General features: G+C 32.9%; 52 protein-coding genes, 2 other RNA genes and 3 pseudogenes (2 of these 57 only partly in view). 14 read left to right on the top strand and 43 right to left on the bottom strand.

Translation table 11 applies throughout. The features are described 5' to 3' along the window. Together J2Z26_RS09895 and J2Z26_RS09890 are read right to left on the bottom strand one after the other, a co-directional pair. Positions 1-42, bottom strand: the beginning of a protein-coding gene (locus J2Z26_RS09895) for a zinc-finger domain-containing protein (RefSeq protein WP_193539433.1). The gene continues 138 nt to the left of window position 1, outside the view; 42 of the gene's 180 nt are visible here — the first part of the coding sequence; the start codon lies at positions 40-42; its stop codon lies off the left edge, out of view. 54 nt (positions 43-96) lie between these two features. After that, a complete protein-coding gene (locus J2Z26_RS09890) occupies positions 97-759 on the bottom strand; it encodes a ribonuclease H family protein (protein WP_193539434.1) in 663 nt (220 codons plus the stop codon). Positions 760-947: 188 nt separating this feature from the next. On the opposite strand from J2Z26_RS09890, the gene J2Z26_RS09885 reads away from it, so the two are divergent. Next, positions 948-1,346, top strand: a complete 399-nt coding sequence (locus J2Z26_RS09885) for a reverse transcriptase-like protein (RefSeq protein ID WP_193539435.1) — start codon at positions 948-950, stop codon at positions 1,344-1,346. Between the two features lie 7 nt (positions 1,347-1,353). After that, positions 1,354-2,274 carry a DMT family transporter gene (locus J2Z26_RS09880; protein ID WP_193539436.1) on the top strand — a complete coding sequence of 307 codons (921 nt, stop codon included), beginning with the start codon at positions 1,354-1,356 and terminating at the stop codon, positions 2,272-2,274. Positions 2,275-2,310: 36 nt separating this feature from the next. Here J2Z26_RS09880 and J2Z26_RS09875 read toward each other — a convergent pair whose 3' ends face one another. Together J2Z26_RS09875 and J2Z26_RS09870 are read right to left on the bottom strand one after the other, a co-directional pair. Next, positions 2,311-2,586 (bottom strand): DUF6123 family protein, encoded by a 276-nt coding sequence (locus tag J2Z26_RS09875; protein ID WP_193539437.1) that lies wholly within the window; start codon positions 2,584-2,586, stop codon positions 2,311-2,313. A 63-nt stretch (positions 2,587-2,649) separates the two neighbouring features. Further along, positions 2,650-3,111: a divergent PAP2 family protein gene (locus J2Z26_RS09870; RefSeq protein ID WP_193539438.1), complete on the bottom strand. Its 462-nt coding sequence runs from the start codon at positions 3,109-3,111 to the stop codon at positions 2,650-2,652. Positions 3,112-3,211: 100 nt separating this feature from the next. Between J2Z26_RS09870 and sspL the strand changes: the two genes are divergently transcribed. Further along, the gene (gene sspL, locus J2Z26_RS09865; RefSeq protein ID WP_193539439.1) at positions 3,212-3,346 is read left to right on the top strand and encodes a small, acid-soluble spore protein L; all 135 of its coding nucleotides are present in this window, start codon (positions 3,212-3,214) and stop codon (positions 3,344-3,346) included. Between the two features lie 41 nt (positions 3,347-3,387). On the opposite strand, the pseudogene J2Z26_RS09860 reads toward sspL, so the two are convergent. From J2Z26_RS09860 to J2Z26_RS09855, 3 genes and pseudogenes are all read right to left on the bottom strand, one after another. Then, positions 3,388-3,699 (bottom strand): annotated as a pseudogene (locus J2Z26_RS09860) (5'-3' exonuclease); the annotation flags it as partial. A gap of 398 nt (positions 3,700-4,097) precedes the next feature. Further along, a pseudogene (locus tag J2Z26_RS22110) lies at positions 4,098-4,229 on the bottom strand (ATP-binding protein); the annotation flags it as partial. A gap of 222 nt (positions 4,230-4,451) precedes the next feature. Further along, positions 4,452-4,988, bottom strand: a complete 537-nt coding sequence (locus tag J2Z26_RS09855) for a hypothetical protein (RefSeq protein WP_193539440.1) — start codon at positions 4,986-4,988, stop codon at positions 4,452-4,454. Between the two features lie 545 nt (positions 4,989-5,533). Between J2Z26_RS09855 and J2Z26_RS09850 the strand changes: the two genes are divergently transcribed. Both J2Z26_RS09850 and J2Z26_RS09845 read left to right on the top strand, forming a co-directional pair. Beyond that, positions 5,534-6,796: a hypothetical protein gene (locus tag J2Z26_RS09850; RefSeq protein ID WP_193539442.1), complete on the top strand. Its 1,263-nt coding sequence runs from the start codon at positions 5,534-5,536 to the stop codon at positions 6,794-6,796. Positions 6,797-6,849: 53 nt separating this feature from the next. Further along, positions 6,850-8,100, top strand: coding sequence for a HEPN/Toprim-associated domain-containing protein (locus J2Z26_RS09845; protein WP_193539443.1), 1,251 nt, complete (start codon positions 6,850-6,852; stop codon positions 8,098-8,100). Positions 8,101-8,900: 800 nt separating this feature from the next. Here the strand turns inward: J2Z26_RS09845 and J2Z26_RS09840 are convergent. The 8 genes from J2Z26_RS09840 to J2Z26_RS09805 all read right to left on the bottom strand — a co-directional run bounded on the left by J2Z26_RS09840 (position 8,901) and on the right by J2Z26_RS09805 (position 20,242). Then, positions 8,901-11,420: a DEAD/DEAH box helicase gene (locus J2Z26_RS09840; protein ID WP_193539444.1), complete on the bottom strand. Its 2,520-nt coding sequence runs from the start codon at positions 11,418-11,420 to the stop codon at positions 8,901-8,903. A gap of 5 nt (positions 11,421-11,425) precedes the next feature. Then, positions 11,426-13,078: a site-specific DNA-methyltransferase gene (locus J2Z26_RS09835; protein WP_193539445.1), complete on the bottom strand. Its 1,653-nt coding sequence runs from the start codon at positions 13,076-13,078 to the stop codon at positions 11,426-11,428. Positions 13,079-13,275: 197 nt separating this feature from the next. Beyond that, positions 13,276-13,890, bottom strand: a complete 615-nt coding sequence (locus tag J2Z26_RS09830; RefSeq protein WP_193539446.1) for a DUF4231 domain-containing protein — start codon at positions 13,888-13,890, stop codon at positions 13,276-13,278. A 175-nt stretch (positions 13,891-14,065) separates the two neighbouring features. Continuing rightward, on the bottom strand, positions 14,066-14,947 hold the full coding sequence (locus J2Z26_RS09825; protein ID WP_193539447.1) for a hypothetical protein: 882 nt from the start codon (positions 14,945-14,947) through the stop codon (positions 14,066-14,068). Between the two features lie 567 nt (positions 14,948-15,514). Further along, complete coding sequence (locus tag J2Z26_RS09820; RefSeq protein WP_193539448.1) at positions 15,515-16,492, bottom strand: restriction endonuclease; 978 nt, start codon at positions 16,490-16,492, stop codon at positions 15,515-15,517. Between the two features lie 238 nt (positions 16,493-16,730). Continuing rightward, positions 16,731-18,413 (bottom strand): hypothetical protein, encoded by a 1,683-nt coding sequence (locus J2Z26_RS09815; RefSeq protein ID WP_193539449.1) that lies wholly within the window; start codon positions 18,411-18,413, stop codon positions 16,731-16,733. A gap of 427 nt (positions 18,414-18,840) precedes the next feature. After that, entirely contained in the window at positions 18,841-19,668 is an 828-nt protein-coding gene (locus J2Z26_RS09810) for an RES domain-containing protein (protein ID WP_193539450.1), read from the bottom strand. Between the two features lie 214 nt (positions 19,669-19,882). Then, the gene (locus J2Z26_RS09805; protein ID WP_193539451.1) at positions 19,883-20,242 is read right to left on the bottom strand and encodes a helix-turn-helix domain-containing protein; all 360 of its coding nucleotides are present in this window, start codon (positions 20,240-20,242) and stop codon (positions 19,883-19,885) included. 117 nt (positions 20,243-20,359) lie between these two features. On the opposite strand from J2Z26_RS09805, the gene J2Z26_RS09800 reads away from it, so the two are divergent. Together J2Z26_RS09800 and J2Z26_RS09795 are read left to right on the top strand one after the other, a co-directional pair. Then, positions 20,360-20,959 (top strand): hypothetical protein, encoded by a 600-nt coding sequence (locus J2Z26_RS09800; RefSeq protein WP_193539452.1) that lies wholly within the window; start codon positions 20,360-20,362, stop codon positions 20,957-20,959. Then, positions 20,952-21,245: an HNH endonuclease gene (locus J2Z26_RS09795; protein ID WP_193539453.1), complete on the top strand. Its 294-nt coding sequence runs from the start codon at positions 20,952-20,954 to the stop codon at positions 21,243-21,245. The genes J2Z26_RS09800 and J2Z26_RS09795 overlap by 8 nt, the downstream gene beginning before the upstream one ends. 256 nt (positions 21,246-21,501) lie before the next feature. On the opposite strand, the gene J2Z26_RS09790 is transcribed toward J2Z26_RS09795, so the two are convergent. The 13 genes and pseudogenes from J2Z26_RS09790 to J2Z26_RS09730 all read right to left on the bottom strand — a co-directional run bounded on the left by J2Z26_RS09790 (position 21,502) and on the right by J2Z26_RS09730 (position 38,975). Then, positions 21,502-22,368, bottom strand: a complete 867-nt coding sequence (locus tag J2Z26_RS09790; RefSeq protein WP_193539454.1) for a 5'-3' exonuclease — start codon at positions 22,366-22,368, stop codon at positions 21,502-21,504. Between the two features lie 131 nt (positions 22,369-22,499). Beyond that, complete coding sequence (locus J2Z26_RS09785) at positions 22,500-23,063, bottom strand: hypothetical protein (RefSeq protein ID WP_193539455.1); 564 nt, start codon at positions 23,061-23,063, stop codon at positions 22,500-22,502. Next, positions 23,033-24,952, bottom strand: a complete 1,920-nt coding sequence (locus J2Z26_RS09780) for a site-specific integrase (protein WP_193539456.1) — start codon at positions 24,950-24,952, stop codon at positions 23,033-23,035. The genes J2Z26_RS09785 and J2Z26_RS09780 overlap by 31 nt, the downstream gene beginning before the upstream one ends. Continuing rightward, positions 24,945-27,608: a hypothetical protein gene (locus J2Z26_RS09775; RefSeq protein WP_193539457.1), complete on the bottom strand. Its 2,664-nt coding sequence runs from the start codon at positions 27,606-27,608 to the stop codon at positions 24,945-24,947. The genes J2Z26_RS09780 and J2Z26_RS09775 overlap by 8 nt, the downstream gene beginning before the upstream one ends. Next, positions 27,601-28,980 carry a tyrosine-type recombinase/integrase gene (locus tag J2Z26_RS09770; protein WP_193539458.1) on the bottom strand — a complete coding sequence of 460 codons (1,380 nt, stop codon included), beginning with the start codon at positions 28,978-28,980 and terminating at the stop codon, positions 27,601-27,603. Before J2Z26_RS09770 ends, J2Z26_RS09775 begins: the two co-directional genes overlap by 8 nt. A 724-nt stretch (positions 28,981-29,704) precedes the next feature. Next, a pseudogene (locus J2Z26_RS09765) lies at positions 29,705-30,265 on the bottom strand (5'-3' exonuclease); the annotation flags it as partial. Between the two features lie 810 nt (positions 30,266-31,075). Continuing rightward, positions 31,076-31,906 carry a sulfurtransferase gene (locus J2Z26_RS09760; protein WP_193539460.1) on the bottom strand — a complete coding sequence of 277 codons (831 nt, stop codon included), beginning with the start codon at positions 31,904-31,906 and terminating at the stop codon, positions 31,076-31,078. Between the two features lie 23 nt (positions 31,907-31,929). Further along, positions 31,930-32,190 carry a YpbS family protein gene (locus J2Z26_RS09755; RefSeq protein ID WP_193539461.1) on the bottom strand — a complete coding sequence of 87 codons (261 nt, stop codon included), beginning with the start codon at positions 32,188-32,190 and terminating at the stop codon, positions 31,930-31,932. Positions 32,191-32,203: 13 nt separating this feature from the next. Then, entirely contained in the window at positions 32,204-32,395 is a 192-nt protein-coding gene (locus J2Z26_RS09750; protein ID WP_193539462.1) for a hypothetical protein, read from the bottom strand. 5 nt (positions 32,396-32,400) lie between these two features. After that, the gene (locus J2Z26_RS09745) at positions 32,401-33,156 is read right to left on the bottom strand and encodes a nucleotidyltransferase domain-containing protein (RefSeq protein ID WP_193539463.1); all 756 of its coding nucleotides are present in this window, start codon (positions 33,154-33,156) and stop codon (positions 32,401-32,403) included. Next, the gene (locus tag J2Z26_RS09740; protein WP_193539464.1) at positions 33,153-36,839 is read right to left on the bottom strand and encodes a dynamin family protein; all 3,687 of its coding nucleotides are present in this window, start codon (positions 36,837-36,839) and stop codon (positions 33,153-33,155) included. The genes J2Z26_RS09745 and J2Z26_RS09740 overlap by 4 nt, the downstream gene beginning before the upstream one ends. Before the next feature lie 470 nt (positions 36,840-37,309). Further along, positions 37,310-37,876 carry an isoprenylcysteine carboxyl methyltransferase family protein gene (locus tag J2Z26_RS09735; RefSeq protein ID WP_193539465.1) on the bottom strand — a complete coding sequence of 189 codons (567 nt, stop codon included), beginning with the start codon at positions 37,874-37,876 and terminating at the stop codon, positions 37,310-37,312. A 7-nt stretch (positions 37,877-37,883) separates the two neighbouring features. Further along, positions 37,884-38,975 carry a type III polyketide synthase gene (locus tag J2Z26_RS09730; RefSeq protein WP_193539466.1) on the bottom strand — a complete coding sequence of 364 codons (1,092 nt, stop codon included), beginning with the start codon at positions 38,973-38,975 and terminating at the stop codon, positions 37,884-37,886. Between the two features lie 267 nt (positions 38,976-39,242). On the opposite strand from J2Z26_RS09730, the gene J2Z26_RS09725 reads away from it, so the two are divergent. After that, positions 39,243-39,791 (top strand): GNAT family N-acetyltransferase, encoded by a 549-nt coding sequence (locus tag J2Z26_RS09725; protein WP_319638097.1) that lies wholly within the window; start codon positions 39,243-39,245, stop codon positions 39,789-39,791. Between the two features lie 116 nt (positions 39,792-39,907). After that, complete coding sequence (locus J2Z26_RS09720; RefSeq protein ID WP_193539467.1) at positions 39,908-40,363, top strand: chemotaxis protein CheX; 456 nt, start codon at positions 39,908-39,910, stop codon at positions 40,361-40,363. A 32-nt stretch (positions 40,364-40,395) separates the two neighbouring features. Here the strand turns inward: J2Z26_RS09720 and J2Z26_RS09715 are convergent, their stop codons facing one another. Together J2Z26_RS09715 and J2Z26_RS09710 are read right to left on the bottom strand one after the other, a co-directional pair. Next, on the bottom strand, positions 40,396-41,481 hold the full coding sequence (locus J2Z26_RS09715; RefSeq protein ID WP_193539468.1) for a PRK06851 family protein: 1,086 nt from the start codon (positions 41,479-41,481) through the stop codon (positions 40,396-40,398). Between the two features lie 103 nt (positions 41,482-41,584). Further along, positions 41,585-41,815, bottom strand: coding sequence for a hypothetical protein (locus J2Z26_RS09710; protein WP_193539469.1), 231 nt, complete (start codon positions 41,813-41,815; stop codon positions 41,585-41,587). Between the two features lie 653 nt (positions 41,816-42,468). Here J2Z26_RS09710 and J2Z26_RS09705 point away from each other — a divergent pair. The 3 genes from J2Z26_RS09705 to J2Z26_RS09695 all read left to right on the top strand — a co-directional run bounded on the left by J2Z26_RS09705 (position 42,469) and on the right by J2Z26_RS09695 (position 44,808). Beyond that, entirely contained in the window at positions 42,469-42,621 is a 153-nt protein-coding gene (locus tag J2Z26_RS09705; RefSeq protein ID WP_193469089.1) for a cytochrome c oxidase subunit 2A, read from the top strand. 64 nt (positions 42,622-42,685) lie between these two features. Continuing rightward, entirely contained in the window at positions 42,686-43,159 is a 474-nt protein-coding gene (locus tag J2Z26_RS09700) for a cytochrome c oxidase subunit II (protein WP_193539470.1), read from the top strand. Continuing rightward, positions 43,156-44,808: a b(o/a)3-type cytochrome-c oxidase subunit 1 gene (locus J2Z26_RS09695; RefSeq protein WP_193539471.1), complete on the top strand. Its 1,653-nt coding sequence runs from the start codon at positions 43,156-43,158 to the stop codon at positions 44,806-44,808. The genes J2Z26_RS09700 and J2Z26_RS09695 overlap by 4 nt, the downstream gene beginning before the upstream one ends. Before the next feature lie 39 nt (positions 44,809-44,847). On the opposite strand, the gene J2Z26_RS09690 is transcribed toward J2Z26_RS09695, so the two are convergent. From J2Z26_RS09690 to J2Z26_RS09640, 11 genes are all read right to left on the bottom strand, one after another. Next, positions 44,848-46,359 (bottom strand): carboxypeptidase M32, encoded by a 1,512-nt coding sequence (locus J2Z26_RS09690; RefSeq protein WP_193539472.1) that lies wholly within the window; start codon positions 46,357-46,359, stop codon positions 44,848-44,850. A gap of 89 nt (positions 46,360-46,448) precedes the next feature. Continuing rightward, entirely contained in the window at positions 46,449-48,392 is a 1,944-nt protein-coding gene (locus J2Z26_RS09685; protein WP_193539473.1) for an ATP-dependent DNA helicase, read from the bottom strand. A gap of 132 nt (positions 48,393-48,524) precedes the next feature. Next, on the bottom strand, positions 48,525-48,698 hold the full coding sequence (locus tag J2Z26_RS09680) for a DUF3921 family protein (RefSeq protein WP_227413869.1): 174 nt from the start codon (positions 48,696-48,698) through the stop codon (positions 48,525-48,527). Positions 48,699-48,900: 202 nt separating this feature from the next. Beyond that, positions 48,901-50,040 (bottom strand): THUMP domain-containing class I SAM-dependent RNA methyltransferase, encoded by a 1,140-nt coding sequence (locus J2Z26_RS09675; protein ID WP_193539474.1) that lies wholly within the window; start codon positions 50,038-50,040, stop codon positions 48,901-48,903. A 156-nt stretch (positions 50,041-50,196) separates the two neighbouring features. Then, an RNA gene (gene rnpB / locus J2Z26_RS09670) (RNase P RNA component class B) lies at positions 50,197-50,577 on the bottom strand. Between the two features lie 74 nt (positions 50,578-50,651). Beyond that, on the bottom strand, positions 50,652-50,957 hold the full coding sequence (gpsB, locus tag J2Z26_RS09665) for a cell division regulator GpsB (protein ID WP_193539475.1): 306 nt from the start codon (positions 50,955-50,957) through the stop codon (positions 50,652-50,654). Positions 50,958-51,062: 105 nt separating this feature from the next. After that, a complete protein-coding gene (locus J2Z26_RS09660) occupies positions 51,063-51,626 on the bottom strand; it encodes an SLOG family protein (RefSeq protein ID WP_193539748.1) in 564 nt (187 codons plus the stop codon). 82 nt (positions 51,627-51,708) lie between these two features. Continuing rightward, on the bottom strand, positions 51,709-51,945 hold the full coding sequence (locus tag J2Z26_RS09655; RefSeq protein ID WP_227413845.1) for a CotD family spore coat protein: 237 nt from the start codon (positions 51,943-51,945) through the stop codon (positions 51,709-51,711). Positions 51,946-52,333: 388 nt separating this feature from the next. Beyond that, positions 52,334-53,584 carry a ribonuclease H-like domain-containing protein gene (locus J2Z26_RS09650; RefSeq protein WP_193539476.1) on the bottom strand — a complete coding sequence of 417 codons (1,251 nt, stop codon included), beginning with the start codon at positions 53,582-53,584 and terminating at the stop codon, positions 52,334-52,336. A 15-nt stretch (positions 53,585-53,599) separates the two neighbouring features. After that, positions 53,600-55,876, bottom strand: coding sequence for a DEAD/DEAH box helicase (locus J2Z26_RS09645; protein ID WP_193539477.1), 2,277 nt, complete (start codon positions 55,874-55,876; stop codon positions 53,600-53,602). A 125-nt stretch (positions 55,877-56,001) separates the two neighbouring features. Then, entirely contained in the window at positions 56,002-56,391 is a 390-nt protein-coding gene (locus J2Z26_RS09640; protein ID WP_193539478.1) for a thiol-disulfide oxidoreductase DCC family protein, read from the bottom strand. A gap of 152 nt (positions 56,392-56,543) precedes the next feature. Here J2Z26_RS09640 and J2Z26_RS09635 point away from each other — a divergent pair, with 152 nt between their 5' ends. Then, a complete protein-coding gene (locus tag J2Z26_RS09635; protein WP_193539479.1) occupies positions 56,544-56,909 on the top strand; it encodes a carboxymuconolactone decarboxylase family protein in 366 nt (121 codons plus the stop codon). A 98-nt stretch (positions 56,910-57,007) separates the two neighbouring features. Here J2Z26_RS09635 and ssrS read toward each other — a convergent pair. Next, positions 57,008-57,196, bottom strand: a non-coding RNA gene (ssrS, locus tag J2Z26_RS09630) — 6S RNA. Between the two features lie 127 nt (positions 57,197-57,323). Between ssrS and J2Z26_RS09625 the strand changes: the two genes are divergently transcribed. Then, complete coding sequence (locus J2Z26_RS09625) at positions 57,324-57,611, top strand: DUF6509 family protein (protein WP_193539480.1); 288 nt, start codon at positions 57,324-57,326, stop codon at positions 57,609-57,611. 26 nt (positions 57,612-57,637) lie between these two features. On the opposite strand, the gene J2Z26_RS09620 is transcribed toward J2Z26_RS09625, so the two are convergent. Next, positions 57,638-57,671: the 3' portion of an ABC transporter ATP-binding protein gene (locus tag J2Z26_RS09620; RefSeq protein ID WP_193539481.1), read on the bottom strand. Its footprint extends 947 nt past the window's final position; 34 of the gene's 981 nt are visible here — the last part of the coding sequence; its start codon lies off the right edge, out of view; its stop codon occupies positions 57,638-57,640.

Raw genomic sequence — 57,671 nt, 5'->3', positions numbered from 1 at the left:
GAGTATTTCACCTACCTCCATTCTTATTTGTTTTTCATTCAACATTCATCACTCCTGTTTCTTGTTTTTTATTTATGGATATGAGCGTAGGCTTATTTACTTACCATCCAATTCAAAATTACTTGAAACAATAACACCTTGTAATGCCTGTGTTGCTAACTTATCTGCTTCGTTATTTTCCTTCCGAGTAATTGGATCATAATTTGGTATTATACCAAGGCTCTTAATTTTTTCTTCAATACGATCTAACCAACGATTTAAATTTTCTTCCATACATGGCCACTCTCCAGATAGTTGCTTTAATACAACATGTGAATCGCCACGGAATGTTACAGGCAAATGATGTACGCCTAACTCCTCTAATTTTTGAAGCATAAACCAAAAAGCAGCATACTCAGCCTCATTATTATTATCTAATTCATCAAAAGCTTCATTTACTCGCACTCTATACTTTTTCTTGTTTTGTGTATAATAAATAGCTACCCCTAAACCTGACTTGTTTGTACCTATATCAAAACCACCATCAAAATAAGCAATTACATCATGCGGCTCTGTCTCAATCTCTTTAAGTAACTTAGTAATTTCTTTCTTAGTCCATTTTGTATGTTGCTCATCATAAAAAAAGAGCTCTTTAACTCTTCCAGTTTTCTCAAAATCATCGGAAATGAGTAATGCTTCTTCTGCTTTCATCAACTCTGTATTAAGAACAACTACCTTATTTCTCGGTGTTTTATAAGTCCATTCAATCCACAGTTTCAAAAAACCCCGTCCCTTCAAGTAAATAAGATGAATTATTGAAATATCTATCCAAAACTTACTTTCATTTTTCCATTTTTTCTATCCATTATACACTAACTGCTTTCGTATCATCTGTGAAATAGTTTAACTGTTCTGTATTCAGTTAATGTGTTAAACTACTTTTAGACTTTTGTAAAGGAGGCCATTTTTTGATTGAAGTATATATAGATGGTGCTAGTGCTGGTAATCCTGGACCATCTGGCGCAGGAATATTTATAAAAGGGAATGGTCAGGTGGAACGCTATTCCATTCCTTTAGGTACAATGTCAAATCATGAAGCTGAGTATTATTCCCTCATTAAAGCACTAGAGATTTGTATTAAACAAGGATATAGAACTGTGTCCTTCCGAACTGACTCACAGCTAGTAGATCGGGCGATAGAAAAGGAATATGTAAAAAATAAAACATACGCCCCTCTGTTAGAAAAAGCACTCTCTCTATCAAACCAATTAGATTTATTTTTTATGAAGTGGATCCCGAGCAGTCAGAATAATGTGGCTGATGAGTTAGCTCGTAAGGCTATACAATTGAATACACCAAAGGAATGATTCATAAATGAAAAAAACATTACTTGCCGATAGTAGCCTGTTATTTGTTGCTTTTATATGGGGAACTACCTTCGTATTGGTTCAAAATGCTATCAGAGTTTTAGAGCCCATGTCATTTAATGCAACACGATTTTTTTTAGCTGGTATGATCCTACTTTTATGGCTATTTCTTTTTTATCGATCACAAATAAAACAAATTAATAAAAAAATGTTAACTGCAGGAATTTTAATGGGCTTATGGCTTTTTAGTGGATACGCCCTACAAACCTTTGGACTACTCTATACAACGTCCTCAAAAGCTGGTTTTATTACAGGTTTAAGTGTTGTTCTAGTTCCATTGTTTGCTTTCTTCCTACTGAAACAAAAACCAAAGCCTAATGCAATACTGGGTGTATTAGTAGCAACAGTTGGATTGTACATGTTAACGCTAGGGGATTCTGTTAGTGTAAACAAGGGCGATGTTTTAGTATTTTTTTGTGCGATTTCATTTGCTCTTCATATAATTTTTACTGGCAAGTATACAACTCTTTTTCCAACACTTTTACTTACAGTAACTCAAATACTTACAGTCGCTGTATTATGTTCAGTATTTGCATTCATATTTGAGGATTGGAAAGCAATCTATTCAAAGGATATTCTTCTCTCAAATGAAGTAATCATCGCATTACTTATAACATCTATTTTTGCTACTGCCTTAGCCTTTTTCCTACAAACCAATTTTCAAAAATATACTACTCCAACCCGTGTTGCTCTTATTTTTGCGATGGAACCAGTATTTGCAGCACTAGGTGGTTATTACTTAGCAGATGAAAGACTAACACTTATTGCTATTTTCGGATGCTTGTTTATCTTTGTTGGGATGATTTTCACAGAGTTACCTGGTCGTAAGAAAAAAAGCATACAAGCATCAGAACATATATCCTATTAAAAAAAGCGACCTCCTTGGGGTCGCTTTCGATTATGTTTATATGATTTTTCTTTCTTCAATTAGTTTATAAGCATCTTTTCTTTTCACGATATCGTGCTCTTTAAACATTTCTAGAACAGAAACATAGAAGCTCCCATCAAACTGCTTTTGTGCTTTCAATGTTATTTCTAATGCAGTATTTACTAACTCATCTGAAGCACCTGTATAATGCTGACCAAATGAAATAAAGCCGAGCGCGTCTTCCCCAAAAATGAATCCTTTCTCTGCTAAATAGGAAAGATAATCTTCTACTGTTTTTACTGATTTATTCAACTGATTCCCCGCCTTACAAAATAGATCGTTCCTATTTATCTTAGCGTATTTGAGGAAAAATAACTATTCTTTTTTAGTTAAAAGGTACCCGATTGTCCCTGTTAATAAACCAAATAGTGCCCCTCCAAGAACTTCCTGTGGCTGATGACCTAACATTTCTTTTAACTTCTGTTCTTTTTTATCATGAAAATGTTTATCTTGGTCTCCACTTAATCGTTCGATATTTTCATCAAGCTGATTCACCTTTAATGTTAATTCACCTGTTTGTCTGCGTATCCCTTGCGCATCATACATAACGATTAGACCGAAAACAGTTGATAGAGCAAAATCAATTGTGCTAACTCCTCTTTTTAAGGCAACATATGTTGCTAAAGAGGCTACACCGGCTGAGTGAGAACTGGGCATCCCACCTGTTTCTACAAAGGTTCCCCAATCCCATTTACCCGTTTTGATTTTCTTAATAGGAATTTTTAAAAACTGAGCAAGTCCAATGGATGCAAGTGCTGTATATACTGCTTTATTCATGCTGATAAATTCACCTCATGATTAGTTTTAGAATAATCAATGTTTCTATACAAACATAATCCACTTTTATTAGGAAAAGCTAAAAGTGGAGGTGAGTAGAATGAGTAAAAAAAGAAATCGAGGTACAAAAGCACCAGGGGTTAACCCTCAGGGCTACGGACAAGATGCAGATTTCACTCCAAATCCAAAAAGTGAACTAGAAAATAGAGCGAAGAAAAGTAATACGAAGATATAATTTAAATAAACCAGGGATTACTAAGCCCTGGTTTTGTTTGATTATACTATTAATTTATCGAGTCCTTTAAATTCTAATTCCTTAAATTTTGATAGAACTTTGTCTCGATCAATAGTAATGCAAGCTTCTTCTAGAGAGCAAGAGATTGGTACTTCACAGTGAATCTTCGCTAGCTTTCTTGACAGGTGTAACATCTCTAAATCCTCTTGAATTTTAGATCTTTGACCTTTCGTCAGTGAGTCAAGATTTTCTAGAATTCCTTCAATTGTTTGGTATTGTTGTAATAATTTGATTGCCGTTTTCTCACCAATACCTCGAACTCCTGGATAGTTATCGCTACTGTCTCCAGCCAAACATTATGAAATCTAAAATTTTTGTTCAACAACATAATTAACTGATATTATCAACTTTTCACTAAAAAATTATTATTTTTTTGTTTGGACAAAAAATAGTCATAGTATACATAAAAACTTGGGATTTTTGGAAAATTCCAGTCAAAAAATTGGACATTTTATCGGAATAATCCAATCATATTTAGATGCAAAACGATTTTTAAAGCGCCTACCTAAAATGACGGCCTTTGAAATGCTTCTTACTTTAAATCAACCACCGGTAACAGAATCTGATTACGGCCAATGAAATGTACCACCAATGACATTCTATTTACCACCTAATGACAAGTAATGTACCAGCAAATGACAAGCTGTTTACCACTTATAACCGTCAAATATTTTTGAATACTTTTTGCTCATTAAGATTGAACACTTTTCGCCCCCAAAATTGTGCTTCGGTGTTTGATTCTGTAACTGGGTTCATTAAATTGAATCACTTCCACTCTATGGAGGAGTCGATTTAAAATCGCTGTAGTAATGCCCTGGTCTCCCCTTTAACTCGCCCAATTATTTATGTGTACAAAGCTAATGTTAAACAATAGGAATTTCTTCAACTTGGGTTAACTTAAGAATTTTGACCAATTCAGGTTGATTTTCAAAAAATTTATTCTCAAAATCAAAATTAACAGGTCCCTCAAAAGCTGCATAAATAATATCTTCTTTTCCTCTATAAAACCCCAACATCCTGAGGCCAAGTTCCAGGGATCTGGATTTTACAAAGCTTTGCACAATAGATTCAGGGAATAGTTATTAATTAACTTGAAACGTGTATCATAATAAATATCATGGTTTTTTCCTTTTATAGAATCAGAAAATAAAGCTGATTTTAATGAGTTCATTAATTCAGGTGTAGGATTTATGTCTGTTGTGTAATTAGTTTGTGCATCTTCAACTTTATATAAAATTTCAATCAAGTTTGAAAATCCACTATCCATGGAAGAACGAGTGTCTTTAATTTCTTGTTTTATAGTATTTATTTCTTTTGCGCTTTTACTAATTTTATGAAGAGTTTCAGTTACTATTATTGACTGCTGTGATGACTGCTCCCCCTTAACTATAGAATAAAAAATAGCTATTACTGATAAGAACAAAGAACTTAATCCCATAGCAAAAGTTATTTTATCGAGTAATTCTGAAGATGTATCAACCCTTATGGTCCAGCTTAATATTAACACAAATAACAAAAACGCTATCCAATAGATATAGTCTTTCTTCTCAAATCTGTTTAAGAAGCCTTTTACACTTTCCATACTAATCCTCCGTTAATAGATATCTTTAGTACCTTTCATTCTACCATAACTATCCATTTTTAAGCTTTTATAACTAGGTAATAGTTATCCCACGAATAAAATAATCAACATAAGATTTTTTAGGAAAAGATAAAATGTAGTCAGTGAATAGTTTGATATAATGATAAAATAATTATGTAAAGTATTGGATATTACATATACATCTTGGGAAGACATCCTATAAATAATAGAGTAATAGGAGTAGGTAGGAATGGATTTCAGTTTTTTTGAAGCTTTAAAATGGGGTTTGACTTACTATGGTCTATGTTAACTGCAACTCTTTACTCTATTGCTAAGAAACGCAGGGGTAGGTGCCTTTCAAAAGAGTATGTAAATAATAGGACTTTTTTATTGTGGGAATGTTCTAGTGGCGAAACTTGGATTGCCACTAGAACATTAAAAGTGGAACGTGGTGTCCTCGCTGTAAAAATTAAAATGCCAAGACGACAAGTAAAATCAGAACAGTTAAGTTTGTTTTAATAGAGGAATCTATAGGGGGGAATTTTGTGGGCTTTAAATTTATACCGGAAAGCATAGAAAGTGAAATTAGGGACTTAATGACTTTTTGTAACAATTACAAGATTGAGTATGATTTTGAACATGGATATGTATTTGATGAGGATTATGATTACACGGATGAAGATGAAGACGAGGATATAATTATTAATGATGAAATTGAATTTAATTTGTATCTACCACGTTCGGATTATGAAGAAAGTAATTTTACATTAGGAGAAGTCCTTGAAATGGCAAGAGAAGCTAAAAACTGCATAAAGGTAGATGAAGATGGATTCATCGGTAAAAAATTAGCTTTAGTACGAATTGATAGCTATAATAGAGAAGTTTTGACAAGAATAACTGATGAAAACCCTCATGTTACAGCTCTTACTGAAATAATTGATGACCAAGAATATAAGATAAATATTGTTGAAGGGGTAACAAGTTATGGCCTTGCTTTAACGATAGAGAAGAAATATAACAAATATACCCCGCCAGTTGATTATGATGATATGTTTATTGAAATCCGTGCCGAAAGTGACTTGAACCATGATATAATCAATAGCCTTGTACAAGCCTATATGTTTGAGATTAAGTCTACATTAAAGGTGGAAATTCATATATCTCCTCGCCCATATTATGATCCTTGGGAAGACGATGAAAACGAAATTGATATCTCATCAACTCCACTAAAATTAAGGCCTTTGTTAAGAGGTAAGGGGATAAGTGAATTATTAGATTTATATAATTCTACTTTATCCACCCAAAATGCTGAGATATTATTACTAACTTATGTAAAAGTAATAGAGTATGTTTCGCAAAGTGTTATCCAGAAAGACCTTATTGCATCAACACTAACCAAATTGTCTAGTCGAAGAGCACTATCACCAGATGCTACATATATTCTAGAATTGAATAAAATATTCGATAACCACAGAAACAATAAAAAAGACCATCAGGCAATAAAACTGACAATTGAAACTTGTTGCGATATTCATGAGATTGTGCCCTCTGCTCCACAATTTTTAAAAGTAACAAATCGACTTACAGTAGATAGTAAACAAGATGTTAAACAAAGGGCAATAGAAGAAGTAGCTTCCGCAATTAGTCAGACGAGAAATATGTTTGCCCATGCAAAAACAAATTATGATCTTAAGGGAATGGAGTGTCCAGTGGACCAACTACATGAATTTGCTGAATGTGTAGATATTCTAGCACAACAAATAATTAGATGGTTTGCTAGAGAACATGAGGATAATAGAGTGGTTTAATTTAAGGTACTCTTTGGAGTCGAAAATTCTTAGAGGGAGGTTTAGGTGAAAAAATGGGGCATTATGCTACATTAACTGTAAATGGCTTTGAGCTTTATTCATCTAAAAGCTTTGTAAATCCCGAACTCATGACTTTGTTTAGGGAATCAGATAAACAAATACAAAACTGGATTGACGAAGATAATGAAGAATTGGTTTCCTATAGATATGTTAATTCAGTAAAAAATATCAAGTTGCGTTTAGATATTATGGGATTTAACTTAAACAATTCTCATAATGATTTTATAACGAATAATGACTATGAGTATTATGTACCCGTTTATGAAGATGAACAAATAGAAGACCAAGTGCTTTCTGGATATACATTTGATAGCTGGCTAAAAGCAATGGAAAATATAATTTTTAATAAGTTCAGTATTTATGAATTAAAAGATAAATTTTGTAATTTTAAAAAGAACAATAGTCCTATAGAAACCTATATTTTGATAGAGCATTTTGATGGTGAATCATTTTTTGGTTTTGAATCATCAGATATAAGATTTGTAATTAGAAGTCTATTGGAATTATTCAGCGACGAGGATAAATTTATTTTAGATTATTCTGACCTTATAGACGGTGGATATTGTGATGAAACTGATGAGCTTAGTCAGGAATCAATAGATTTATTATCTAAATCTTCCTTAGCTAATCAGAAGACCATTATAATAACAGAAGGATCTTCTGACATATCAATAATCAAAAGAACTATGAAGGTATTGTATCCGGATGTTTTAGAATATTATTCCTTTATGGATTTTAGTACCCCAAAAGCATCCGGTAGTGCAGCATCACTTGTAAATTACCTAAAAGGATTTATCGGCTCAGGTATTAATAACAAAGTTATTGGTCTTTTTGATAACGACACTGCTGCAATTGATGCAGTAAAAAATCTAAAAAATATTAATATACCCTCAAATATAAAAATTTTGCACTACCCAGAGTTAGATATAGCAAACCACTATCCTACATTAGGTCCTACCGGAACTATAAAAACAAATGTCAATGGTTTAGCAGGTAGTATCGAATTATATTTGGGGACAGATATTTTAATGGATAATCAAAATAATTTTACTCCTATCCAGTGGAAAGGGTACAATTCTTCATTGAATCAGTATCAAGGAGAAATTGTTGATAAGGACCTTTTACTAAAGAAATATTATGATTTACTAGATGATATAGAAAAAGGTAAATTACCTAATTTAGAAATACATGATTGGTCAGGAATGGAGAAAATCTTTGATATGATATTTAAGGCATTTGATTAAGTGTACAGAGTATATATATATTACCCCACCGCTTTTTTAGTGATGGGCTTATTTTTAGTCCTTCTTTAAATACATCTACACCGCATAGTAATCAAAACTGCATTTTGATGGTGACGAAAAGATAAAAAACTGTAATTTCACTTACTGCTTTAAACTTGGAGAGAATCTAAATATTTGATTTTTTATCTTTTTCACATCAAGGGGGAGGAACCTGTTCCGTTCCTTATAGCTGGACTGAGCAGGATATTTATGAAGGATCTAGAAAGATAATCTTCGATTATTTCAGTAACCACTCTAAGTAACTTATCAACAATAAAAGCCCTACACGATTCCTAGATTGTTAATCTGTAGGGCTTTTTTATCCATTGGTAAATGTGTTTTGCGTAGCCTGGTAAATTCCTTTACGAACAGTGGTAAAAAAGATGGCAAGGGTGGTAAAATCCCTTGGCTGTAATCAGAATCTAAGTAATAAATAAATTTGATAGCCTGGGAATCACCGAGGAATATAAATCCAGTTAAATAAAAACCTAATAAAAATGCAGGATCTAAAGTAGATCTGCACTTTTTGTATTTTCAATATAAATATGCAAAACTAGATCGCAAGTAATCGTTTGCCAATTTAATTGTTTTTTCTGATATGAGTCAAAGACTTACAATACTCGATTACTTTTTAGTGATTTTTTTGCATGATCTTATTATTCTCTACTTATCTCCTGAAAATTTGATTCAATTAGTTCGTATAATATCTACTCAAACTCCGACTTTAAAACAAGCCAACTAAAAGTAGTTGGCTTGTTTTACTACTCTTCAAAAATAGAATTTAGCTTCCTTCTCCATTCGTTCTCATATATTACCTGAAACTCTATATTTTTTTCACCTAGGTCTATTCCGAGTTCATTCCACGATGTTTTCTTTCCCAATTCGTTACATAACTCAAATACACTTTCTTTGTACTTAGTATCTTCATTTTTTAGGTGTAATCCTTTTGTTTCAATAATATATAAAGTATCGTAGTCTTGTTCGTTATCTTTACTTTTATCGGCAAGAATGAAATCAGGATAAATTCTGTTCTTTTTCCAACCCTGAACATAATAAAAATTCTTCTTTACAAGATTTCTATACCACCATAAAAGTTTTTCTTGCTCCTCAAGATAAAGTGCTACTTTCTGTTCCAAGCCGTTCATATCGTCAGCTGGAACTTGTTCAAAAAGACTCAGCTGAATAGGTTCTCTGTTTTCCTTTGTCAATCTTGTAGAATTATCTTTTATCGTTATTCTACTTGGAATTCTATGAGCTGAATCCTCTTGAATAAAAAACTGAATTCTTTTTTCTATTACTAATTCCCTAAAAACATCTTCGGCTAATCTATCCCTCTCAAGTTCTAACTTTTTGACTAGTTCTTCAATAATATACACAAAGTTATCTTCAACCATTACCTTATCGTACCTTGTTGAGAGTTTATTGAACACTCCCTCTGCTATTTCATGTGCTATCCAAGGGTTTGGAACAACCGATAACATATGACGAGTTACAAATAGAGGATCGATAGATAGACCAGCTATAAAATCTTTCTTATTAGAGATTTTAATTACTTCTTCCTTGTCGTTACTTGCTGTAATATCTAATATTTGATCCTTTTGTTTTCTTTTTTCTAATGTTAAATTTTCAATTTCTGAAAGATCAACTTTAGACCAATCTATTCTTCTGAATATGTCCATTTCGTAACTTACTTCACGCCAGTTATTTTCCTCTTGATATACAAAACGAGGTAAAAATATCTTCCCTTGAAATTTTTTATATTTTTCTCTGTATTTAATTGGTATTTCTCTAGCATTGGGTATCTGGCCACCAGTATCGGAAGTCTCGGAGATTCTATTAGCTATATCACCCATTCCATCTTCTTTGAGCCTTTCCCTTATCTCATCTATAAGTCTTCCTGACTGTTGTCTATAGCAATAGACATAACTTTCATCCAAATCTGAAATACCTGTTTTTTTTGCATATGGTTGTCTAAGTATTCGACCTACTAATTGAGTCATCGATCTCTCTGCTTGTGAATTACTTAATATGGTTAAAACATAAGCAAATGGACAATCCCAACCTTCTTGTAAAGCTTGTTTAGTAATTACATATCTAATAGGACAATCTGGGTCCATTAAATCAATACCTTCAATATCATCAGTTTCACTTGTTTTAATTGCGATATGATCAGTAGGTATATTGCATTCGTTTAATAGATAATTTTTTACATCCTCTGCATGGATATAACCCTGTCCAATTTGATCACCACCTGTTCTTTCCACTTGTACTAAGCATATTGGACGAATTTTCATACCTGAGTTAGCAGCATAATCTATAGCAATCTCTTCTAATTCATTTCTTTTACTTACACTTTCAAGCATTGTGTGTCGCCAGTCCGTACTAGCTTTATTATTAATGTGTAAATCTAGCTTTATCATTTCTTCTTTTAGTAAGTCCAAACCGGTAACATTTACAAGTTTGTTACTTAATTCTGTTGGAGTAGCAGAGAGTTCTACAATTATTTTCGGATTAAAATTCATAATAGTTGTTTGAGCATTAATACTGTAACTCTTATGGCCCTCGTCAACAATTATTATTGGTTTCAATAGCTTGATAGTATTACCTAAAGAGGTTTTTATTTGATTACCGAAGAATCCAGTTTCATCTGAGTAACAATCAAGATTACCTATTTTCTCTAGAAGTGCATTATTCTCTGCTGGTGAATCTTCATCTGGAAAAAACACCTCATAACCACCTGAATCTTGAAATATCTTTAAGGTTTCTCTAGTCTGTCTATTTGCACTTGGTAACATTAAAAGCATTATTACTAAGTTTTCTTGGATATCTTGTGGAGTAAAATAATCACTCTTCTCAATAATCATTGTCCTATCTCCACTTGCTATATCAAGAGATTGTCTATATGGATGTTCCCTGTCTTTTAAGCCTTCTAATGTTTGTCTGTATATTTGATTACTTGGGACAATCCATAAGATGAAACCTGTCTTACTTTGCGTATAATAAGTCAATATGGAGTCTACAGTTTTTACTGCAAGTAACGTTTTTCCTCCACCAGTTGGAACTTTTAAACAGAAATTTGGTAAATACTCACCTAAACCATTCTTCTTAGGTTTATACTCTTCTTCTAAACCGAGTTCTTCCCATGCTTTCTTCGGAAAATCGAATTCGAAATCTTTATCTATTAGTATTTGTTCATCAAATTTGGCTTTTTTCTCTAACAATTTATCCAAGTAGATATTAACTTGTCTAAGTGAATATTTTTGAAAATCTTTTAATTCCATTAATATCAACCCTTAAATTTATATATTTCAAATGGAAGTTGGCAAAACTCAATATTAAGTTCATGTAAATGATTTTGATCTAAATATTTCATAGGTGCAAATACTAATCTTTTTTTCCCAGCATATGTTTTTAACTCTCTAGCCTTCTCTAATGTAAGTGCCGTAGTTTTTAGATATTCCATATCTGGTTTGTAAAAAAGATACACTTCATATTCAGTTGACTCACCAATATATGAAATAGACTCATTAACTTGTTCAGGATCAAACTCTTCCCCCGTCGATGTATAGAAAACATACCTAGCTAAATCCCCATATGATGGTAATCTATCACCTTTTAAGAACAGTTCCATTTCAATAGCATTACCTAATGAAAATAAAGAAAAGCTCCCACCAAACCCATTTTTCACACTTTCATCTCTTGCTGTTTCAACACCATTAATTATTCTACGGACTCTTTCAGCTGTTATATCGTTAGCATATTCTTCCATTTCTACTAATATAAATTTACGATTGCCGTAGTCTTCTTTATTTAACTCCAAAACAGCATGTGCAGTAGTACCTGATCCAGCAAAGCTATCTAGAACTATTGCATCAGGATTACTATGAAGGCCAACAATCCATTTATATAGTTTAACTGGTTTAGGGGTATCGAAGATTTTCTCTCCAAATATATCCTTAATAATCCTAGTTCCATCTGCATTACTTCCTAAGTCATCCAACCATGTCTTCCATCCAATTTTTTTAGTAAGCTCACGAATCTTAGCATAAGGAACCCATCTTTTAGTTTCACCATTATACGTTACCCCATCATCATAGGGCATCGCTTCCCAATGTGCATGTTCGTAATCTTCTAAAATTGCCATCATATCAGGGTTATTCTTTCCCCATCTCCAATGCCCCTCTTTACCATCGTTACGAATAGGATAAACCTCAGTTCCATCAGGAGTGGTAATAGAAAACCATTGTCCAGGACGATCCTCTCTTAGTGAAGTTCCTCCCCATTTTCGTAATTCTCTACCCTTTTGATATGGTCCAAATTTATCAACTAAATTGAGTTCTCCTACATCTACTTCTTCTTGAGTTAAACAAGAAGGATCCCCATTATGATAGATTACTATATATTCATGTCCAGTTCTAAGGCCAGTTTTTTCCTTACCACCACTTGGCTCCGATAACCAAGGAGCACATGCAACTCTGTTTTCAGCACCAAATATCTCATCCATTAACAAACCTAGGTTATGTACCTCATGATCATCAATTGTTATCGCAATTATTCCATCTTTACTCATTAATTCACGTAATAGTTTTAGTCTAGGCATCATCATACAAAGCCATTTATCGTGCCTGCTTAAATCATCTTTATTCACAACTTCTCCCAGCCAACTTTGCATCATAGGTGAATTAACATTATCATTATAGATCCATTTTTCATTACCAGTATTATATGGTGGATCAATTACAACGACCTGTACCTTACCACTATAAATGGGAAGTAGAGCTTTAAGAGCTTTCAAATTATCGCCTTTAATTATTAAGTTATCATGGAGACTCACTTTTTCTGTAATACTCTTATCGTTTTCTGGTATTAATTCGTGATATTTTACCCCGTAATGATAATTTTGAACAAACGCCTTCCCCTTGAAATTTATAATTGGCATTTTAATATCCTCCCTAAAACTAGTCCTTATACATATAATACCAAAGGTTGTAACTATATGCTGTCGAATTTTGCAGTATTTTAAGAAGTGTATTTTGTGAGAAATAAAAAGATGAAGATATGATAATTATAAAAAGCGTCCAATTAAGACGCTTTTATTCTTGTTTTATTTATAGATTACTCTATATTATAGACCAATTAGATTGATGTAGTTTTATTGTTTGGTGCTTTAGTATCTTCAATAGAAGGCATATTATCAGTTTCTGCATTTCTAACGAATTTCCTAATAGTTTCAACCTCAATAAAATAATTTTCGATCTGCTCAATTTCATTTTTTCCAAAAGATGATGGTCGATCTAATAACCTTCTATATAAGTCATAAAACTCAGATTCTCCATGTCTAAAAGATTTAAAATTTTTATCAACTTTGAACCCCCGATGAAATGCCAACAATATAGCGGTATGAGAAGAAATTATTGTTACTAACAAACTTGATGAGTTAAAATTTCCTGCATTCATACTTTGAATTAATATTGGTATGGTTATTGAAGAAGGTATCGTCCAGCACAAACAATAGTAATGAAAATTCCTGTATTTTTCAGCTTGGTTTTTCCAAAATATTAAAGTACCTTGTATCCTTGAATAATGTTGTGTTAATAATTCTCTTGTTTGTTCTGAAAAGTGTTGGTTTTTATCAAATGATTCTCCACCTGGGTGCAATTTAACTTTTCGAAGGATTGCTTTTAAAGTAGGGTAAAAAGTTAATATAGCAGTTAACAAATACCCATAAGTAAAATAAGTCCAAACGCTCATACTTCTCTCCTCATCAATTATTTTTTAAAACTATCCTCAAGTAAAGACAGGAGCATTTCCCATTATTATAGTAAAAGTTAACATAAATACTATCTTGGATGATATTCAGTCGTTTAAACGTAAAAATAACTCACAATAATTACTTAATTTGATATTTGATTATCTTTTATTCTATTTAACCTAGTTTAGTTGCCAGACGTTGTAAAAGGGCTGCAGTTTCCTTTTTCTTTCTTTCACGTTCTTCTATTTCTAACTTTTCGTCCAAAATAAATTCTATTCCAACTTTTACTATAGGAAATATTTCGTTACATTCTTCCTCTGATAACTCATGGATACCTTTACTTAATAGCCCATAAATATTTCGGTTTTCAACTAGATAATCTGGAAGATACTCCTTTAGACAAAGAATCTTTTCATTCATTTTATTTGGATAGTCAGCTTCGGCCCATCCTGGTTGACTTTTAGCTTTTTGATGTGCTTCTTCAATTAAGCTTTCAAATATTCTTCTTAAATAGACCAATGAGCCTGCTCCAATTCCATGCGAGTGTAAGCCTAAGCCCCTGTTAAAATCCAAATAGCTCTTCCCAAGAATCCTCCTGTATTTTTTATAGTTATTTTTTGTTAAATTGGCAAGTGCCGGAAATTGACCATATTTTATTATATGATTATCATCTATACGACAACAAAAAGTTAAGGCATGGCTTTCATCCTTTGCACACAAAAAAGTCTTCTTTACATCTGAATATGTTTCTATCAATTCTTGGTATTCAATTCGCTCAATTCGGGCGAAATCATCTTCTCCAAGTTCTGGTCTTTCTATATCTCCAATGGAACTGTATTCAGAGCTAAAATAAATAGGTCTGTTTATTAAATTTCTTCTAGGTTTTTGTTCAATCATTGAAAACACACGTTCAGTTTCACATTCACTACAATAAGCATCTAATTTATACTTTCCTTCTAAAAAACACTTCAGTTCCTCTAAATCGTCTTTAGAAATCTGTACCCCTCTTCCGTATAACCCTGAATAAACTAAAAAATCTGCTATCTTTTGTTTCAAGTTATATATCCTCCATTACTTAATTCTCAATAAGATTTTAAATTCGACATAAAATGATCATTTCCTTCAACATGGCTGATTCTATTGTGGCTATTATGGTTGTTAACTATTAAACATAGATTAAATAGTTAAAGGGATGAAAAATAGTGATTTCATCCCTTTAACTAAATTACTTCTATTTGAATTTTCATTTACTATGCAGCGTTCTTCCTGACATGCTCAGTATCTATTGCAACTTAAAAATCTCCACGTAGGGCAAGTTTGATGCGAAATAGCAGTAATTTCAGGATTTTGGTAACTCCAACAATGTGTTAATCTGCAGTATTTATTAACTGTTATTTTCTTTTTTGTAACATGTAATTTTTCATTTGAAGATAGCACACCACTGACAAAATCGAAATATCCCAAATAGAACCACCTTTTATTCTATCAAAGAAACTTTACGGTACTAACTACTAATAAATTTCTAATTCACAACTATAATTATTATATACATCCTTGTTCGCTGGATTAAAATAGTTACTTGTTTGGATGGATTTCTTGTCAAAAATTAAAAACTGAAAAACTTCATAATTTGACCTCATTAATTTTTTCAACTAGTAAAGTTCTATCCCATAAAACTATTTTATTTGCCTCAGCCAATTTAATAGCGGACTTTGAAAATCTACTATTTGTTATAACTAATCCTTTAGAAAGGTTATAATAATTTACGCCAGCTACAACTTCTTGGATAGCAGAGTTTGAAACAGTTCCTGAGTATCTTTTAGCTTGAATACCAATTTTCATAGCATTTTTTTCGGCAATTACATCAATTCCTTGATCACCAGAAATTTTTGTTTGTTCAGTACGGTAACCCATTTTTTCAAATAGACTACTCACAAATTTTTCAAACTCTTCACCAGTCATTAGGTCTACATCATTAATACTAATTAACCCTTTGGATGTTATAGGTTTACTAAGTAAACGGTTGCTATATTCACTTAAATATTCTTTTTCTAACAAGTAATTTAATGTTTGTATACAGCTTGAATAGTCTTTAATAATTTTTGTAGAAAATATTTTTTTCTCAGTAAATTTATTGTTCTTCATCAGGAAGTAGAGAAACTTATGCTTGATTTCACCATTATTTGAGTTTAATTCTTCAATATTAAGATATTTAATGACACACTCATGAAGAGTAATATTTTCTATATTTTTAAAATGTCTCTTAAAATTCTTAGAAAAACTTTCTGCACCAAAATCTATTACAACTTCATTAGTAAATTTCCATAACTCTTTCAAATTAACATAACCAATCTTTTCATTAACTAGCAACTTAGATAATAAGATTAACCTACTTAAAACTGGGTGCAGTTCTTTCTTTTTCTGCTTATATCCAGAATAAGCAATAATTTCTTCTGGTTTTTTACGGCTTACACTATCAATATATTCCTTTCCAATTATGGATATTAGCCTTTCAACCTCATGATTACCTTCCCTATCTATAAAATAAGTAGGATCTTCGGCAACAAAATTATATATAAAATCATACTTATCTCTAAGCATTTTCTTTGTATTCCTCCGTAAGAAAAAATAGTATTTTAGGTTAGATTATCCTTAGAATTTTTAATAACTGTGAAATATATTACAAATTTGCAAGAAAGTGAACCCTAATGTTGTTAAAATATTCGGATACCTCATATACAATTTTAGAAAAACACCCAAAATTTCTTACTTTTCGGTTCTCCCCAAAAAAATTGAAGTCAGGAGGTAATCCGTAAATCCCATTGTAAATAAGAAATGCCTATCTTCGATTTCGTTTTCTTAAAGATTTCAATTTTTTAATCTGATGGGTTTTTAAATTCTTTAATTCATCTTGTTTAACATATCCTAAATGTTTCATTATCTCATCAAATGCCACCATAGTTCTATTATTAATAAAATCTGGCCTAGACATTGTAAAATTCCTATAATATAGAAAATTTTTAAATGAATTTTGATTTGAAATGTTATAATCGCTTAATATTGGAAAGATTGGCTTTTTCCTCTTTGCTAATAAATTTCCCAGCATTTCAAGTTCCTCTATATCGAAATCATAGTATCCTTTTATTATAGAATTAATTTCACTATTAATCTCTTCTCTTAGTTCTGTCTTAATGGGTTCAAAATAAGGAAGCCTTCTTGGAACAACAGTGATAATATAAATCTCTTCAATTCCAATAAAATTTTCTTTATATTGATGTTCAGTATTTAATATCTTTAGAATTGCCTTCTGTGCTTGTAGGATTGGTCCTTTAACCATGCTATTTAAATCATTTTGTATGCTTTCCTCTTGTGAATCAATTATTGAACCGTTTTTAGCCTTCCTTGTCTTAGCTTCAAATATAAGTAATTTTGAATTAAGTCTAACCATTGCATCTGGTGACTTGTCTGCATTTTTACCAAACTTGAACTCTTTAATTAATGTATAAGGTAATTTTGATTGTTTAATACATTCTTCCAACAAGAGTTGTATATATAGTTCAAAAGGTTTTCCATAAAAGGAAGAAAATGATGTATCATCACTAGGATAAGCCTGCCTAATATGATAATAAAGACTTTCAAATAGTTTATCTTCTAAATATCTATTATAAACCGGAACAAATTGTGTTCCATTTATAGTAAAAAATGGTTTCCTTTGGAATAGTGAGAAATCCCATGGTTTACTTATTGCTTCAATAGCCCATTCTTTACCTTCATCAAAATCAAACATCATAGGTTGTAAGATTATGGGTGCTATATCTTTTAATATAGTGGTTTGGAAGTACTCCAAAGAGGTAATTAAATCATCGGATAAAGTCTCCTTATTTATATATTTTGAGCATAAAGCAGTTATACAAGCAAAGTAGTCTCTAATGGAGTATCCATAATGTTTTTTAAAGTCTGTATGAATATCAATAAAATCGCTTGGATGAAAATTATCTTGATTCTGAGTAATATCGTTATAAATTAAGGCTGACCTTCCAATAGCAGCACTGACATCTTTATTTGTATTAAAATATCCATTACTCATTAATTCATAAATTACACTTCTACTATCTTTATCTTTTAATTTTTCTTCATTAACTAAGTGATCTGATATTTTAAGTGATAATGTAATTAGTTCATTTGTACAATCTTCTCGTGTTAAATGTGTGGACTTAAAAAGATTCTCCTTTTCTCCATATGCTAATAAATATTTCCATAGATTTAATAATCCTTGATGACTGAAAACTGAAAAACGAGTTAGTTCAGCTATCTTTTCATAACTAAGATGTTTTTTATTATATAGGTATTTAAGGTATGACCCCTTAATATTAATGTCATTATGGTCTTTAAACATTAATTCCGAAAGATAAATTAACGAATCACTTAAGGGAAGACGTTTTATAGATTCAATAATGCTACCTATATCACACTTTTTTTTCGTAATCTCTTTGTATGTTAAATAGACAAAAAAACCCCTCACAGTATTCCTCCTCTGTTCTACCCCACATAACCAAAGTACTCACAAAATACCAAAATATAAATACCGCCACTTCCGATACCACACATTATAAAAGAATAGATGAATCATAATGTTTACATCTATCCTTTTTGTATTACAAATCTCCATTTTTAGCATTTTTTCTTAAACTAAGCTGGTTTAGTTTAAGTATATTATTTTACAAATTTTTCATTTGAAATGGATATCGTCATACTAATAGGTTAATTAAACACACTAAACCTTTAAACTGATTTGTTTGTAAAAGCGAAAGCGGTTTAAGTGGTATATGTAGTTATGTTAGCAAGTGTTGTTTCTATTATTACTTCGTTAAGCTAGCATCTGATAACATCACATAAAAAGCTAACCGAGTTCTTCTAGGAATCAATTAATTTTTGATAAGTCTTTGTAATTAAGTTAATGTTTGATATTCGAATCTACGCACTTTATTCAAATATGCTATATGACTAGGGATAATTTCATCTTCTAATTTCAAATATTTTATTGCATATTTAATTTTCATTTTGCCCCTTGCTTTTTCAGGAGCTAAACAAAGACATTTTGAACCTTCATTAGCGACTGATGGATAGGACCAACCATCAACTTTGTAAATAGTATATGGATAGAAAAGCTTGGCTATCAGATTTGAAACACGGTATTCGTGTTCTTGTCCTATATCAACTTTCCTCATAAATTCATATTTAAAAAAAGCAGCTATCATTCTGTATATTTGATCAAATTCACCATTATCAAAGCAATATTCTCCTATATCAATTAGATCTACATCTTTTATTACATCATAAACGATTAACCAAAAGTATTGGTTATTTTGCATTTTCATCTCTTTCATGGCAGTTTCCATGTCTTCAGCCACGTACAACAAAGACTCTCCTTCTTTGTTAACTCGTCCTGTTTTTACAATCTTAACAGGAGGATTCCATGCGTCACTCTCTGTTTTCATTTCCTCTAAATCATCCCCGCAAGTTCTAACACGGAAAAGATTAGTACCATTTATTATCCGCCTTGAAGAAGAAACCATATTTATTACAGAATGACCGGCACTTGGAGATGGTATATAGGAAACAACATCTTTAAGTGTTGATATAATATCCGCTTCGTTCACCCTTTTTAAATCTAAACTTTTAAGCTTTCGTATCTTTTTTTCCATTTTCTCTGGTTTGAAAACTCTAATGTATTTTTTGTAGTTAGGTATATCTAATCTAATTTTACTACATGGCAATTTGAGTCCCCCTCTTTTAGTCTATCGTATTCGACATAAAAACAAGATTTCCTATCTAAAAATAAAAGTCTTAGGGATGTAAAACAATTAAAAAGAATGTTTTTTTCTAAGCTTGTTCAACTATTTTTTCATAAGGTATCACTTTTTCTCAAAAAAATAAAAAAGCACCCTAATAGGATGCTGCTTGTCATTATTTTTGATATAAGGGTATAATTTACTTAATTCCCTTTTCATCTATTACTAAAATAATATCTTTTGTAATCTTATGAATAAGATTAACTTCCTCCATACTCCTATTTCTCATAAAATTACTATGTAATAGTATCAATTCTTCTTTATTCACATCTGCATTTATTGGGACTTCACTAAAATTAAAAATCTCATTAGGCATGATTCCAAGACCACTAATAATTTTTTCTAATGTCAACAAAGATATATTTCTCTCTCCTCTTTCGATTCCACCTATATATGAATGCTGCAAACCAGTTATATCTGCTAATTCTTCTTGAGTTAGACCTTTATGTTTTCTAATACCTCTTATTCTTTCTCCTACTATATTCAAAAAATCAGTCATTTATATCACCTCTTCTCAAGAGTAGAAGAGACTAACATTGTATTTAAGATGCATAAAATATAAAAAAAAGGAAAAATTGTACTTATAAGTACAATTTTATATTATGGAGGAGTATTCATGGCTTTAATTAAAGCAAAAGTAAAAATTAAAGGAACAAGGGCACTAATTTTTAATAACTTTAATAATGATTGTATACCTTTACAAAAAAGAGAAAAGGAAGGAGTTGCCGGAAACAATCCAAATGAATGGAAGAAAACATTTTTAGTCACAGCAGAAAAGCAATTATATCTCGATTCTAGATATATCTTTGCTTGTATTAGATCAGGAGGAAAATATACGCAAAAAGGGAGAGGAACATTTGAACCAGATATTTCAGCATCATTACAAGTTTTAAGCGAAAAATTACTTATAAATCGATACCTACCAAATGAAAATGAAATTTCTACAGATGATAAAGAACCAGTTTATATCGACATAAGACCAGTTTCTAGAAGAGGAGCGAAGAACATTCGCTACAGATTAGCAACAGCAGTTGGTTGGGAAAGTGAATTTGTAATTGCATGGGAAAATACATTAATAAGTCCTGAACAAATGGAAACGATTTGTAATGATGCAGGAACATTTGCTGGATTTGGTGATGGTAGAAAAATAGGTTTTGGTCGATTCGAAATTACTGATTTTCAATTAATTAATTTACGAGAAGCCCATTATGCCTAAGAATAGAGTTCCAACAGAAACATGGAGAAAAAATATCAGGCCTTTAATATGGAAACGAGACAAACAAAAATGTACTCATTGCCATATACTTGTTAATTTAACCGAATGCCATATTGATCATATTCAAAGTGGAAAATATGCAAATAATGGGTTAAAAAATTTAAGAACACTTTGCAGAAGGTGTCATGTATTACGTTTAGATTCAAATCATAGAGGAATGATAGCTAAAGCATTACTAGATAAAATTATTCCGCCAAATTGGAGAAAGTATGTATGGAGTGACTAAAAAGTGAAATTTCGGGTAAAATAAATTCAGGTTTTCTTGATGAAAACTGAATCGGGTTTCTTCAGGTCAGTTGCGGTCCGTTTAGGTATTGTACGGTACGGCACGGTACGCTCCGGTGCAGTTTGGTATGGTTCGGTATGGATAATAATAAACTTACTCTAATCTAGTCTACTTTTGATTTACAAAACTCAAAAGTTCCCCCTTATTTAAAAAAAGCTTTACCTCTAATTGAAGTAAAGCAATTTATATAGAATTATTAACTAATAATCTTATCTAGTCCCTTAAATTCAAGTTCTTCTAACATTTTATAGGCTTTATTCTTATTTATCTGTACTTTTAGATGTTCTAAATCAATTTTAAGAGGAACCTCACAGTTGATTTCTGCTAGTTTTAACGAAATTAAAAGGCTATCCAAATCATTCTCTATTTTTGTTTTTATAGATTTAGAGACATTAGCTAAATTACCTAACACACCCTGTACAGATTGGAATTCTTTAATAAGTTTTAGTGCCGTTTTTTCTCCAATTCCCTTAACTCCACTATAATTATCACTTGCATCCCCCATAAAAGCTTTTACTTCTGAAAATTGACTTGGTAATATTCCATATGTTTCAATAAATTTTTCCTTTGTAAAGATGTTATAGTTCCCTATTCCATTCTTTAATATTGCAACAGAAGTTCTATTATTGACTAACTGCAACAAATCCTTGTCACCTGTAACTACTGTAATATTATTATCCGAACTAAGTTCCTTGACAATTGTACCTATACAATCATCAGCTTCATAGCCTTTAACCCCGATATTGGGGACGTCAAAAGATGAAACAACATCTTTAACCAAACTGAATTGTGGTATTAGCTCCGAAGGTGCTTCAGACCTATTTGCTTTATATTCTGGATAAATCTCTGACCTATATGATCCACCTTCTAAATCCCAACAAACTATAATATGTGAAGGATTAAAAGTTTCTTTTGCTGTTAAGAAGTGCTTTACAAACCCATATATAGCATTGGTAGGAATACCTTTACTATTAATCATAAAATAGTTATTAATAGCCGTTGCATAATACGCTCTAAACAAAAGAGCCATTCCATCAATTATCATCAAATGATTTTTACTCATAGTTTACCTCACTTTTAAATGTGTTAAAAAAATATTTAAAATTAAAATTAAAAAATAACTCACTAAAAGTATAAACTATATTTTTGTATAAGGGTATATCAATAAATGTTAAAACGAACAATTATTAGAAATCACTTTCCACTTCTTAATTGAACTACCTTGCTTTGTTTTAGTTCGTTTATTTCTCTTATTAATTTTATATTATTATTTCTAATCTTTAACATCTCTTTACTTAAAGCATCTCGTTCTCCACATACAGATTTCAGTTCACTTTCGAGTTCATTAATTTTATACAAAAGGACTTGGTTATCAATAATATTAAGTTTTAATCCCTGAAAACAATCTATTAGTTCTCTTTTCTCAGTTTTTAGTCGTTCCATTTCTCTAACCCTAAGCAGATCATCCTCTTCAATTTCTTTAATGCGTTCCTCAATATATAAAGCTAGAGTGTTTGGATTAGCATAAATGGTGCTTCGGGGTACTTTTGATCCAGCTACAACCTTTACTACGTTAAGTTTTGAAAGCTTTTTACCTTTTTCTCTTATTGTTCTTTGTTCAGCCAATAGTTCATAAAAGAATTTTTCTAAATTATAAAGTTGCTCTTGAATGTTCATTTTAAGAGCATTTAACTCTCCTATACCATATTTTATTGTTTTCTCATTAATCATATCTCTAATGTTAACTTCTCCACCCATAAGGCTACCTCCAGTTCAATTTCATTAATTCTTGTTATAACATCTTTCAACCAGGGATAAGAAGTTAAAACTTTACGTTCTTCGCCATTTTTAACTTTGTCGTAAAGCATAGAGAATTCAACACTAAAACAATTGATATAAAATTTTTTTAATGCTTGGTATTCTATAGAGTACTGACGTTCAAATTTAGGATTTATTTCAAATAGTTTTTTATTGTGTTCAACAACTTTGGCTTTTTCACAAAAACGCTTATATGTGAAATCAAATGATGAAATATCAGCAATATGTGGTCTAATAAAATACCATTTCTCAATTGTAGCTAGCCGTTCTTGCCTTTCGCAAATTGTTCCAATTGCTTTTGTACAAAGTCCTACATATGTTTCTCTCAAAGGATTATTTTTCATAGTATCAATAATCTGGTCTATATCCTTGAAAATATTTAGTTTCTTCTTTGATAAAAAGTTATTAATAATATTATATGCCTTTACTAACTCTTCGTCCGAAAAGTCACACTTAATATTATGTTTAACCTTATTAGGATTAGACTCTAACATCGAACCGTCTGAAGATGCACGATAGAATAAAGCTTCTATAATGTCTTCATCATCACGAAAGTAATGTTTAGTCATTTCTTCCTCTAGATGGTTCATATGCCTTCTTAACCATTGTAACTGTACACCTCTATTTTTTAATTGATTAACTAATGCCACTCGAAATTGATGAGGGTTTATATAATAAAACTCTTTATCTAACTCCTTATAGTCAATATACAATTGTGTTTTATACTTATTAACAAAAGTTCTAGGGGTAGTTACATGTATTTGACTTTTTTCTATTTCAGAAAGAGAATCAAAATTTAATACCGCTTGATGTCTCAGAAAAAATATTTTAATATTTCTTCTAATCATGTTTTGTGTATACCTTTTACCGGTATACTCATTAGTGTGTAGGTAATTAGTATTAAATCTTTTTCTTCTCTTTTGAGATATTTCAACCCACTTTTTATAAGCTTTTACCGCTTCCGGAGATGCGATTGTTTCTGTCCATTTACCATCTATATCAAATGTTGTTTTATATGTAATGAATTCAATATAATATGCATTTTTTGAATCGTTAAAAATACTAAACTTTTTTAACCGGTCTGCCTCTAAAAGCTCGCATTCCCCAATCCTCATACCTGTATTTGCAAGTATTATTATTATACAAGCAGTAGTTCTTTGAGAATAGTTAAGGGCTTCGTTATCTATATCTTCTAATGCACATTTTTTAATTTTGCTATATAAATTTTGGGGGATATTAGGAGTTTTATTTGTTTCAACTTCATTATTAATCTTCTTTCTATTAATGCTAGTCCAAATCGATTCAAAAGAACTATAATCTAAGTCAATTCCTAAAAACTCCATTTCATGAATGATTTTTTTTAATCCTGATATGATTAATTGTAGGTATCTTTCGGTTACGTTGTTAAACTTTTTCTTTATATACTGCTTAATAATAAAAGCAGTAATTAACTCTGGCTCGTAAATAAATTTCTCGTTCTCTAAATATTTAATTAAAGTTAATACTGGGCCAAATATTGCTTTTTTGACAGAATGTATTTTACTTTTATTAGAAATCCTTTCTTTAAAAAATACATTTCTTAGTACTGTTTTCTTTAAAATTATGCGAAAGGTAGTTGAGTGTATCTGAGAAAAATTAAATTTATAATCACTCGGGTTATTATAGTTTTTCATAAATCTAGTAAAATCCCATACATTTTCTGCAAAGTTTATATCATTGGTGATAAAATAATTTGGCTCAAATATTTGCTCTTGTCTTTCCTCTGCTAATATCTCAATAATATTGGGCTCATTCCACTCTAAGTCAATATCAATCATTTTTCTATCCATTTTTGTTCTCCATTATTGTATATATTTCAGCCAAGTACACACTGTATAACTTAACTAGTCCGTTATAGTAATTTCTTTCATTAGAATTATTCGTTCGGTCTATTCTCTCCTTATATATTTCTAATTTTCGTTCAAATTCCTTAACTCGTTCAACAGTAGTTATAAAATTTCTGCAAGTTAAGCAAATGTACTCACTATCGTGCAGTATTTGTTCTTCTATATTTTTGATACATGTTTCGCTTGAACATACCCCCGTATTATCTTGAACAGGAATATTGCTCTCAATTAATTCTTCACTTTCTAGTACTTTTCCATAAGTTTTTACATCATCTAAAGTAACTTCATATAGAGCTTCTAAATATCTCTCAATATTTTCCCTAGTTCTATAGTGTTTAGCTGCAACACTTGCAGTATTTCCAGTAACTGTTGTGACTTCTAGTGTGGAAATCGTTCCATCTTCCACTCCTTGCCACGCATTCTCTATGAAAGTATCTCTAGCATTATATGGTATATACAATTTTTTAATTTTATCAGAACTGTTTAATTCAGAAACGATATCCCTGAAAACTTTATTATAGCTATGCAACAGCGTGGTTGCTTCTCTTTTGTGTACATTCCTATTTGATTTGTTGTACCAAATAAATACAAACCTTTTAAAGTATTCATCTGCTATCTCGAAAACCTCATGAGTAATTTTTAGTGCTTGTTGGATTAATCTTATATGTTCTAATAAAAATAACTCATTAATAATTTCACCATTTGAGGTCTTACTATAATATTGTAAAACTCCATATCCTTCACTTATATTAGTAGACACTATACAATCTCTTTGCAATCCAAAAATTTCACCAATTCTGAGTTTAGTCGTTATTGACAATTGGAATATTATAAAAAATAATTCATCAATTTCTGTTAATTGACGCTCTTGAAAAGCACTTTTTATTTCTATGTAATCTTCTACAGATATCGGAGTTCCTCCGTCATATTCAATTGTTAAATAAGAAAGTTGCTGAATATGAAGTTGTGATATTTGATATTTATTTTTAACAAATTCTAAAAATGATCTAATTGCTTCAATATATGAATTTTTTGTGTCTTGTGTAAAATCCTCTCTAGCAATTAATTTTGAATAATGTAACAATAGAAACGACGATTGAAATAATTTAGCATTTTCTTTACTTATTTGTAATACATTTTTACTATTTTCATAGTATTCACTTGCTTCATTTAAAAAGGAAATCATTCTTTTAAAAATAGAACCTATTTTTTTTGTATTTAAACCCTTAATCCAGATGTATTGTTTTAAATCCTTCCTTAATTCCGAATTTTTTACTTTTGTAAAATCTGCAAAAACTTTAACATTGTTTCTTATATTTTTTATTTTAGCTTTATCAGGTAGCAATACCCATTTATCTGAATTAGGTACATCATCAATTGGATTATAAATATAGATTTCATAATTTCCCTCAATACTCTCTAAAAATTTTTTCATAGATAATACATCTTTATTAAAAGAAGCTGTATTAAATAAATACTTACCATTTTGCTCAAAATATGAATCATTTATATATTTATAAAACCTTAGAAGGTTGGACATAAGGTAAATATTATCTTCTTCCTCACTCCAACCAAAAGACTTAATAATTTTTTTATAAAAATTATACTGTATCTTAAATATTGTTTCATTGAAGTCACTGGTTTTTGTAACTAAATTTCCTGAAAGACTTTCATCAAAGTAATAAATAAAAACTCTAAAATCCAGTAGTGATAGTTCCTCGTAGCTAATACTACAAATGTATTTAATAAATCCTTTCATGATAGAAAATATGTGACGATTATCATTCTTTACATACAGGTGCATTATCCTTTCATTATTATTTCTATTTAAGTATGCAATTTGTACTATTTCATTTGGCTTTGATCCCTGTGGGAAATTTGTACGTATTATGTGTTCAATAAAATCGTTTGTTTTACGATTTATTTTCTTCTTCTTTACTTCTGTATGAATTAATAAGTGAGAGTAGTCTTCGAAAAAACTTATAATTTCTTCATTAGAAGTCACATTGGCTACATACTGATAAAATGAGGTAGTTGCTGTCGATAATATCCATAACTTTGAATAATGTAACGGTAGTCTTGAAATCTCCCCCCTAATTTTACAGTAGTTATCCCAATTAACATCAGTTTCTTTCTTTATAAATGTTGTTAAAACATCAAAAAAACGATTGAAATATCCTTCCTCAATACCTTTATCTTTAGACCATTTATAAATCAAGTTTCCTATTGGTATTCCCCAGTCTGTCTTTTCTTTCCCTCTTTGAAATGCTTTATTAATGATCGGAAAACTATTTGAAATTTCTTGAAAATATAATTCATTATATCCTAAAGTTTTTGATATCTCTTTTTTGGTTAATCCTTTTTTGGCTAAACTTTCTATAATTTGTAAAGATTCTTCTGTTAGCATTTTTTCATATTCAAAGGTTCTTATTCTTTCTTTAATAATTACATTTAGTTCTTGATTTTGTTTTCTCCATTGAGAAAATCTATATTTAGAGATGCCTATTTTTGTATATATTTCTTTTATTGTTAATCCTTCATTAACCCAATTTCTAATTTCTTTTAATCCTTGACTAATCCAGTATTTATAATCAGACATACGTGGCTCCTTTATTTTTGTTCTTTACTTCAAATTTAGTTTTCTGACGTTGATTGTTTTTTTTAAGTATGTCACTTTGTTCCTCTTCATCTGGATTATAGTAAACCAAAACTGTTGATATATTTGAATGCCGTAATGCTTTTGCTAATTTAACTTCTGAGTAACCCTCTTTTACTTTTTTCATAGCAAAACCATGTCTAAAACGATGATTAAGGTTTGTCTTCTTTACATCCTCATCTAAATAAATATCTAATACTTCAAAAATTCTTCGTATTACTAAATTCCAACCTGTAGAACTTAATGGTGTATAGTGATGATTACTTATAAAAATGTATTGATTTTCATTACTTAGTAAAGATGAGTGGCCCACTCTATCTGCATATGCTTTTTCAGTTAAATTTTTTAATTTTATTGGATACTTATTTAATAGTATTGGGTTCCTAGTTAAATCAATATATTCTTCAATTAAATCTCTCATTTCATCACTAATTACAATAATTTGATAACCAGTTTTTCGTGATGTATATGTTTTAGAAGAATAATCCTCCGTGCTTCGTGGTGTATAAACACCTTTTGCTTTTTGATGAGGCCGATCAGATATTCGATTTCTAAGAATTAATCTGGTTATTCCTGATTTAAGTTTTTCGATATCCTCAAAAGTTAGGCCTAAAACTTCACCTATTCGTAAACCATACTCAAACATTAGACGTATAATTATTTCTTCTCTTATATCACAGAAGATTCTAATATAATTTAGAATATCTTTATACTGTTGCTCTTTTATATATTTTGGTGGATGGATATTTTGTTTTAACTTTTTATTGGAATTATATCTATCTACTATTTTCTTTTTAGCATGCCCTAGTAGTCCTCCCCCACTTTCTACTTTGATTGTTTTCTGATCAAATAGTGGCCCCTCTTTTATCCGATAAACCCGTTTATAATATTCTCGAATAATTCCCAAATAATTATTGATTGTTATATTTCCTCTCTTGGTTTTTAATTCTAGATCAAATCTATTCCCCTTACTTTTACCACCTTCAAGAAAAGCCATTAAACGTTTGGTTTCTGCTTCACTCAGTCCAGATGAAAAATTGATAATGTTAAATAATTTAATAAAAGAGTAAAAAACTTTTAATCCTGTAAATGCTTGTTCTCTTTTCTTATATCCCTCATCAACAATAATGTTATTTAGGTAATTGTTTGGTTCTTCAAGCAAATTTCCACTTTCATTAAAAATTACAAAATAATGACAGTTAGCTGATTTCTGAATGAACCCAAATATGCCTACTTTATTAATGAGTTCCCCATCACTATCAAACCTCTCATATACTGTTCCTAGCGAAGTTTCTCTGTCCAGTACCTTACTCATTTGTTCTACCTCCTAATTCCTTATTGGGTATAAAAACAATAAAAAAAGCCTCTTGGGCTGAATTCTACACACTTATCCCGTGTGAAATTCAGCCCAAGAGGCCACAAATAAAAAACAAAAGCGTCATTAAGACAATAATATATTATATTATAGATGATTTTAAAATATTGTAAACGCTTTTTAAGTAGGACTTTGAAATTAAATAAAAACTTACCCATTTTATTACCTTTGTTTTTAGGCACTTCTGGTATCTATTTTGTTCAAGTATTCTATATTGCTTAAACAAATAAACTCCCTAAATTTAAAGGTGGTTATTTTCTTCAATTTACTAATGAATTTTAAGAATAATCAAATATTTCTATGATTTTTCTTTTTATCTTGTGAACTCCTTTATCTTTTTCTATTGACTTTGTTACTGTTACAAATCCTTATACTTAATTACATAGGACTATAATTTTCTGGGTGTTATGAGGAGCATCTTTAAAAATTTTTAATAACTTTTCTAATGAATCCATACATTTTCTGATGTATGGATTATGTATTTTCATTCTATCAAAGTATATTATAGTACCAGTAACTTTAACTACACTATTTACTTTTTTATATATAAGAATTTTTTGCATTTATTGAAAGACCATAACTACATATACAAATTAATTAGTTTTCATAAGGAATTTCAAGCATAAAAAAAAGCCCATCTCTTGGACATGTTAGTTAGGGTTCATAATAGGGCTTTTAAATCAACCATTTGAAGTGGAGTAATTCCCTTTTCTTCAAAAAAAACAGTTGGGTTATAGACAGCATAATTCCCAAAACCTTTTTTCATTAAAATTACTTCAATATTCTCATCTAGTAACTGAAGAATATCCTGATCTCCAGTAAGAATGGATACCTGTCCATGCTTTCGATAATGATTAGCTAGTGTTCCTATACAATCGTCAGCTTCATATCCGCTTAACCCAATATTAGGGATATCAAAGGATGCTGCTACTTCTTTAACAAGTTCAAATTGAGGGACAAGCTCAATTGGTGCCTCGTTTCGATTTCCTTTGTAATCTGAGAACATTTCAGTTCGGAACGTTGTACTCCCCATATCCCAGCAGCAGACAACATGTGAAGGGTTAAAATGATTTACTGCAGTAAGCATGTGTTTCACAAAACCATGAACAGCATTCGTAGGTTGTCCTTTACTATTAATCATATAATAGCCACTCATTGCCGTTGCAAAAAAAGATCTAAATAAAAGTGCCATTCCATCTATTAAAAGAACTTTCGATTCATTCATATGTTAATACCTCGTATAATTAGATTTTTTATCAGAACATCGTCTATTATACCATAGTAAGCTTAGTAGGTTATAAAATCCTTCTTCTTCTTTTGGCTAATCTATCCAACATTAACTACTAATTTGGAAACTTACGAACTGTATTATTTATGCAACCTCGCCTTGGCTGTTTTGCTCTTTTTGGGGCTCATAAACTGATTTTTTGCCACCTCACCTTGGCTGTATTACTCTTTCGGGGGCTCATAAACTGAATTATGCCACCTCATCCTGGCTGTTTTACTCTTTTGAGGGCTCATAAACTGATTTATGCCACCTCACCTTAGTTGTTTTACTCTTTTGAGGGCGCATAAACTGATTTATACCACCTCACCTTAGCTGTTTTACTCTTTTGAGGGCGCATATACTGATTTATACCACCTCACCTTAGCTGTTTTACTCTTTTGAGGGCGCATATACTGATTTATACCACCTCACTTTAGCTGTTTTACTCTTTTGAGGGCGCATATACTGATTTATACCACCTCACCTTAGCTGTTTTACTCTTTTGAGGGCTCATAAACCGTTTTTTTGTTATCAAAAAAATAAAAGCCTTCCCCTATGGGAAAGGCCCTGCAAATAAACCTACTATTCTTTTTTCTCTTTACTCATTTTTTCTACTTCTATTTCTGCATAGGAGACAAAGTCTCTTTTTAAAGAATCCTCTTTTTCACTCTTTTTATGCTTATCCTTCTCTTTAGCCATTGAGTACACCACCTATATAAGTGAGATATCAATTAGTATAAATTGAAGGATATTTAATTATGTATAATATTATTTCTCGATAGGATTTTCTGGATATGAAATCCAGCCACTCCAACTTCCACTATAAAGCTTTACATTTTGAAAGCCTGCTTCTGATAGAGCAACAATATTAGGACAAGCGGTAATCCCCGATCCACAATAAACTATAATTTCATCATCTTCTCCTACGATGGAAGAAAAACGACTTGTTTGTTCTTTAGATTTCTTCCATTTTCCTTGTTCATTCAACCCATCCTTCCAGAATGAATTTACTGCACCAGGAATATGTCCAGCTACTTTATCGATAGGCTCTTCGATTCCTAAATATCTGTTCTTTTCACGAGAATCAATGAGAATGGCAGATTTTGTTTCAATTGCTTTTTTAACAGCGTCCATATCAACAACCATGCTACTTCTAACTTCTGGACTAAAGTTACTTCTAGTAAACGTTGGTACATTACTGTTCACTGGATAGCCCTTCTCTTTCCAGCTAGAGTAACCACCATCTAATATATAAACATTCCTATGACCCAAATAGGATAGAAGCCACCAAAGCCTAGAAGCGAATGCCCCACCTTGGTCATCATAGGCAACAACTGTCACAGATTCATTAATTCCTGTTGCCGATAGTTTTTCTACAAGTTCTTCTATAGAAGGTAAAGGATGTCTACCACCGTGTTCTATCACTGGTCCTGATAAATCCTTTTCTAAATCATAGAAGATAGACCCTTCTATATGTTCTTTCATATACTCATTCAAACCAAAAGACGGGTTTCCTAATTGAAAACGGCAATCGATAATACGTATATCTGAGTCATTTATCCTCGAAAATAGCCAATCTGCATCAATAATATGCTTCAAACGATATCCCCCATTGTATTGATTTATTTTCTCTCCACAAACTCACGTACCATATCCTCAGTTACAAGCTTGCGAGTTGGTGCAATTCCCTGTTTGGCTAATTCGTTTATCTTTCGTGTAACAGCATTAATATTGTCTACAGAAAAAGGTTTTTCTTCTTTACATAAGGTAACAGCTTCTGCTATGTAGAATTCACGCATTTGTTCTAATTGTAAAAAACTCTTCACGATTTCATGTTGTTTTTTTGAGTGCTTAGATATTGCTTCATGTACATTTCCAGTCATAATTTTCCTCCAATTAGTCCTTTTCAAGGCCCTGCTTCTTTATCAATTTTATAATATTTTCTTTTGGCTCCCAACAATTAAAGACATAGTCTGTTTTTGTTTCATAACCTAGTCTACTACAAAAATAAACCATTCCTTTATCTTTTCTAGTTGGCACAAAATTTACACACGTTGCACATGCATGATATTGATTCTTTTTTAACATGATAGTTACACTCCAAGTAGCTTCCATAGTATTTGGTTTAGTGGTTCCTCATCAACCTTTTGATCAGGTAGATCTTTTACTATGTGTCGAAGCTCCTCTAGCTCAGTTTGTATATAAATTAGAAGACTTTCAATAGATGCTGAGGCTAGAAATTTGTTGTTTCGTTTAGCATCCAAGATCTCTTGAAAAAATGTCTGCTTGTCTATTGGTTGTAGTCTTATCAAATCAGCCATTTTGATTGGTGGCAACTGTTTTTCCTTCACAATAAACGAAACAGCTAAATATGCTCTTGCAGCTTGAAATAAAGTCTTAATGAGCACTGTATCGTGCAGCTTGTTTTCAAGTATTTTCTTTGTGTTGGTACTTGCCATGTTTAAATAATGAAACGACATTCTTTTGAGTGAAAACCACTCAATTACTAGTCCTCTAAGTTCTTCTATTATGTCATTATTTTCTCTGTACACAATCGGAGAATGTAACATTTCATACAATGTCGGATTTGACTTACGAAATAAGTCTAATGCTTTTTTAAGATCCCAGCCATGCAATTCAAGAGAATTATGGCTCAACTCTTCAATAACATCACTTTTAGGTGTTAACCTTAAGTAGTTTTTGAGAGATCGATAATAGATAAATTTCACATCGTGATCACTATAAGAAGTTTCAGAGCCGTATGCACGGCTCCCAGACTCTCCCGCATAAATAATACTAACGTCATGGATTTCTTCAATTTCGGTTAATCTATTTACGATAGATATCATTTATCGTCCTCTTCAACCATTTTTTCTAAAAGAAGTGCAATCTCTTTAAGTTCCTCTACATTTATATTTTCAGATAAGGCTTGCTTTATACCATCGAAGTATTCGTTAACTTCTTTCAAGACCCTAACCTTTAGTGCTTCAACACCTATTAAGAAATCCTCCTTATAAATGGCATTTAAAGATGTTTTGTTCTCTTCAAGGTAGTCCGTTACAGGTTGTTGTAATTTCAGCTCAATTTCTTCCATAACTGCTTTCTTTTCATTTTTTTCAAAAAATGACTTTGGATTCTTGAACATGGATAGAGCCTTTTTAAATAGGGTTAAATCAAGGTTCTTTAATCCAGTGTCAAATTCAGGGGTACTATACGTAATATCTGTCGGTTCAGAGAGCTGAATTGTATCTGTTGTTTCATGAATTTTCTTTAATAACGAGCTTTGTACTTCATGTAATACTTTGAAAATGTATCTTTCAACACGTAATGAAGTTGCTCGCATTTCTTGTGCTAAGTCAAAACCTACCGCTTCGATTAACTCTGTTAAACAGCCTTGTAATACCTTTTTCAGATCTTTCACATCTTCTCTAATCACTGCAGGATTAAAAGACTCTTTGAAAAAGTCAGGATAACGTAAGAAAACCCTTTGTTTGATATAATACGTTAGCTCCTCTACTTCTTGTATGACAGAATCTCTCTCAAAATCAACCACATGATTTGCAATCACATTTTGAATTTGCAACTGTGACTGTACGGCATGATTTAGTTTAGCAGCTTTAACTTCTTGATCCTGAGTTGCTGATGAAATGTAATCCTGAAGCACCTGTTTTGCCCTGTTTATGTCATTATAAGCTGAAACAATTGCCATTTCAGTCAACTCTTCCATGATAAAAGCCTTAAAATCATCTTCAAAACCTGAAATTCCTGAAGATTGTAACACCCCACCCATTTCTGGCAATGTTTCACCCGTTTTTTCTTTTAAAGCTAACTGGCTAGATAATGAATAGAGACGCGGCTTACGTATACCATACCTGACAAGTTCAGATCCAACGTATTCTTCAACAGTTTCAAGCTCCTCACGGTCACTAGCTAGGTCAGCAGCATTAATGATAAAGAACATTTTATCCATACTAAATGTGTCTTTTACCCGTCCAAGTTGAATTAAAAACTCCCGGTCAGCCTTTGAAAACGCATGATTATAATAGGTTACAAAAAGAATGGCATCCGCATTTTTTATATAATTAAATGCTACACCTGTATGACGTGCATTAATAGAGTCAGCGCCCGGTGTATCCACTAGAGTAATTCCTTGTCTAGTTAGTTCGCAATCATAATATAATTCAATCCACTCAACAAAACATGCTTTCTCTTCATTTGCTACATAATCCTTAAAACCTTCCACATCAATCGTTACAATTTCACCAAGATACATAGACAAATCGGAGTAACCTCTTGTTACTGCTTGTAAAAATGCTAGGTGTGGCTTTTCTTTAGCATCAACCGTCTTGTTGCTTAGTTTAGATTTTATTATATTTAACGCATCATTAAGTGATGTAACATTTTCTCCTAGAACCTGTAACGAATGCTTAAGGTCTTGTAGTAGCTGCTGCTCAGACTTAATTTTCACTATAACTGTACCATGTTTATTCTCTTCAGTTGGCGGAACCACTTTATTAATAGTAGCTGTTGTTGGATTTGGCGAAACAGGTAATACATATTCTCCCATTAACGCATTGGCAAACGATGATTTACCTGCACTAAATGCACCAAACAAGGCAACAGTAAAATGCCTATCTTTTAATCTCTTCGCCTTTTCCCCCATGTCTGATGCAATTGAAGAAAGGCCAGTAATCCCATGTATTTTATCTTTTGCATCCAGTAAGTTACTTACAGTATTCATCACTCGTGCATGACCATCTATTTTCCGCTTACCTTCAACTTTTTCTGATTTCCACTCACCCTTTTGACTATCGTCTTTTTGGTTGGCGAGGGTAATTTCGTCTGTTGAAGAGATTGTGACCTTTTCTGTAACTAACTGTTCAACCACAGTTTGAACATCAAAATTGTCAATTGGAATTTCGCCTTCGATTAAATCATTCAGTTGATTTTCTTTTTGACGAAGTTCCGTCTTTAATTGTTGAAGATTAGTAAAGGCAGTTACATAACCTTGTAGCTTATTAATTTCTACCTGTAACTTTTCAGTCTCTAGTTTTGTTCTTTCTTTCAATTCGCTAGAAATTTTTCTAAAAAGCTCCATAGCTACGTTGCGATAGCGTTTCTTAATTTCGTTCGCAACATCCCCTGTATAGGTTAAAATATAGTCACCTGTTAATCCGGCTCCAGGTTTCACAATCGATGCAAGCAGTTCTTTTTCAAATTGCACAGTTAAATGCTGGATATCACCAATTAATTGAGTCATTTCATGTTGTTTTAAAAACTTAGTTGCAAACTCTTTGATATGCCATTCCAACTGAGAAGAAGCCTTTTCCTTAAAATCTTCATAAAAAACAGTTAACCGGTCATTTCTTTCTTTTTCTGTTTTGGCTTTTGAGAAAAACATTCCAACTTTAAAATCACTTTGGCAGGATTCAATATAGTTTTTGGCTAAGTCTCTCGTTCCAAATGGCATTAAGTAAGCATTATCTAATATTGTGTCTAACTGTGAAAGGAAGTCTTCTTCAACTCTAGTTACCTCAAGTTTTCCACGTTCTAGCTTTTCCTTCAAAATCGTCAGGTCATATTCAAGTTGATCTCGCTCAGAGTCACTAAGATCCTTCAATTGAGAGAGATAAGCTTCCTTTTTTGAAGCTTGAGCATCCTCTAGGAAATAAAGATGTTCTTTAATTAATTGTCCTGCAGATTTAGATACACTCGAAAGTAAAAGATCTTCTTTTTGTTTTAACTTTGTAGCAATTAAGTTTTTAAGTTGTGGTAATTGGTTATTCACATTTTCCTGATCACGGAGAGATGTGTAATATATGCCCTCTGGCTCAACATTCCAATCTAAAAACGCTTGCTTTACTCCTTGCTTAAATAAAGAGAAATCCAACTCGATGTCTCTATGTTTGTCAATTTGATTTATTACTAAGTAGACCTCTTTGTTTCGTTCAGTAAGCTCCCTTGTAAATAAGAAATTGAGCTCTGATTGGACGTGATTATAGTCCATTACATAAAATAACAGGTCTGCAAGGTGAAGCGCAGATTCAGTTGATACTCGATGGGCATCATCAGTCGAGTCAATTCCAGGTGTGTCCATCACTGTAACACCACTTGGTAACTTGCTATTTTCATGGCTAATTTCAATTGAGTTTACAGTGTCACCATCTTTGCAATATGATTTAATCACTTCATAATCGTAAGGTGCGGGATACTCAATAATATCTCCCTGCTTATAGTACACACGGGCATATTCTTTTCCTGACTTTACTTTAACTAAATTCGCACTTGTTGGGATCGGACTTGCAGGCAATAATTTTTCACCAATCAATTCATTTATCATACTGGATTTTCCGGCAGAGAAATGACCACAAAAACCAATCATATATTCCGAATCGTGTAATTTTTTTATAAGCTGCAGCACTTTAGTTGCATTTTCTTCATCTTTTGCGTTCATCATTTGCTTATGGAGTTCAACAAGTCTTGTTAACAGCTGCTCTTGAGTTAACTTACTACTATTTTCTGTCTGTACCATCTGTATTTAACGTCCCCTTATATCAACCTATTTTTCTTATTTGTATTTTACTCTATTCTTACGCTTTTTTGAATTACTATGTTCATAAATGAAGGATTTAGTAAATATACAAGGGTGTTATTCGCTTCAATCCACTATTAGCATCAATCCTTGGAAAAAAGACAAATAAAAAAACCAGGTATCATTACCTGGTCGCGTGAATGGAAGTATATTTGGTATTATTCAATGTAGTTTGAGATGGATTGATAATTGGCTTCTTTACATGTCCTAAGCTTACTTTTCTTAAAACATGGACCATAAGAAGTGAATACATGATAATTGTACTGATAATAAACAATAGAAGCATAGAAAGTCACCAACCTTTTTTTAATACAAGCTGATAGTGATAATTATTTTCACCTAGTCTCTATTCATTAGTCTACCATCAAAGATAATCATTTTCAATTAAATATTTTGTATTTTTCAGCATTTCATTCTGGTTCTGGGAAGGGCTTAACAGGTACAAAACGCTTTCGGTTCGTAAACTCCTTTTTATAACTCTTTAAATCCATTAAAGCTTTTTCCTCTGCCGGAATTCTAACGGAAAGTACAGCTATATTTAGAGCAGTAAAAACAATAGCCGTGATGTAGCATTGGAATAAAAGTGGGATTGTTAAGATCTCCAGACCAACTATAAAGTAATTTGGGTGTCTTATGTATTTGTATGGACCCTTTGATACGATTGTTGCATTCGGTAGAATAATGATTTTAGTGTTCCAATACTCTCCCAGAGACGTTAATGCCCAAATCCTAATTATTTGTGCACCAATAAAGAGTGGTAAAAGAATAGGCCAAAATGGTGAAATGCCTTTTATACCAAGATGATATTCAACAAATAAAGATATAAAGAAAAATACATGTACGGCAACAATATACTTATAATGCTCGCTTCCTACTTCGTAAGCCCCACGATTCTTCATAACCGTTTCATTCCGTTTTGCTATAAATAGTTCAGTTACCCTTTGTAAGATCAAAAAAAGAAAAAGCAATAAAAACATAGTCTATTTACCTCCAGTCTAAAAGTAAAAGCTCAGAGCTAAATCCTGGACCGAGTGCAGCTGCTAACCCATAGCCACCCTTCTTCACACCCTCAGAGAGCATAAACTTTTTCAATACATACATAACGGTTGCAGAAGACATATTTCCATGCTCACTTAGTACCTCATTAGAAATCTCAGTCATTTCTTCATCAATTCCTAACGCACTCTTATAAGCATCTAGAACCTTCTTCCCTCCTGGATGAGCTACGAAATGATCGATATCCTTTATTTCAAGTTCATGCCTAGATAAAAATGTTGAGACATTTGGGGCTAACCATGACTCTATAATTGAAGGAATATCCTTTGAAAAAACAACGTATAATCCTTCGTTTTTCACATCCCACCCCATTACATCTTCAGAGTCTTTCATTAGAGTTGATTGAGTATCCATTATGTAAGGAACTCTCTCTACTTTTGTTAGTTCAATATGGTCCACGTTATCTCCGACGATACATGCACAAGCAACACCATCTGCAAAAAGCGAAGTTCCTATCAAGTTACTCTTTGTTAAATCATTTCTTTGGAAGGTTAAGCTACATAATTCAATTGTAAGAACAAGTACCTTGGCATCAGGGAACGCTTTACAATATTCATATGCCCTCGATAACCCCGAAGCTCCCCCCGCACACCCTAAACCCCAGATTGGAATTCTTTTTAAATGCTGTGAAAAAGGGAGTTTATTCATAATTCTCGCATCAATACTTGGGGTTGATATTCCCGTGCTTGATACAAAAAAGAGAGCATCTATTTCAGTATAGTCTATTGATTTAGTTAGGAAGTCTTCGTTTATTAAACACTGCTCAACGGCTTCTACACCTAAAGTTACAGCACAGTCAATATATAAATCATTCTTCTCCTGAAAACTGTGGTCAACTTCAAACCAAGATAGGTCATTAACAAAGTGACGTTTTTTAATTTTTCCGTTTTCGAAAACCTGAAGAAGCCTATTAATATCTTTAAAGGAATCTTTAAAAAGTTCATTCGCAAACTCTACGGTTAAATCTTGAGACAATTCGAAACGGGGAATACTTTCCCCCACAGAGATTATCTTCGGCATAATTCACCTCGAAACAATTTAGTACTGTTATGATTTCCATTCAATTCCTGTTCTATGTAACTACATTTTAGCGCAAAAAAAAGCCTTCCTAAATCTAGACTTAGGAAAGCTAACGTTTTAAAGGAGTTTGTTGCTTTGTTGTTGTGCATTTTCATTATAAGGGATTAAACACTATGAATCATTAGCTAAAATATGTTAATTCCTAACCGGTTCGATTCTAATTAAATGTAATCTTAAGAGTACATACTAAGCTGGAGGTGATTTTTTGTGATAACAGCACAAAATGAAGGTACTTTTGATTTTGTAACTAAAGACGGTATGAATGCTGTTATAAGACCAGTAACTTCACTGGATGCGTCACAGTTAACTGAAAAGGTGAAGGATATCATAAAAGAGGGACTTATTCAAAAAGAAAAGCCCAGAACAGTAGATGAAGAATTAGAATATATCAAAATGATGAAAGAAAATAATAACATGTATATTTGTGTTGAAATAAATAGAGAAGTGATGGGGATTGCTCGCCTTGTTAGAGGTGAATTAGAAATGAAAAAACATGTTGCCCTCTTTAGAACATGGCTTACGCCAAGTGCCCAAGGCAAAGGGATCGGTAAAGCAATTATGGAGTATACAAAAGAGTGGGCTGTTAAATATGACGTTGAGAAAATATGCCTAACAGTTTTTGCAAGAAATGAAATTGCGTATAATCTTTATAAAAAATATGGTTTTGTACATGAAGGCACGCAAAAAAGGCAGGTCTACTTCAATGGGGAATACGATGATGAGGTACATATGGCCTATTTTACAAACACTCAGTAAATGCTGGGTGTTTTTTATCGTTATTTTTATAAAATTTTGATTTTTTAAGGTAGTTTTTTGTCGAAATGTGTTATTATATAAAAAATACATGTTGTCTAATATGGAGGGGATACATCATGACGTTAACTGCAAATGTAACAAATGTTCTCAACAGCACAATTGAAGCGGTAAAATCAGTTATACCTGCCTCATTACATATAGAAAGTCCAAGTTTGTTTACTGAACCTGTTGTTCAGTCATCTATTGGAGTGCTTATTGGAATGACTGGGGATATTAGAGGCCGATTAATAATTGAAGCCGAACAAAGTGTATTTAGCGGAATCGGTGAAATGATGTTCGGGATGCCGATAGAGGGTGAAATGCTTGATTCTTTCACTGGGGAACTAGGGAACATGATTGCAGGCAATCTTTCTACACATGTTTCCCAAAAAAATATTATCATGGACATTACTCCTCCAACCGTAATTGTAGGACAATCAAAGATGTTTGGCTTTGACAAGGCATTTAGAGTTCCTGTACAGTTTGAAGATAAAAGAGAGCTTCAAATCATCTTAATGTTAGAAATTAAGTAAGGAGGTACTGTAAAAGTGCCTCCTATTATTATCTAAAATTTGGATATTTCCTTTATAATTTCTTCTCTTTTTTTATCTACCGCAGTGAAATCCATTGCTTCTTTATAATAATCCTCTAGCTTATCGTGAAGTCGTTTTGCTTCACTTAAGAAATTGGTACCTAATGTCATCTTACTTTTATAATTTGTATTAAGCTCTCCAATTTCTTTCTTACAGCGAACCTCGATGTCTGTATCCATACAGAGTTTAAACATATCAACTACTACATCTCCACTACGAAAAGGGTCAACTATGTGTGGCGCTGTTCCGTCTACAACTGAAACACCTAGCCCTGGAATAACAACCATATCTACACTATTTGGGTCAAAAGCACACTGGAAATATTCAACGGACAATCCTCTGTCTTCTGCATTTTTACCAATCTTCTTCATTAAAGTGGATTTTCCGCTTCCGGGTCTCCCTTTAATTATGAATCTTTTTTCCAGATCTTCTGTTATATTATCTATAAAATTAACTGCGCCTTTTGGAGTTGCCGCACCAAAAAATCTTTTTCTTACAGTTGGATTCTTTTCTTCTTGGAAAGGAGCGCAAAAGATGTTTTCAATTAATCCATTCGTTACTTGATCGGCCTTCTTAAAATCCATAGCTGATAAATAAATTTCTTCTCTATCTAAATGGATTTTCTTCGCTTCAGCAAACACTTTATAGGCTGCTGAGAAGTTTTCTGAAATATCATCAGTTAACTCAATAATTTCTCTTTTATTTTTTAGTAGTTGATAATCATTACGGTATTGACCTAAATCAATTACCTTTTCAACCACTCCTGGATACTTTGGTTCAACAACATGTGGAGCAGTTCCATCAACAAATCCAAGTTTCGACGAAGGAACAATAAGGCCATCAATGGAATGATTATCCGAGGAGCAATGTAAATACTCAAGACTATAGCCTTTTTCCATTAGAAATAGTCCAACTTTTCTCATGAATGTTGACTTTCCAGTACCTGGCCCACCTTTAAAAATATAAAGCTTCTCTAAGCCCTTTAGCGCTTCATCATAGAGTGAATAAAATCCCTGACTTGAATTAGATCCAGCATAGTAATTTTTGATTTGTACCATAATTAACATATACCTCCTTGTAGACACGTGCCTACAATAAGGTATGGTGCTGTTCATAAAAGTGTGATAAGTGAATTACAACTAGTTAAATCCCTTCAACATCCTAACTATCTTGCGAACTGAAAATAAGATGATCATAGCTGTTATTATGTACTCTGTTTAACTCCTCTAACTTAAATATTAATAATTCATGGTCACCATCCATGGTTAAATGATTGTCCTTCATATAGTTATGCATTGCATTTCTTGCGTTTTCTTCAGTAGTAAAGATACCCACTAAGTTTGAGCTCTCTCCGCAATCACTACAACCAATATCGACTACAACAAAATACAAATGTACCCCCTCCTTCTATATATTAAAATAGTATATCAAGATTACATAAAAAGAAACGTACCCAAGAGAGTACGTTACGACTTTGAATTAGAACTTGTATTGTGAACATTTATTTCTATCACTTTTACCTCGGCAGCACCACAGTGAAGACAACTTTTCTGTTCCACCTCAATAAAGGTTAAACAATTCGAACAATAATATTTAATCAAGTTTATCACCTTTCTTTCCTACAATATATGCAATACTGTAGTTAAAACGTTAAGCAAAGATTTTCAAACAGCCAAAATCGTAGATAACCATAGTTAAAAATAAATTTATAGTTCTGTAGATAAGTTTGAAACTTTCTCTAATATGTGTTCGTCTAATTAGTATCCCTATCTTTTTTTATATAAGTGAAGGCTCCTAGTATCTAGCTAGGAGCCTTTTCTTTGTTTTTGGACGTTTCCTCCAAACTTCACTTGTCACATTATGTTCACAAATACCCCCATAACAATGTGATATATATCACTGATGTTTCAATTTTTCCCTATTAAAATAGTGAATATAGAAGGAATGAACAATTTATGACATCCTTTAAAGCACCTAGTTTTTCATTTATTTTTTTGTATTATGAAAGTGTAATCATTGATAATTTTTAAGGGGGTTGAATGACTATGCCGAAAATTGAAACTGAAAAGAAAATTAAAGTGGAAGATAGTTCTTCATTGAAGGGAACATTAGCTTCGGTATTCTTACTAGGTTTTTTCCTAATAGTAACATGGGTGGGTGTTTACTTCCTATTTTTAGACCGTGTTCACAACTTATAGTCAAGAATTTTTATGGTACTTAACTTTTTAATTACTCATGTTTTGGAAGGGGAGAAGAAACGCAATGCATATGCATAAATTTGAGAAAATTTGGTTGACGTTTGGTATTGGAACACTTTTAGTATTTTTAACAACCGTAGGCGTTGGTGCTTTTTATATGGGTACACAGCCTGCTAGCTGTCTAGTAACGATTGATCCTGAAAAGGTTCGTGAAACGGCACCTTTTGATAACCCTGGTTTAAGGCACATAGAAGGTAACAAATATGAATTAAACATTGTTACTTCAGCTTTTGCTTTTACACCAAATCAGATCCAAATTCCTAAAGGGGCTGAAGTGGTAATCAACGTAACGACAACGGATGTTGTTCACGGATTCCAAGTTGCCGGAACTAATATCAATATGATGGTTCATCCTGGATACATTAACACTTACACTCAAAAGTTCGATAAAACTGGAGAATATTTAATTCTATGTAACGAATATTGTGGAGCTGGACACCACTTAATGAGTGCGAAAATTGAGGTGGTAGAACAATGATGAATACTGTATCAAAGGTTAATTCGCGTGACGGCAAACTGGCAATGGCCCATATTTATGTAGCATTTATCGCTTTATTTCTAGGTGGTTTTGCTGGTTTATTACAAACTCTAGTCCGTTCAGGAGAATTCACATTACCTGCGGGTATTGGATATTATCAATTACTTACTGTTCATGGTGTATTATTAGGTCTTGTACTTACTACATTCTTTATAATAGGTTTTCTTTTCGCATCGTTAAGTAAGACAGCGGGAACATTGTCTGATAAGGTTCGACTATCAGGCTGGATTGGTTTTTGGTTTATGACAGTAGGAACATCTATGACTGCTACTACAATTTTATTAGGTAAGGCTTCAGTCCTTTATACTTTCTATGCACCTCTAATGGCTCATCCGGCATTTTATCTTGGATTAACACTAGTTGTTGTAGGAAGCTGGATTAGCGGATTTGGAATGTTTTCACACTTTGGAAAATGGAAAAAAGCTAATCCTGGTGCTGTTACACCTTTACTTGCTTTTATGGCAGTTATTACTATGATTCTTTGGTTAGTGGCGACATTAGGAGTTGCTGCTGCTGTATTAATTCAATTTTTACCATGGTCACTAGGACTAGTGGAAACAATAGATGTATTGATTAGTAGAACACTATTCTGGTATTTTGGTCACCCACTAGTATATTTCTGGTTACTGCCTGCCTATATGGCTTGGTATGTTGTTATACCTAAAGTTATTGGTGCAAAAATATTCTCAGATGCTTTAGCTAGACTTTCATTTGTGCTATTCTTACTATTCTCAATTCCTGTTGGATTTCACCATCAGTTAACTGAACCAGGTATTGATCCAGCATGGAAATTTTTACAAGTTGTGTTAACATTTATGGTAATTATCCCTTCACTAATGACAGCATTCTCAATGTTTGCAACGTTCGAAATGTATGGAAGATCTAAAGGAGCAACTGGTCTTTTCGGATGGTTTAGAAAATTACCATGGGGAGATGCACGTTTCTTCGCACCGTTTATGGGTATGTTAATCTTTATTCCAGCAGGTGCCGGTGGTGTCATTAATGCATCTCACCAAATGAACCAAGTTGTTCATAATACAATTTGGGTGACAGGCCACTTTCACTTAACTGTAGCAACAACTGTATTACTAACGTTCTTTGGAATTGCTTATTGGTTAATTCCACATATTACTGGCCGTGTATTAACAAAAGCTATGAATAAGTTGGCGATTGTACAAACAATCGTGTGGGTTGTAGGTATGGCATTTATGTCTACTGCAATGCACTTTGCAGGTCTACTAGGAGCACCAAGACGTTCATCATTCTCAACGTACGGTGATTCAGCACAAGCAGCTGAATGGATTCCTTATCAAATCGCCCAGGCGATTGGTGGATCAATTCTATTTATAGGAATTATCTTAGTTTTAGTTATCGTTATTAACCTTGCTTTCTTTGCGCCTAAAGGTGAAACTGAATTCCCTGTAGGTGAAGTAGCAGACACAGCTGAAAGAACACCTATGATTCTAGAAAATTGGAAGGTATGGGTAGGAGTGTTAGTCGCCCTAATCCTAATTGCTTACACAATTCCTTTCATAGATATGATTCAAAATGCACCTCCAGGTTCAAAAGGATTTAATAATTTATTGTAATAAAAAAACTCTCCTTCATCGGAGAGTTTTTTAAAATCTTTATAAATGATATACGCCACTGTATTTTTCTTCTAAATAGCTTATTAAATGTGAGGCATTTAAGCCTTCTCCTGTAACCTCATTTAGAATCTCAAGTGGCTTTTTTAATTTACCATGCTGATGAACTTTCTCAGTCATCCACTCTTTAATAGGTTGTAAATTACCTTCCTCTAGTAGAGTATCATAATTCGGTAAATCCTTTAACATCGCTTGCTTTAATTGGGCTGCATACATATAGCCTAAGGCATAAGATGGAAAATACCCGAAGCTACCTCCTGCCCAATGAACGTCCTGTAGGACTCCTTTTGCATCATTTTCCGGCGTAATCCCCAGATATTCCTCATATTTTGCATTCCAGATCTTAGGCAAGTCTTTAACTTCAATCTCATCATTGAATAGACCTTTTTCAATTTCATAACGAACCATGACATGAAGTGGATAAGTTAATTCATCTGCTTCAATACGAATAAAGGAAGGTTTTGATTCGTTAATACCACGATAAAAATCTTCAATTGAGATACCTTCAAATTGTCCACTTGAATATTCTTTCAATAAATCATAGTTTTTCTTCCAATAAGCCAGGCTTCTTCCCACGATATTTTCATAAAATAACGATTGTGATTCATGAATTCCCATCGATGTTCCCGAACATAATGGTGTACCTACTAAGCTTTGAGATATATTTTGTTCATATAAAGCATGTCCACCTTCATGGATTGTGCCAAAAACTGCGGTTCTAAAGTCGTTTTCATCATAATTGGTAGTTACTCTTACATCACCAGGATTTAGACCTGTTGCAAAAGGATGGACTGTTTCATCAAGTCTTCCTGCATTAAAATCATAACCCATTTCTTTAAGTAATTCTAAGCTCACCGCCCGCTGTTTTTCTTTTGGGAAATGATTATATAAAAAGGATGTTTCAGGCTTAGAATCTGATTCAGCAATTGCTTTAACAAGTGGAACGATATGTTCACGTAGCTGTAAAAACACTTTATCAAGAATGTCTACTGTTACACCAGGCTCATACATATCGAGCAGAGTATTATATTTATTTCCTTCATAGCCCCAATATCCAATAAATTTCTTATTGAAAGCTACAAGCTTTTCTAAGTATGGTTCAAACATCGAAAAATTTGATTCGTGCTTTGCCTGTTCCCAAACAGATTCAGCTTTAGATTGCAAAACCACATATTCCTTAAATTCATCAGCAGGTATTTTTTTATTTCTATCGTACTCTTTTTGACATTCTTCAAGTGTTTTACTAGTGATCTCAGATAATTGCTCCTTCACTTGTGGCGAAGATAACTTTGCTAAATATGCCGCCATTTCTTCGGATGTTGACATTTTAAAAACCTCTGAGGAAAGCATTCCAATTACTTCAGAACGTTGTTCAACACCTTTTTTCGGAGCACCTGTTCTTAAGTCCCAATACATAAGTCCAATTGCTTCATTATAACTTGTCATTTTTCTTACATATTCAAGAAACTGCGTTTCTATTTTTTGAATCTCCAATTAAATAACCCCCCATAAAAATAAGCTTTTCACTCTAGTTATTCAACATCATCCAACAAATCCCTTTTAATAGAGTATATTTCAACCCATCATTCGTTGGAAATCTTTACTTCTGTCGGTAGCGCCTGTTTAACTTGTTCAATCACTTCACTTTGAGTTTGATCTGTTAAATAAATCGATATAATCCCTTTGTCTTCATGAGCCCTTATTAAACGCCCTACCCCTTGCTTGAGGCGAAGTATCATATAAGGTACATCAACCTTCCAAAAGGCATTTTCAACGTATTTACGCTTTGCCTGGAAAACAGGATCGTTTGGTGGAAACGGTAATGACCAAATGATAACATTTGACAAGGATGGTCCTGGAATATCTAACCCTTCCCATAAATGAACCGCACAAAGTACTGTTTCCTCATTATTTTGGAAACGAGAAACAAGTTGGCTTATTTCCTGTTCACCCTCGAATAAGAAAGAAAAGCTGGTTGTATTTGAAACCTCTTGCTTAAATTTCAATAATTCTTCTTTCGTGTTAAATAGTACTAAGGCTCTGCCGTCTGTCTTTTTCAATTGATCAATTGTATATGAAACCTTATCAAGGAACAAATTGTCATTCATTTTAAAAACAGGGGCTGAAATTGACATCTGTTCATCGTAATTAAATGGTGATTCGACAGAGAAAGAATCAAAATCTGTAACCCCCAAACTCGATGCTATGTAGTCAAAAGTTTGATTCTCTGAAAGAGTTGCTGATGAGAAAATAAATGGCATTTTCTTAGAAAATACATTTTCTTTCAGAACAGCCTCTACGGCTCTAGGCATAATAACTAGTGTACTGTCTCCATCTCTAGTGTTCTCAATCCAGAAAATTGCTTCTGACTTCTCTAAAAGCAATTTAAGAGCAAATTCCATCTTATCAAGGTGCTCATCAACAATATTCAATTCATAGTGATCAATTGTATATGTTTCACTTTCAAAAACAAGATCATCACCTATTTTGGAAAGCATCGTATATAATTTACTTGCAACTGTTCTTAACTCTGAATCAAACTGAATATCCATTCGATCTGATCCTTGTACCTTGGTCGAGCTCTTTTTTAAGAGTGTGAAGAATCTTTCATTTTGTTCAATCGAGCTTTCGATTAGGTAAGCAAATTCTTCACGTATATCATTTTCTAATAGTCTCGTTAATAGGTTTTCAAGTGTTGTTTCTTTCACGCGATACGTTAAAGCTTTTTGAGCAGCGAATTCTAACAAATGTCCTTCGTCAAAAACCACACAGCTACCCTCTGGTAATAAAGGGAGTTGCCCTTCACGTTTCCTAGCTTCAGATGTCCAAACATGTTCCATATAAAAGTCATGTGAGCATATAATTAAATCTGTTGCTTTTCGATAGTGCTCCCTTGATAAAGTTTGCCCACAACGATGTCTTTTTTCACAGGAAAAGCAATCTTGAAAAGTATCCCAAGCCACTAAATCCCAATCTTCATCTGGGATATCTGAGTAATTCTTCCTGTCACCATAATGATAAAACGATTGTAATGTTGAAGGATTATGTACAAAATCAGGTAGTTCACTGTATAAATCATGTATTAACTCAGAATCATTTTTAACCATCACATCATCTAGTTTACGCAGGCATAAATATTGATCTTGAGATTTTGCTAATCTTACATCTATATTTAAGTCTAATGCAGTTGAAATTTTTGCAATGTCACCTTCAGGCTTTACTAATTGCTCAATTAATGACTCATCTGCACAAGCGATGATGGCAGGTTTACCAGTGAATCTTGCATAGCACAGTGCATAGAGTAAATATACAATTGTTTTTCCTGTTCCTACCCCTGCCTCAGCAAAGACGATTGATTTATTTTTAAATGCCCTTTCAAGCTGAAATGCCATGTAAATTTGTTCATCCCTTAATTCAAATCCCTTATCAGGAAGAATGTCATAGAAAATATCACCAATCCATTCATTAAGCTTATCAAAAAAATTATCCTGCTTTGTAATTTGAAAGGGCAGTCGATCACGAATCATTTATTAATACCTCCAGAAGATAAGACTAAAGGAAAATTATCATATATAACAATTAGTAAGTCAAATAAAACTGTGAAAATAAAAAGAAACTCGCCACGTTTGGGCGAGTAAAAAATTAATCTTATGGTTCCTTTACTTGGTATAACGTAAGTAATCTTTTTCAACTGAGGTAGCGTGAGAAAGAGCTTGAAGATATTCGTCTTGTGCTTGTGAGATGTTATCCATCACACTAATCTCTTGACCCGCTTCACTCAATAGAGCTTTATATGAAGTTTCCAATGCTTCACGGATTTTAGAAAAGTCCATTGTATTCAATCTAATCACTCCTGTAAAACCGAATAATAAATAACAATTACATTTTATGTTTTGTTTGTAATTACTATTCACTTTATTTTTGCTATTTTACAAATTTTTTTCAAAAGGACTATTTACACTTTGAACCTTGCCCGTTTCTTTCCGCTCCACTCTTGTTATAACAATAGAATATCTATCCCAATAAAACCTTTTATTAATCACGCGGTGGTCTAGGGCCAAAATACTGATAGTAATCGGTTTTTATGAATCCATTAAACAGCTTTCTTTTTTTAGTTGCTGGTTTACCATAGCAATCCTCGAAGCTTTCGTTGGAAGTAAGCATATATACTGACCATGTATCTAGCTTGGAGAAGGCTTTCCCCATTTCTCTGTACATTGCTTCTACTGCTTTTTTCTCTCCTAATCGTTCACCGTATGGTGGGTTTCCTACAATAACACCATATTCCTTTTTGGAGGTAAAATCAGAAACTTGCATTTGTTTAAAACTTATCAGATCTGCAAATCCTGCTTCCTCTGCATTTTCTTTTGAAATTTGTATCATTCTATGATCAATATCAAGCCCTGTAATATCTATAGGTTGGTCATATTTTGCAAGATCTTCAACTTCTTGTCTTGCGTCATCCCACGTATCTTTCCCAATCCAACTCCATTGCTCAGAAACAAAACCTCTATTAAATCCTGGAGCAATATTTTGTCCAATAAGTGCTGCCTCAATAGGTAATGTTCCTGAACCACAAAACGGATCAACAAAAGGTCGGTCAGGTGTCCAGTTTGTAAGTTTAATTAGTGTAGCTGCAAGGGTTTCTTTTATTGGAGCTTCGCCTTGCCCTATTCTATAGCCTCTTTTATGTAACCCCGTTCCACTTGTATCAATGGTTAGGGTTGCAATATCTTTTAATAGTGCCACTTCAATACGGAAAAACGGACCATTTTCCTCTAGCCATTCTGTTTGCTTTTTATAATGTTTTTTTAAGTTTTCAACAACTGCTTTTTTAACAATACTTTGACAATCTGACACACTAAACAATTTAGATTTGACCGATTTACCAATTACAGGAAACTCAGCATTTTCTGGCAGATAATCCCCCCAGTTTAATGCTTTAGTCTTTTCAAAAAGCTCGTCAAAGCTTGTTGCCTTAAACTCTCCTACCTTAATTTTCACACGGTCTGCTGTTCGTAGCCAAAGATTACTTCTGCAAATTGCCTTTTCATCTGCTTCAAAAAGCACTTTTCCATTATCTACAGTACATTCATACCCTAAATCACGTACTTCCTTTGCAACAATTGCTTCAATACCCATTGCTGCTGTTGCAATCAATGAAACTTTGCCCATTTTTTTCTCATCCTAACATTCCAAAATTTTATGTATTCATAAAGCACATTTACACTATATAATCATGGTATCCTATTATCAGTATACCCAAAATAAAAGCTCTCCTATAAAAGGAGAGCTTAGATTATACGTTAAAGTTTATACGCATCAATAACGTTCTATAAGCCATGTTTTGTTCCAAGTACTACAAACGGCAACTGCCTTGTACGAGGTGGTAATCATCTATCTACAGAATTGCTCTGTCCTTCTCCTTGTTCAGTTCCTAAGAGAAGGTGCCCCTACCAAATTTGGGTTTCTCGCTCGAGGGGTTTACCCGTTCCACCCTTGTAATTTCTTACAAGACTACGTCACTGTGGCACTTTCAAGGTATTCAAGCCATATCCATAAAGACTTAGGCTTTTTCCCTGCCGTTAGTCCAGTAAGACCAGACTACCCTAGCTTATTTTTTCGCTAGGCACGAACACTACGGACATCTCAGTCCGTGCGAGCATGGACTTTCCTCTAAAGAATGTTATTCTCCAGCGATTACCCGAACGTTATTAATGCTGCTCACTAAGTATAGTAAATAAAACACTACTTCGCAACACTATTTCGTTTGTAAGATTTAACAATTAATCAAATAACTTATTCCCGAATACGTGTTTTTCAAGATTTGATAGCCTTTTTAGAATATCAAAATTAGTTGTACCGGTTTGTGGTTGTGTTGGCTGTTTTTTAAATGAAGAATCTTCTACCTGACGTTTTAAACGTATATTCTCTTGTTGAAGGTCTTCAAGCTCCTGCTGGAATAATTCATAATCTTTTATGATTAAATCTAGAAACTTGTCGACTTCTTCTTGCTTATACCCTCTCATGCCTGTTTTGAATTCTTTTTCTAAGATATCTTTAACTGAAAGTTTAATTTTGTCTGTTATCATTCTATTCACCTCGATACACTTTCCCCAATCTTCTCTTTCTATTTTTTCAAAAAACTTATGTCTTGTCAATTTTTCTTTTACTATCTAAGGCTCTTTTCACATCACTTAAGTCCAAAAGTCATCTCTTTTAAGCAATTCTTCTTCTACAATCATTTGTAAGTCATAAGAGTTAATCATAATAATTTCGTATGGCATTTTTTCGGATTTTTTCTTAGCCTCTTCAAGGATATATTGAGGATTACCCGGTTTTTCATCATCGTATAAAAGCAAGAGAGCATCACTCTTATCAACGAAAAAATGATTTTTCAATCGAAATTGATTTGGATTTTCATATTTTTTATTTGTAATGCTGTTAACATAGTCGGCTTGAGACAGTATATACTCATAATACTCTTTCTTATCTTCCTTCCAGTTTTCCTCCTGGTCAAGGAATGGGGTGAAAACTCCGACTTTCAGTTGCTCATACTCCATTTGAAGCTCATATGTAATTTCCGCAGCCCATAATTCTGTACCTAGTTGTCCACTGATTATTACCCACTCTAATCCATTTTGTGCTAATTGTTCAAGTTGTTTCCTTAGTGCTTTTTTTATATATTCTACTTCAGGTTGTTCATTTTTGAAAATCCCAAGCTCATGCGGCTTGTATCCTGAGACTGCGACAATACGAATCAATTTTTCAGGTAACTCCTTTACTATAGTTAATAAAAGAGAAACAGGAACTAAAACGTTAGTTCCTGTTTCTATATAATCATTATCTACCAAAGAATGGTCTTGGCATTCTAGGACCACAATTAAAGTGTTGGTGAGAAACTTCATTTACAACAGACTCAGTGTGTGGATAATAGTGTACGTGCTCATACATTTGATGATTCACATGTTGAGTATGTGACGGATGAATGTGTGGAACAACCGTCTTATTACAATAATGCTGAACATTACATTTCGTTGGATATACAATCGGTGCCATCATGTTTGGTCTACCATTCATAATTAAAATCTCCTTTCCATCATCTGTGTTACACTAATAGCCTATGAAGAAAAGGAGTCACATGTACTGATACAAACACCTATTTTTCCTGGATATTTTAGAATACCCGATTGAATCTAATTATTATTATTTATTATATTGTAAAATTACTATCCTTAATTCCAGAAAGTATTAGAGTAATAGCAACCAAAACGAAAAAATATAAAAATAGTACTTTTTTGTACAACTTCGCTCTCTCCAATATAGTAAAATATGAATCTATACAAGACCACATTTTACACCTATCAACATTTTTCTACAATGTTAATATCAGGAATCAATCAAAATGTAACTGAAATGACAAAAACTTGACGAAAAAACTCTAATTCTGCGCTTGCCCGGGCAATATTTACTGAACATTCCTTCTTTTCTCCTTCTTTTCGAGGCGAAGAATTCGTTTTTCGAGTTCTTCTATTTCACTCTTAATCTGGAGGCTATTGCTGATCTCTAAACCCTCACATGCAAACTGCAAAGCGGTTGGATAATCCTTTTCTTTATGCTCGTATAGCTTTGATAATTCAATCCCTGATTTGAGTCTTAAGTGTTTATCTGCTCTTTCATACACTTCAAGAAATTCTGCAATCGCTTCATTCCACTTTTTATTTTTCTTTAACATTGAAGCTATTGCAAACTTAGCCTTTAAAGAATCTTTGTTATCCAAACTTGCAGCATGTAGGTAACCTTTTTTGGCTTCGTCTTTTTCTCCCAATGTATCAAACCAACGAGCGATTTCAAACTGATCTGGTGAAGATTCATCTGATGATAGTAACAGATTGGATAAGTGAATATAAAGAGTTATTAACGATAAGATATCCACTTCATTATGATGCATTACACCAAATATTCCTTCAGGGTTTTTGTGCTCAATAAAATCGAAATAAATCATCGGAGCTAGGTAGCCTGGAACATCCTTTTCCCTAGTTATATTAAGAATTTCCTTTTCAACAACAGACAGTCGAACCGAGTCTAGTTTATTCTTCCATAATCTACGTGATGCATGATATAAATCAAAATGACCAAACTCTGGAAGTTTCGGAAGTGCATCTCGAATTAGGGTATGTCTAGTTTTAAGCTGTGGCCAATCAAAGGATTTTCCGTTATAGGTGACTAGTGTCGTGTAATCCACAGATGATAGGAAGCTCTGATAAAGTGCCACTTCTCCTCCAAGGTTTGGTAAAAAATGTTGAGTCAATATTATTTCTTCATCTGCAAGACGGGCATGACCTAGTAGAAAAATCGTGTTTCCCACTCCACCACCTAGTCCAGTTGTCTCCGTATCAAAGAAAAATAAATCTTCCGCTCTAATGTGTTTACTTGATAGTGGGTGATCCACTTTTGCCTCATTCCAACTGGATACAACTCTCTTTAATTCATTAAATTGATAGAGTCCATGCTTCGTTTTGAGTGGGTACCTTACTTCTCTAACAAAGCAATAAGATTCATCAAAGTAAAATGGCTTTGCTCCATATTTCTCCCACTTATCAAGATCAGGGATATCTATACTTAATGATGCTTTCTCAATTTGCTCTTTTTGTTCGCGAGGTTGGGTATTAGTAGAAATATGATTTTTTAATCGATTTAACTTATTTTTAATTGACACGACCTTCCCCCGATTCTAACTTTTATTCCTAAGCCGATCGACCAGTTTAAGTGTATCTATTTTTACATGTTCATTAACGACATCGGTTCCTATACAAGACGGGCAACCCGCTTCACAGGTACAATAGGAAATCATATTCTCAGCCTCTTCTAGAATAGATTCCATTATTTCATAAACTTTATCACTTAAACCCACACCGCCTGGGTATCGGTCGTACAAAAATATTGTCGGTTGCTCGTTGTGTAAAGCCTTTACTTGCGGAACAACATGTAAGTCCGAAGGGTCACACATGACTAATAAGGGGGCAACATGACGAAGTACATTTGCAATACCAATTAGCCCCTCCTCTAATCTCTGTTCACTGAGATCTTTAACATCTTCTTTGTTTAGACTTATCCAAGCAGCAGAGGTGTGAAGCTCCTCTTCCGGAAGATGAATAGGACCTGAACCGATATTTTCATGCGTTTCAAACTTAATTTTTTTGAAAATAGTCGCCATTGCTTGTACAGTTACATCTCCAAATCCTATTTCAAGTTGATCTTGAGTACGATGTTTATCAATCTCTAACACTCGTAACTGAACAGCTAAATTGGCATCTGTAAAATAGTCAACGTCCACTTCTCGAACGAAGGCTTTTTTCTCCTCCCAATCTAGCATCTCCACTTGATATTGGACTCCTTGATGTAGATAAATGGCCTCATCATGTAAGAGTGTCATTGCACTAAATCGGTCCATCTCTCCAATTACTTTAACAGCAGCTACATTTGATTGGTCAATAATAACCACATTCTCTTGCGAAGCAGAACGCAAGCTAATATTATGAGCAGGGAAAGAATCATTCATCCAGTACCACTTGTTTCCATTTTGATGAAGCACTCTTTCTTCTGTTAGAAATTCTAATAGTTCTTCTAATTCAATACCACCAAATGTATCCCCTTCTTTAAAAGGGAGTTCATAAGCAGCACATTTAAGGTGATCGACAAGTATGACTAAATTATTTGGATTAATTCGGGCAGTCTCTGGATTGCTACTAAAGAAGTAGTCCGGATGTTGAATGATATATTGATCTAACGGACTTGAACTAGCAACCATTATTATAATGGCCTCTCCTTGCCTTCTCCCTGCTCGTCCCGCTTGTTGCCAAGCGCTTGCTATCGTTCCAGGATAACCAGTCATAATACACACTTGTAATTGACCAATGTCTACTCCTAACTCAAGAGCATTCGTGCTTACAACCCCATAAATGTCTCCATTTCGCAAGCCTTTCTCAATTTCACGCCTTTGTTTAGGTAAGTAACCACCTCGATATCCTCGTATCGACTTTGCCCCAAGTTGATTTTTAACGAGCTCTTGTAGATACGTAAGGATGATTTCAACTCTTACTCTACTTCGTGCAAAGACAATAGTCTGGATTTTATTCTTTAAAAACTCACTAGCAAGGTTTCTCACTTCAAGTGTAGCACTACGTCTAATGTTAAGTGGCTTATTCACAATTGGTGGGTTATAAAAAACAAAGTGCTTCTTGCCAGTAGGCGCACCATTGTTATTAATAAGTGTCATCTCTTCTCCAGTTAATTGCTCTGCAAGTTCTTTTGGATTAGCAATGGTCGCAGATGTACACATAAAGACAGGCTTACTTCCGTAGAATTCGCAAATCCTTTTTAGTCTACGAATAACATTGGCTACATGACTTCCAAAGACTCCACGATAAATATGAAGTTCATCAATCACCACATATTTAAGATTTTCAAATAAAGAAACCCATTTTGTATGATGCGGTAAAATTGCTGAATGGAGCATATCTGGATTTGTAATGACAATATGTCCCGCTTTTCTTACTACCTGCCTAATATTTGCTGCTGTGTCCCCGTCATAGGTATAACTATTTATAGATGCGTCCATCTCTTCTATTATTTCATTTAGTTCACTCTTTTGGTCTTGTGCGAGTGCTTTAGTAGGGAACAAATATAGTGCTCTACTTTGGCTGTTTTCTACTATATTCTGTAAAACAGGCAGATTATAGCAAAGTGTTTTCCCCGATGCCGTAGGTGTTACAGCAACGAAACTCTTTTTTTCTGTTGCTGTCTTAAATGCACTCTCCTGATGTGTATATAGAGCGTTTATTCCTCTTTTATGTAAAGCTTCTTTGAGCTTATCATCAATTGTTTCAGGTAATTCTACAGTATCTGCAGGTTTTGGCTCAATCGTATGCCAATGAACAAGATTCTCTTGAAACTGTGGTGTTTGTTTTATAAAATCAATAACCTCTTGGATATTCTTCCGAACCTTCATCAATCCTCACCTCTTCGTTACTCCTATTGTATCGAATGAACGTTCGTTGTTAAAGTCCTAAGTTTTTGGAAAAAGGTAATAATAAAAAGACCTCAAATAATAGAGGTCTTAAGTGAGTATTAGGTTTATAAAAATCGTTTTCTTTCTTCAGGAGAAGGAATCCGACAACTTTCATTTTTTCCGAACCATTTATATCTATTTCTCGCAATTATATCATAAAAAAAGTCTCTCAATGGTCTTGGTAAAATTATGAACAAATAGAGTAATTTCCAGGCTCCTTTTAGTTTTTTGCAAATTCGAAGGGCTGCAGATGATTTATAATAACAATGACCATCTTCAATAAGGATAATACTATCTATACTTTTCGAAGCGTTGTACTTACTCAATAATTCTTTCCCAGTTTCACTTTGTAATGAAGCGAATTTAAAGTCTCCTTTTGGGTCTCTCTTAATAATAAATTGAACACTTTGATCACAAAAGTTACATTCCCCATCGAATAAAATAATCCTTCTCATGTCATCCCCCTTTTCTCATGATACCAACTTGATAAGTCTACTTCAAACCATCTCTTTCGAAATAAGAATTTATTATCATCTGATTAATCACAACCTATTTAGCTCATACTACACTTGATATTTTATTTTTCTTGAATGGAGCTGAAATTTTTATGCAATTCGAACCTAGAAATTCTACTGAGGCTGCTCTTCATCATTATAAGGAAGGGCTAGGGGTATTCACTCAAAAAATGCCTGAACTCGCTTCAAAATATAATGCCTTTACTCAAGAATGTTTTAAAGAAGGAGCACTTTCACAAAAAGAAAAACAGCTTGTTGCACTAGGCATTGCACTTTATTCACAAGATGAATATTGTATTATTTATCATACTAAAGGCTGTCTAGATCAAGGATGCTCTGAACAGGAAATTCTTGAGGCCGTTGGTGTAACTGCTGCTTTTGGTGGTGGGGCTGCAATGAGTCAAGCGGTAACTCTTGTACAAGAATGTATGTCTGAATTGAATCAGTTGAAGCAGTAGTATTAGTTATTGATTTTACATAAGGACATCCTAGCGTAAAGATAGGATGTCCTTTAAATTTAAAATAGATAAGATAAAAGCCAGCCCATAATTGGACTGGCACTGCCACTTTTGCCGTATCGAAATGCAGTTTCAAAAACCAATACTCCACTAGGTGGGTGTTCTCAGAGACTCTCCAAACTTCCTCTGTCCGCATGGGGAGGCTTGTTTTTCAGCCACATTATTGAACTCCCTATTTAACACTCAAAGGTTGAAACTACATTTGAATACTAACAACACAGCAGTAAAATCATAGTACATTATATTATTTTAAGATGCAAATTCCTTCCTTACTTTCTTTTCTTTTCCTTTTAACTTTCAACTAGTGTGTATATAATAATAAAGGATTCCATAGGAAAGGAAGTACGAGTCAATATGATAATTACAGACCATACAGTAGAAAAATTAGAAGATCCGTTTGGTTTATTAGCTGGAGATAGATATGAATTTCTACTAAATATTGAAGTTTCTGATGATGACGAACTCTATTCAGATAATGGAATATATATCCGACTAATCTTTGTAGCAGAAAATGAAAATGCAAGAATTACACAGTCTAATTTTATTGAAAAAGAAACAAACCGCTACCTAGAGTTTGAATTAGAAGAAGATGAAGAAGAGATGGTTTTGAACTATTGTAAAAATAACCTCCCACAAGAATAAACAAAAAAATTGACCTATCCTTCAGGTCAATTTTTTTGTTCATTGTATAAGTGACAAGCT

The sequence above is a fragment of the Cytobacillus luteolus genome, from assembly GCF_017873715.1.
In the GTDB taxonomy this organism is placed as follows: domain Bacteria; phylum Bacillota; class Bacilli; order Bacillales; family Bacillaceae_L; genus Bacillus_BV; species Bacillus_BV luteola.
This window is presented reverse-complemented; position numbering and strand designations above follow the sequence as displayed.

Excerpts from the sequence above, each read along its gene's own strand:
- J2Z26_RS09880 (WP_193539436.1), top strand. The coding sequence starts at position 1,354 with ATGAAAAAAACATTACTTGCCGATAGTAGCCTGTTATTTGTTGCTTTT.
- J2Z26_RS09870 (WP_193539438.1), bottom strand. The coding sequence starts at position 3,111 with ATGAATAAAGCAGTATATACAGCACTTGCATCCATTGGACTTGCTCAG.
- sspL (WP_193539439.1), top strand. The coding sequence starts at position 3,212 with ATGAGTAAAAAAAGAAATCGAGGTACAAAAGCACCAGGGGTTAACCCT.
- J2Z26_RS09855 (WP_193539440.1), bottom strand. The coding sequence starts at position 4,988 with ATGGAAAGTGTAAAAGGCTTCTTAAACAGATTTGAGAAGAAAGACTAT.
- J2Z26_RS09845 (WP_193539443.1), top strand. The coding sequence starts at position 6,850 with ATGGGGCATTATGCTACATTAACTGTAAATGGCTTTGAGCTTTATTCA.
- J2Z26_RS09840 (WP_193539444.1), bottom strand. The coding sequence starts at position 11,420 with ATGGAATTAAAAGATTTTCAAAAATATTCACTTAGACAAGTTAATATC.
- J2Z26_RS09835 (WP_193539445.1), bottom strand. The coding sequence starts at position 13,078 with ATGCCAATTATAAATTTCAAGGGGAAGGCGTTTGTTCAAAATTATCAT.
- J2Z26_RS09830 (WP_193539446.1), bottom strand. The coding sequence starts at position 13,890 with ATGAGCGTTTGGACTTATTTTACTTATGGGTATTTGTTAACTGCTATA.
- J2Z26_RS09820 (WP_193539448.1), bottom strand. The coding sequence starts at position 16,492 with ATGCTTAGAGATAAGTATGATTTTATATATAATTTTGTTGCCGAAGAT.
- J2Z26_RS09805 (WP_193539451.1), bottom strand. The coding sequence starts at position 20,242 with ATGACTGATTTTTTGAATATAGTAGGAGAAAGAATAAGAGGTATTAGA.
- J2Z26_RS09800 (WP_193539452.1), top strand. The coding sequence starts at position 20,360 with ATGGCTTTAATTAAAGCAAAAGTAAAAATTAAAGGAACAAGGGCACTA.
- J2Z26_RS09795 (WP_193539453.1), top strand. The coding sequence starts at position 20,952 with ATGCCTAAGAATAGAGTTCCAACAGAAACATGGAGAAAAAATATCAGG.
- J2Z26_RS09790 (WP_193539454.1), bottom strand. The coding sequence starts at position 22,368 with ATGAGTAAAAATCATTTGATGATAATTGATGGAATGGCTCTTTTGTTT.
- J2Z26_RS09785 (WP_193539455.1), bottom strand. The coding sequence starts at position 23,063 with ATGGGTGGAGAAGTTAACATTAGAGATATGATTAATGAGAAAACAATA.
- J2Z26_RS09780 (WP_193539456.1), bottom strand. The coding sequence starts at position 24,952 with ATGGATAGAAAAATGATTGATATTGACTTAGAGTGGAATGAGCCCAAT.
- J2Z26_RS09775 (WP_193539457.1), bottom strand. The coding sequence starts at position 27,608 with ATGTCTGATTATAAATACTGGATTAGTCAAGGATTAAAAGAAATTAGA.
- J2Z26_RS09770 (WP_193539458.1), bottom strand. The coding sequence starts at position 28,980 with ATGAGTAAGGTACTGGACAGAGAAACTTCGCTAGGAACAGTATATGAG.
- J2Z26_RS09755 (WP_193539461.1), bottom strand. The coding sequence starts at position 32,190 with ATGACTGGAAATGTACATGAAGCAATATCTAAGCACTCAAAAAAACAA.
- J2Z26_RS09750 (WP_193539462.1), bottom strand. The coding sequence starts at position 32,395 with ATGTTAAAAAAGAATCAATATCATGCATGTGCAACGTGTGTAAATTTT.
- J2Z26_RS09745 (WP_193539463.1), bottom strand. The coding sequence starts at position 33,156 with ATGATATCTATCGTAAATAGATTAACCGAAATTGAAGAAATCCATGAC.
- J2Z26_RS09740 (WP_193539464.1), bottom strand. The coding sequence starts at position 36,839 with ATGGTACAGACAGAAAATAGTAGTAAGTTAACTCAAGAGCAGCTGTTA.
- J2Z26_RS09735 (WP_193539465.1), bottom strand. The coding sequence starts at position 37,876 with ATGTTTTTATTGCTTTTTCTTTTTTTGATCTTACAAAGGGTAACTGAA.
- J2Z26_RS09730 (WP_193539466.1), bottom strand. The coding sequence starts at position 38,975 with ATGCCGAAGATAATCTCTGTGGGGGAAAGTATTCCCCGTTTCGAATTG.
- J2Z26_RS09720 (WP_193539467.1), top strand. The coding sequence starts at position 39,908 with ATGACGTTAACTGCAAATGTAACAAATGTTCTCAACAGCACAATTGAA.
- J2Z26_RS09715 (WP_193539468.1), bottom strand. The coding sequence starts at position 41,481 with ATGGTACAAATCAAAAATTACTATGCTGGATCTAATTCAAGTCAGGGA.
- J2Z26_RS09705 (WP_193469089.1), top strand. The coding sequence starts at position 42,469 with ATGCCGAAAATTGAAACTGAAAAGAAAATTAAAGTGGAAGATAGTTCT.
- J2Z26_RS09700 (WP_193539470.1), top strand. The coding sequence starts at position 42,686 with ATGCATATGCATAAATTTGAGAAAATTTGGTTGACGTTTGGTATTGGA.
- J2Z26_RS09695 (WP_193539471.1), top strand. The coding sequence starts at position 43,156 with ATGATGAATACTGTATCAAAGGTTAATTCGCGTGACGGCAAACTGGCA.
- J2Z26_RS09685 (WP_193539473.1), bottom strand. The coding sequence starts at position 48,392 with ATGATTCGTGATCGACTGCCCTTTCAAATTACAAAGCAGGATAATTTT.
- J2Z26_RS09680 (WP_227413869.1), bottom strand. The coding sequence starts at position 48,698 with ATGGACTTTTCTAAAATCCGTGAAGCATTGGAAACTTCATATAAAGCT.
- J2Z26_RS09675 (WP_193539474.1), bottom strand. The coding sequence starts at position 50,040 with ATGGGCAAAGTTTCATTGATTGCAACAGCAGCAATGGGTATTGAAGCA.
- gpsB (WP_193539475.1), bottom strand. The coding sequence starts at position 50,957 with ATGATAACAGACAAAATTAAACTTTCAGTTAAAGATATCTTAGAAAAA.
- J2Z26_RS09655 (WP_227413845.1), bottom strand. The coding sequence starts at position 51,945 with ATGAATGGTAGACCAAACATGATGGCACCGATTGTATATCCAACGAAA.
- J2Z26_RS09645 (WP_193539477.1), bottom strand. The coding sequence starts at position 55,876 with ATGAAGGTTCGGAAGAATATCCAAGAGGTTATTGATTTTATAAAACAA.
- J2Z26_RS09640 (WP_193539478.1), bottom strand. The coding sequence starts at position 56,391 with ATGAGAAGGATTATTTTATTCGATGGGGAATGTAACTTTTGTGATCAA.
- J2Z26_RS09635 (WP_193539479.1), top strand. The coding sequence starts at position 56,544 with ATGCAATTCGAACCTAGAAATTCTACTGAGGCTGCTCTTCATCATTAT.
- J2Z26_RS09625 (WP_193539480.1), top strand. The coding sequence starts at position 57,324 with ATGATAATTACAGACCATACAGTAGAAAAATTAGAAGATCCGTTTGGT.